This window comes from Clostridium aciditolerans (assembly GCF_016316925.1).
Taxonomy (GTDB): Bacteria; Bacillota; Clostridia; order Clostridiales; family Clostridiaceae; genus Clostridium_AM; species Clostridium_AM aciditolerans.
Map to the genome: position 1 here is coordinate 1 of NZ_JAEEGB010000005.1, position 57,671 is coordinate 57,671.

Below are 57,671 nucleotides of genomic sequence, written 5' to 3' on the forward strand. Positions count from 1 at the left end.
CTAAATTAGAAGAGCCTTTTATTTTACTATTGTGGCTTACATTATAGAAGAATTATATCACACCCCAATGTTATATTAAAACATTTATGTTAAATAGAGTAATTCATAATATCATATTATTCAATTATATAGAACATTATTCATATCTTATTTCTATACAGTTACATCACACTATCACGGAAGGAGAGAGTCAACACTTTTTTGCATTATATTTCTTCAAATTTTATATAAGAAAAAGCCAAAACGCATAAGTCTACGTCCAGGCTTTCAGAAAATTTAACTAGATTATATACTTTTTTCAATTTTTATCTTTATACATAGCAAGAATGTTATATTATAATTGTAAAGACTATATAAGTTAATATATTTGAATAGACAATAAATCCTCACTTTTGTCATTTATATATTTGTAAGAATCGTAAACTCCTTGATTATAAAACTCTGGTGCTAATTCTTCAATAATAAAGTTTAGCATCAAATTTGAGGCCAAATCACCTATTTCTTCTTCTCTTTCATTTATAAAATAATTCTTTATTGCAGAAACCATTTCTTCCTTTTTCTCTTTAGTTAACTTAATTTTACTTTTATTCATTATACCGTACCTCCATCTAAAATTATTCTTCTTCATGTTAAGCTACAATAAATTACAAGTATGAACAAAATATTCTAAAATAATTATACCATATATTTGAAAATAATATTTCTACTTTTTTATCATTGCTTCTTAGATTAATTGATTTATATTAAATCTTAATAAAAAATTATATTACTTCATTTCCATATCAGTATACACCATTCTTTATACCATCTATGACTTTATTGAATTTTGTTTCATTTAAAATCTCGTGAGTAATAAATTTACCCTTATAGAATACACTGTAAATACTAAAAGCTGATGGCAGATCATTCACCTGTTCCTTATTATCAATCTTAATAATCTCTAATGATATGCCTTCTCTACTTGCCAATTCTCTTAACACTGTATTGGTATAGTATTCGGTAAAAGGACAACAGTTTGAATAATATACTGTTAAGCCATTTTTATTGCTGCAGACATTTTCTTTAGCAGATTGATTAAAGGTAGGGCTTATGGCATTAGGATTATTTTTATAAACTAGCAACTCAAAGTATGGAGGAGCTGTATCGCAAACTTCAAAGCCTTGCCTTATGAAGAACTTTTTATCTGAAATATATGATTTCTTTTTATTACTTGTAAGAACTACAATTCCATCCTTATCTATAGAGTCTTTCATGCAGTTCTCTAAAAGCCTTTTCCCATATCCCTTTCCTGCATATTGCCCTGCAACCCAAAAACAATTTATTACCATGTAGTTTGGTGCAGTAATCGGTAGCCAAGCTATATCAGATGGACAGTATTCAATAAAGACTTTATGTTTAACATTAAATTTCTTGAATACATACCCCTTTGAAACTTGTTGTTTTAGCCATTCCTTTTTCTTCAGGTATCCTTCAGTACATTTTTTATCTGATATAGCACAGCAAATGTGTTCAGCATCAATATTTTCTTTATTTAAAGTTATAATTTCTCCTGAGTCATTCATGTTGGTAACTCCTTTCATTAGTTATATCTATAATAATACCACTATGAATGTGACAACAATATGTCATATTACATTATCTTTTTGGCTTACCCATTATAAAAATTATAAGATAAAAATAAAAGAGCATTTCTGCTCTTGATATTAAATATAATATTTGAAGTAAGACATAAAAATACCGTAAAATTCAATTGCTTGCCTACCATTTATCATCTAATATTTGTTTTCTTTTTACTTTATATTCTTCCTCACTTATAATTCCATCCTCCTTAAGTGCTTTAAGCTTTCTCAGCTTTTCGTCAAAACTTTTCTCTTCTCCCTGATAAGAATCAGTTACTTCAACATTAGCTTGATACTGCGAAATCTCTTTTTTACTAAAAATATCATAGAGATGAGAACATATGGTCACAATACCTATAAGCACAAATATCAATCCAAGGAAAACACCCTCGCCACGTGTAATACTTGTTACACCCAAAATTGCAAGCATTATTCCAATTATTATATCACCAATTGATTTTAACTTTATTCTATCCCTTTCAAACATAACACTTTCCCCTTAATCAATTCTTGCTTTTAAAAAACTGATATAATCCTAGATACTTCATTTTTACCATATAATAAAGATAACTCTAGCGAACTTATATAATAAAAGTCACTATTTTAACTTTACTAATAATAATTATATCATAGCTGGCATGATAAAAGGGGATTAATTTCCCAATAAATGTGAAACTATTCACTTTGGGGCGTCCTATTATTCAATTGTTGAAAATATTTAAAAACTTTTTATTTCTTTCCAATCATCTTCAATATTCTCGGCCATTCTTTTTACTAATTTATAGACCATCTCTTTCTCTTCTTCACTAAAATCACTAAAGCAGCTTTCAATGTTCTTGTTTTCTACTTCTACAAGCATTGGATATACATTTAAAGCTTTCTGCCTAGGATGAAGTCTCCACATTCTCTTATCTTCTTCGTCTCTTACTTTATCTATATAGCCCGCCTCAATTAGCTTTTGTACAGCCTTAGTAGTAGTGGTTTTATCAACTTTTAAAATATTTGATAAATCTATATGATTAATTCCTGGATTTTCACATATTCTAGTTACAAAAATCATTTGTCCTTTTTGCAGTTTTACTTCTTTAAGCTTTATATCATTTATTGATTGCACACATCTAGCAAGGGCTCCTATTTCTCTTAAAATATAACTATTTAGTTTCAAATGTACTTTACCTCCTTGAAAACTAATTGAATTTTCAACTTTACTCATTATATACTAGTTTTGTTGAAGGTTCAACTTTATATTGTCTGTTAATAATATATATGTTAATATCAATACATTAAAAATACTAAAGATGATTGAAAGAGGTTTTTATATGTTGAAGGAATTTAAAGAATTTGCTATAAAGGGCAATGTACTAGATTTAGCTATTGGTGTTGTTATAGGTGGTGCTTTTGGAAAAATAGTTACTTCTTTGGTTAATGATATTATTATGCCCCTTGTAGGTGCTTTAACCGGTGGGGTTAATTTTACATATTTAAAATTTACAATTAAAGAAGCTCACGGCAGCGTACCGGCAGTTACCCTTAATTACGGAAATTTTATTCAAAACACTATTGATTTCTTAATTATTGCCTTTTCTATTTTCTTATTTGTAAAATTAATAAATAAACTTAAAAGAGAAAAGAAAGAGGAAGTTGTTAAAGAAGAGGCTCCAAAACCATCACCAGAAGTTTTATTACTTGAAGAAATTAGAGATTTGTTAAAAAAATAAAGACTGCATCCAAATATTAAATATGGTTATATCATATTTTCGTTGAAAATTAAACTTTTTATTTTGGAATTTTAATAAATTAAAAGGTGTACCTATACATTTCAGTATAAGTACACCTTTTAATTTATAGATTTTCAATGTAACGCCCCATAGTCTTCAAATATTATTACATAACTTGTTCGGCTAAAGTTTCTTTATTGTCTGATTGATACTTTCTTCCTAACCCAACAAATATCCATAGAAGTCCAATGAATGTCATGGCTAAAAGATAGTAGCTATTAGAAAAAATATCAAAACCACTTATTTTTACGTTAGTAAATTTATATTGTTGATTTAATCCTTGAGCCATAGTCATAGCACTCATCACAAAAACACTACTAAACGGTATAACTACACTCAAATTATGCATCATTCCCACTAAGAAATAGGATCTTCTGGAAGGATGTAAGTTGGCCCTATGTCCTAAGTTATTGATAAAAGAACTGATTAATAAAATAGCAGGTAATGGTATGCTAGACAACAAAATGTTCGATACTATACAACTAACTCCAATAACCAATTCTGCCCCTATAGGACTTTGTACAAATTTAAACTTTGTTATCCAATTACTAACTTTCTGAATTCCCTCTCCTCTGACCATAATTTGAATCATGCTAAATAACATCATCATGCCGATAACCACATCTACCATGCTATATACACCTTCAAATAAAATTCCACTGATATTTCCTTTTTGAACATTAACAATACCAGTTAGTCCAAACAATCCGCTTGCATATCCAATCACAAGGCCTGATAAAATTCCAAGTGTTATTCCTTTAAGTAAATTTTTTGTCTTGACACATACTAACAACAAAATTCCTAATGGAATTAACATCAATAATCCCTTTGGATTAGATAGTTTCCCAATTGAAATATTACTTTGTACTGCTTCTGCACCATTAGTCTTCATATAAAATAAGATTGCTGCAATTAAGCCTGCAAATACGACGTATTTTATCCTATCTGCTAAAACAGTAATAGGATCCGCTGGAATTCCCGTAACGCTATTTGTTTGCATACTTGCTGCCGTTGCAGTTATTTGGGAGCTAGGTGATATATTATCGCCTAAAAAAATTCCACTGATAATAGCTCCCAATAGAACAGCTGGGTTTGCACCTAAAATAATTCCTGGAGGATAAAGAATAGGTACAATAGCATAAATTGCCGTAATTGGTGTTCCACACCCCATAGAAATGACCATGGAAGCTAGAAATATAAATAAAACAACTGTACCACCGCTCAAATTTAAAGTCTGACTAACCCACACAAATCCTTGCCCTATCTGCCCATAAGATAGTAGTTTTGTAAAACAGCCCATAAATACAAAAGTAAATAGCAATTTAGCATTTCCCGGTTGCATAATTCCAGAGATAATTACTTCCCAGTATTTTTCTTTGTCTTTTGCAAATAAAAATCCTACAAGAATACCAGCCGAACCACCTACTATAACAGATTTCATTGATAGAAAATCATAATTAAAAGCTAAAAACATAGCTATCCCTATATAAATCACAGTAGGTAAAAAAGAGATTTTTTCTCCGCCAAAAAACTCAAGTTTACTCTTATCTGAATAATTCATTTTACTCCTCCTTCGCACTTTGATATTAATGCCTTTATTCTTAATCCATTTAGCTATTTTACTTGGATTTGTCCATCTTCAATAAGCTCATTCGCAATCCATCTTGCAACTTTTCCAGTGATTGTTATACAGTGTTGCCTTCTTCCTTCACTTTGAAAATTATCTCCAGTCCATTCCTTTGTGATTACTCTACAGCATGTTGATTTGTATTCATTTTTAATATAGTCATGAAGTTTTTTAGCTTTTTCAAACATTTTTTCATTCATAGCTTCACCTTTAACTCTACCATATACCATACCAAGAGCCATTTGCCCACCTGAAACTGCACCACATAAACAACCGGCTTTACCCATACCTATAGGAAATCCACTTGCTAATTTAACGACATTGCTATCGAATGGTTGGCCTAATAAATCGTTAATCGTTTGTACCACCGATTCACTGCAGAAAAATGTACCACTTCTAAAAAGTTCTTCTGCATTATCTTGAACTTTATCTAAAAGTTCTTCTTTTGTAATTTCTTTAATACTAACTTCCCTATTCATTTGTTTTACCTCCAGCTCCTAATTAATCTAAAAATATTCCTATTTTCCCGGTGTTAACACAGTCCTATTATAGATATCAAACTATACATTAAACAGTGCCAGATTTGTTAACAGTGATGAGGCCAACTCTTTAGAAAAGGATGTTTTGACAATACAACTATTTCTTTAAACCTTCCATATCCCCTGATAAATCTTAGCTCTAAGTTTATACTATCGAGTACAGGTTTTTAGATTTTATAAGGATTATTGTAGCTCTATAATATTTTGTAATATAATCCGCTGCATCTATAATTATTTTCTATATGCAAACAGGCTTCTAAGCTTCAGTTGTCATCTGAAGCTTAGAAGCCTTTATTCATGGAGGGTAGACATCGGATAAATATTCCTTTTGCCATTAATATAATTCCAATAATGACTTAGTGCATCACTTATTAATGCTTTTTAAATACCAGTTAACATTAATCACTAACAAACAATTTTTCTAGGTTATTCCACAATTCATCGTTGCTATTTCTTTCTGTTTCCTGAGGATACTTAAAAACATATGTGTTGGTATCACAAATTTTAGAGTAAACTTGAGGTCTTCTTAAACTTATATAAGGCCTTTGCTCTCTGTATTTCTGTACCATAGTTATGTCAATTTCAGCATAGAGTATTTGCTCCTTGTCATCAGCTTTTACAACTACATCGCCGTTTGGATCAACAACTATTGACTCCCCTGCAAAATCCATTTCTCCTTCTTTTCCAACTCTATTACACATTGCTATAAAAATGTTGTTTTGCATAGCAGGAATCCTGAGCTCCCACTCAAACTTTTCTAATGGTTCATCTTTAACATTTGCAGTAGGAATTATTATTAAATCAGCTCCTTGCAAAGCACATAGCCTGAAACTTTCCGCTATATGTCTATCGAAGCATACTATTATACCTATTCTTCCAAGGGGAGTATCATATACTCTAAATCCAGTATCAGATGGGGAGTAATAATCTTGCTCATAAAATTGATGACATCTCATAATATGAACCATTTTTGACCCTCCCATTATCTTACCATCTGCATTAATAAGTAATGAGGTATCATAATATTTGTTATTTTCTTTTAAGTATATATTTGGAACTGCTATTATATTGAATTCTTTGCACTTTTCTTGAATTTTTTTTACTTTTTCATCATCAATTGAAAGTACATAATTTGATACATCTACTCCCTCATACTGTGGGAAAAATGGACTTAATTGTAGTTCTGGAAAGCAAATCAACTGCGCTCCATTTTTTGCAGCAGCTTCAATTAGCTGTAAGGTCTTTTCAAAGTTTTCATTTACATTTTCACCTATTTTCATTTGTGCTAAAGCAATCTTCACAATTATCATCTCCATTTCAAAAATATAGTAGATTGGTATATAATAATCTTTTCATTATTTATCTTTTTTGCTCTTAATAAGCATATCATCAGCCTTCAATTCTTCCTGACACTGAATCGTAAAAATCATTTGTGCAGAAGGTGCACTATCTATAGCTTGGCCATTTTCTTTTTTCATATCTTGAAGCCTTATAATCTTGTTCTCTCCCTTTGGAACTAAAACTTCAACGGTATCTCCATTGTAAACTTTATTTCTTTGTTCTATAGTTGCAATGTGAGATTCCTTATCATAGCTCTTTATAATTCCTACAATATCATAGTCCCGAATATATGCTGAGCTTTCATAATGCTGCCTGATCTCTTCATCAAAATAAAAACCTGTAGTATAATGTCTGTGACTAGGCTTTAGAAGATAGTCCATCCATTTAGACTCAAAGCTATAACTCTCTGGATCTTCTATGTATTTATCAATAGCTTCTCTATAGGCTTTTACTACCGACGCAACATAGAATGTACTTTTCATTCTTCCTTCAATTTTAAGAGAATTGATTCCTGCATTTATAAGCTCAGGAATATGTTCTATCATACACAAATCCTTTGAATTCAGTATATAAGCTCCATTAATATCTTCAGTAATTTCATGATATTCTCCTGGCCTCTTTTCTTCCACTAGATGACATTTATATCTACATGGCTGTGCACAAACCCCTCTATTTGAATCTCTACCTGTTAGATAATTTGAAAGCATACATCTGCCTGAGTATGCCATACACATTGAGCCGTGAACAAAAGCTTCTATTTCACAGCTTTCAGGAAGTTTTTCTCTGAGCTTCTTAAAATCTTCCATGCTCATTTCTCTTGCCATAACCACTCTTTTAACGCCAATATTGTGCCAAAATAAAGCGGATTTATAATTTACAGTATTGGCTTGGGTGCTTAAATGCAGTTCAAGATTAGGCACTATTTCTTTTGCGGTCATAATAATTCCTGGGTCAGCAACTAGTATGGCATCAGCTCCAATATCATATAACTCCCTAAGATAGTCTTCTAATCCTACTAAATCCTCATTATGAGGAAATATGTTTACTGTTACGTAAACTTTTTTACCTCTAGAATGTGCAAATTCAATTCCCTCTTTTAATTCTTCAGCAGTAAAATTATCTGCAAAGGCTCTTAGATTTAATTTGCTGCCCCCAAGGTAAACAGCATCAGCACCAAAATTTATAGCTGTCTTAAGCTTCTCTAAATTCCCTGCTGGAGCTAAAAGTTCTGGTTTATTCATAACTTACTCTCTCCTCTTCTTTAAATAAAACAATAGTCAATATTACAATCATCACTTCGACTTGTCCTACTTCATGCTTAAATTATACCTTATATGATGTTATTATTTTCAATTCTTCATAGAAAAAGTTTAATTACATATTCATAATATTATAGTATAATTTATATGCCAAGAAATAAAATCATATTCTGTGCTAGTACAAAAGCAAAGGAGTCGCTTAAATTGTTAAAATATGAGGAGATTATAGACTATGTTAAAAATGAAGCTTTAACAGGAAATTTTAAATATCAAAAAAGATTACCTTCTGTAAGATCACTATCTCAACAATTTAATTGCAGTGTTGGTACAGTTTTAAAAGCTTACGATAAACTTGAAAAAGATCATATTATTTATTCATCACCAAAGAGTGGATACTATCTATTGGAAGATTTTAATAATAATAATTCCTTTGAAAATGCAATCATTGACTTTTCATCAGGAGTTCCAGACGTTGAAACTTTTCCTTATAAAGATTTTCAGCATTGTCTGAATAAATCAATAGAATTATATAAAGAAACTCTCTTTACTTATTCAGATCCTCGAGGGTTAAACTCATTAACAAAAGCATTAGCAAGGCATTTGCAGCAATATCAAATATTCACAAGACCAGATAACATTGTTATAACTTCCAGTTCTCAACAAGCATTAAACATATTATCAATTATGCCCTTTCCAAATGGTAAGTCTAACATTCTTGTTGAGCAACCTACTTATTATGGAATGATAAAATCCCTAGAATTAAATAATGTTTCTGCATTAGGAATTGAAAGAGGACTTAATGGTATAAATCTAGAGGAACTAGAGCATATGTTTAGGTATGGAAATATTAAGTTTTTTTATACTATTCCTAGGTTTCATAATCCCACTGGGAACTCCTATAATAGACAAGAGAAAGAGTCAATTGTCAAAATGGCTGAAAAATATGATGTATATATTGTAGAGGATGATATTGTCGCAGATTTAGAAACAGATAAAAAAAATGATCCTATTTTTGCTTATGATACTTCCGGAAAGGTTATTTACTTAAAAAGTTATTCAAAAATTCTTATGCCTGGTTTAAGAGTTGCAACTCTTATATTACCTAAGCTGCTGATGGATACTTTTCTAGGTTATAAAAAATGGACAGATATGAATAGTCCAATTTTATCTCAAGGTGCTCTTGAGATCTATTTAAAAAGCGGCATGTTTGATATTCATAGAAAAAAGATGAGTAAATTATATTGTGATAGATTGACTTATTTAAAAAACATTGTGTCATCCCTTCAGTATCCTAAGATAAAATGGAATATTCCTAATTCTGGATACTTCTCTTGTATATATGTAGATAGTCCTATACAATATGATAAAATAATTAGTTCCTTACAAAATAAAAATATAGAATTATTAAATACAAATATGTGTTTCTTGAATGACTATAAAAGTGATAATTATTTTAGAATAAGTATTAGTAAAGTGAATGAAGATAAAATAAAAAAAGGTATTCCCGTAGTCCTTAATACTATGCAAGAATATCTAGTCTGATTTTTATCCGATCACTACCATTGCTAACACCCCCATCTTCTATCAAAGCGGGGGATAAGCACTGCTACGTGCCTGGATAAGTTCTTCTAAGTTTCAGATGGAGAAAGTCATCCTTATAAGCAAACTCCATCTGAACCTAAGAATCACTTGATAAAGGGGTAAACTATACCCCTTTTTTATATTCATCATTAATAGCCTTTTCAAATATTTCTTTGCTATTAAAACCCTGTAGTCGTTTGTCACCTATTATAAAGGTTGGAACAGAGGTAATCTCTGCCTCGTTGTATGCATGATGAAGAGCTTTTTGCTGAACTTCTTTGTACTTTCTTGTTGCTAGAGATTCTTTAAATTCACCTTCATCTAATCCAATCTCTGCAGCAATTTTAGTTAATACATCAATATTTCCAATATCCTGTTCTTCTTGAAAGAATGCTTTAAACACTCTATCATTGTATTCTTTTTCCTTACCTTGTCCCTTAGCAAAATGAAATCCTTCAAAAGCTAAATCTGTATATGGATGTGGTGAAACATTAGGCAACTTCATATTAACTCCTAAGCTTTTGCTAGTTGGATTTATAAATCTATCCCATGACTGTAGCTTAGAAGGATCGTTCATTGGGTCTATCTTAGGTGCAGGACTTGGGCGTAATTCAAAAGGCATCCATTCCACTTCAACATCCTTTCCCTTTATTGCTTCTTCAAAAGGAACTTTAGCTAAAAAACAAAATGGGCAAACATAATCTGAATATACTTTAATTTTTTAATGACATTACAAATTCATCTCCTTATTATATCTAGTAATAATCCTTGCGCATATATATTATCTGCATTTGTTCAAGTACTATCCTTTTTCATAATCGTAACCATTTAAGTTACAACAGTGGTAAAAAAAATTGAATATATTAAGATTCAATTTTTTTATTTGTATCATTTCTTTGTAACCATTATAGTTACAATTATATTAATTGTCAACTGTGTGAACAACATTCTATTCATCGAATAAACTCCATAATCCTCTTATAAGCGTTTTGAGCATCTTCATATCCATTTTGGAATAGTTCTTGAAGCTTTACTGGATCTTTTTCCAATCTATCAACCTTTAATTCTTTAGAAGCTCTTATAACTATTGCCTTACCTTCTTCTTCCAATCTTTCTATGTAATCCAAGGTATCATTATATTTCTTATGCCTATTCATCATTGTTTCTATTAATAGAGGATATTTTTTATATTTCATTTTTATTAAGTTTGCAAATTTTAACGGACTTTTTCTATAGTCTTTATTCCTAGTTAAAATAATGATATTTTTATCGTTACCATCCTTAATTGATTTTGTAATTGGAATAGAATCTGATATCCCACCATCCAAAAGCTCATATCCCTTCAAATTAACGATTGGTGACATAAGTGGCAGTGAACATGAAGCTCTTAAAACATCAAATCCTTCACTCCTAATATCCTTCTTATTGAAATATAACGGTTTTCCGGTTTTACAATCAGTTACACCCACTAGAAATTCACATGGTGCATTATGAAAGGTTTCATAATCAAATTCAACATACTTATCAGGAATATCTTTAAAAATAAAGTCCATGCCAAAAAATGATTTCTTTAATACAAGACTTCTAAAACTCATATATCTCCAGTCCTTCAGGAACCCTGTGTTTACTTTTATATTTCTTCCTTTTTGTTTTGATATATACGAAGCTGCATTACTGGCTCCAGCTGAAACCCCTATAATATAATTAAAATATAGATCTTTCTCCATAAAATATTCTAAAACACCACAAGTATATAATCCTCTCATCCCTCCCCCTTCAAGTACTAATCCTATATTATTCATGATTCTTACACTCCCTTCTAGCATTTTCCACTACGTTCTACAATAGCACTAGTATGAGAAGAAAATCAACTTTTATTATATCTAAATATTTTAAAGTTTAATGATTTAGAATATAATTTGTAAATATTTTAACTAAATTGGACATAAATCTATCCTTTTTAGTTATTAAACAGATTTCCCACACAAAAGAAGGATCTTTGAAAGGAATTGAATAGACATTTGGATAACTAATATCATTGGTAATAAAGTCCACACTAACCCCCGTACCTTTATTAAGATGGCTTAGTTTGTGTACTGTGATAACTTCTGAAGTAGTAAAAACTATGTTTGGTTCAAAACCTGACTCTTTACATTTGTTAATGAAGTTATGATAAAAATGAAATTTTTCATTAAGAATAATTAACTTTTCATCTTTTAAATCACTAAAGTCAACTGCCGTCTTTTCTGATAATGGATTTTCTTCATTTACTAGAATACAAGGATACTGTGTTTTAATAATAGTAGAATGAAAATTTTTTTTGTTAATAGGACCAATTGAAAGTGCTAAATCTACATTTTCATTCATGACAACTTCTTCACAAATTGAATCTGGATAAGTTTTTACAACTAATTCAATGTTGGGATAAGCTTCGCAAAAGCCTGGAATAATATCCGGTGACAGCGCATTGAGAACCCCAAAGGAAAAACACACCCTTAAAGTTCCCTCATTGATATTAGCCATTTTATTGAGCCCTTCTAAAATTAAATCAAACTCCTGCACAATATGCTCTGATTGTTCTCGTAAATATTCTCCGTATTTTGTTATTCTAATCCCCTTAGTTGTATTATAAAATAAAGGATACTGAATCTCTTCTTCCAAATTGCTAATTGCCTTACTTAACCCCTGCTGGGTAATATAAATTTCTTTAGCGGCCTTTGAAAAACTTTTATGTTTGCAAACCTGTAAAAAATACTTTAATTGTTTGATGTCCAATTATTACACCACCTTTTTATATACCTTTTACAATCGCTTGTAGAATTCTTAATTAAAAATTTAACATAATTTTATTGTAAAATACTCCTCTTATATATAAAAGTGCCAGATTTTACAAAAACAACAGGGCCAACTATCCATAAATTTAAATATTTATTTGACATAATCCAAAATAGTACGTTAAATTATTAATATAGAGTTACTTGGTCAAAAATTGATGACAGTTTAAGGTTAAAAGGATGTGAGTCTATGTTTGTTTTAAAGGATAAAATTGACGTTCCACTATATATTCAGTTATATCAACAGTTTAGAGAGAAAATTTTAAGTGGCGACTTAAAGTCCGGCAGCAAACTTCCATCAAGTCGAAAACTATGCACCGATTTACGTGTAAGTAGAAACACTGTAGATATGGCTTACAATCAGCTATACTCAGAAGGATATATAATTAGTAAACCCCGCAATGGGTATTATGTTGAAAACTTAGATTTTTCATCTGTTCATATTACAAGAGAAACTTTTTATGAGAAGCCTGCAGTAACTGATAATCAGAATACATTAACTCAATATGATTTTAGATATGGAAAACTAAATCAATTTGAGCTGCCTATAGATCAATGGAAAAAACTCACAAATAAGTGTTTGAGAGATTTTGCCGATGAAATGACAATCTATGGTCCAACTTTTGGGGAGCTTTCTCTTAGAGAAGAAATATTGAAATATCTTCAGTATTATCGAGGTGTAAAATGCACAGCAGATCAAATTTTTATTGGATCTGGCGTACATTATTGTTTAAGTATGCTCTGTCAGCTTATCAGAGGTACTACTACCACAGTTGCAGTTGAAGAGCCAGGACATCACATAACCCGTCTTACACTAGAAAACCATGGGTTTGATGTTAAGCCTATTTCCTTAGATTCCTCTGGTCTAAATGTGAAGGAATTAAGCTTTACAAATGCTAAAGCTGTTTACGTTACTCCATCACATCAGTACCCTTTAGGAATTATAATGCCTATTTCTAGAAGGCTTGAGCTCATAGAATGGGCACATAAAAATAATTCAATAATTATTGAGGATGATTATAGCTGCCATCTCAGGTATAACACAAAACCAGTGCAATCTCTTCAATCTCTTTGCAGTGATAAAGTTGTATATATAGGAAGCTTTTCAAAATTTTTATTTCCTACACTTCGTTTGTCATACATGATTCTTCCTGAAGGTATGGTAGACAAGTTTACTAGGATGTTTGATGGCTACCCATCTTCTGTTCCCTTTGTTATTCAAAAAACTCTAGAGCTTTTTATGAAAGAGGGACACTGGGAAAGTTATCTTAGAAAAACCAATAGAATGCAAAAGAAAAAACATGATGCATTAGTTGAAAATCTAAAAAAAGAGTTTGGAGATAGAATTACTATTTATGGTATGAATGCTGGTCTTCACCTTTTAGTGCAAGTAAAAGGAACTATGTCGGAAGAGGAACTAATTGAGAGAGCCTATATGTCAGGTGTAAAAGTATATCCCACATCAAAGTATTGGAAATGCCCTGAGAATAGTTTAGACAGCACTGTTGTCTTAGGATTTGGAGGAATAACATTAGATGAAATTGAACCAGCTGTTAAACTTTTGAATAAGGCTTGGTTTGAGTGTAATAGATAAGCACTTATACAAGAAGGACCGCATTTTGTAATGCAGTCCCTTGTTTTTTAATACCACTTCTAACAATATTGCATTGGAAGGAGTTCCTTCGTCATATTTAAAAGAGTTTGTAAAGCAGGCGACATCCACTTGTCCTCATGGTAGATTACTTGAGTCAAAAATTCAAAAGAAGGACCACGCCAATTCAATTCAACAAGCTGACCTTTTGATAGTTCCTCTTCAACTGCAACTTTAGGCAGAAATATGATTCCTAAACCGTTGATTGCAAGCTGTTTCATGGCTTGGATACTTTCGATTTCCATAATTGAATCGGGAGCCAAACCACAATCGCTAAATATAGTCATAATTTCTCTCCGATAGCTGCAGCCTTCCTCCGCTAAAATAAGAAGATAGTTAACGATGTTTTCAGGATATACATCAGGGAGCTTTGCAAGAGGATGGTTTGGTTCTACTAGTAACGCTAAAGGCTCAGGTATAGCCAGTTCAACGATGAAATCGGAAGCTGTTATCATACGATCCAAGCAAAATGCTACATCAATCTGATTATCCAGTAAAAGTTCTTCATACTCCGTAGATTTGACAGTTTTTAATATAATTTCAATGCCAGGCAACTTATAATAGAACTCCTTAAGAAGACTATGTATTCGTGTTGTGCATAAAGATTCCCATGCTCCTATAGTCACAACTCCCTTTGGAACTGGATGATCTTTCACTGTATTTTTTGCCTCTTCACACAGATTAACGATCTGTCTTGCATATACAAGAAGTTTTTCACCCTCGTGAGTAAGGGAAATATTCTTCCTAATTCGCTCAAATAAACGAACTCCTAGTTCACTCTCTAACAACTGTATCTGAGATGTGACAGTTGGTTGAGTGTATCCAAGTATATCTGCCGCTCGAGTAAAACTATTTAAATCCGCTACAGTAACGAATGTGTTAAGTTGGCGAAATTCCATATTGTTATCCCTTCTTCATCCATAGATTTTTCATATGATTATGATTTATTATATCAATTTTTCTTTTCCAGTGCCATGAGTTACTATTTAATTAAACACATAGCATATTATAAATATAGGAGGAATTAATTATGATGTTAAATGGAGTAATAAAATGGCTTGGAGAAGGAGTGGCATTTGAAGGTACAACTCCAGAGGGAGCAAAATTTGTGTTGTCTGGTCCTGCAGAAATGAATAATGGAAAGGTTCTAGGACCAAAGCCAATTGAAATACTTCTTCATGCGGTTGCAGCATGTACAAGCGTAGACACAGTTGCAATGCTTCAGGCTAGAGGTGCTCAAATTTCAGAATACGAAGTTACTGTTAGTGGAGAAAGAGGCGCAGTGGCTCCAAAACCTATAGAAAAAATTAACCTTTTATATAACATAAAAGGAAAGGGCATGACATCTGAAATGATAGAAGATGTACTTAAAATTGCTTTTGAAGTTGAAAGTGGTGTTGCAAATACTTATAAATCTAATATCACTTGGGATTTTAATCTCATTGAAGAATAAATTTTACATACCATCTTGAGGTTATCTTATATCTACCTTGAACTAAAAAAATAGGTGTGTTTCAAAACTAGGAACTTAGCTTTGAAACACACCTTTTTTTATCTAATCTTCCATATCCTTAATTATCATCTTTACAATTCGTATATTCTTGCCTTTTATATAAAGATACATAAAAAAACATGAAAAGCTTCCGCCTACAGTTCCACAAATAATGTCCCACATAGTATCATGAAGACTATTATTTTGTGCTGTAAATCCAAAAATCTGATCTGTTGTAAACTCCCATATTTCCCATGCTCCTGCACATGCAATGGCAAATAGCAACGGAAATACAACCATAGCTATAGGTCTCATTGTCAGATTCTCTTTATTACCACATAAAAAAATATATATAATCAATCCTAAAAATGCTAATAACACTCCAGATACCAAATGCAGTAATTTATCATAATTTGGTATGCTATAAAAATCCATTACATTTGCTAAATACATGGAAAAAAATATAAAAATCAGTGCTAATACATAACCTGCTTTAGACTTTTTTAAAAATGTTTTATTAAATAACAATCTTGCTATAAATATAGTTATATAAATTAGTCCAATTCTAAAGACTTTTCCACTACCTCTAGCGAATATATCCCATACTAATGTAGTGGCTAACAATATATAAAATATATAGGTAATTATTGTGTCATATTTCATGTGCTTCTTCATTATATATCTCCTAACTAACAGACTTTTGTAATTATTATATCATAAAAAAAATATTTTAATTAAATAGTAAACAGACCTCTATGCCTTAGAAACATAGAGATCTGTACTTTAGTTAGCTTTCCATCTTTAGAAACACCCCTATTTTTGTTATATTAAACTTAATAATAACAAATAACTGGAGTCCCATCTTCAATATTATTAAATATCCCTTTTGCTAAATAGTATGGTGAGTTTATACACCCATGGGATCCACCTGTTCTGTAAATATTACCTCCGAATTCACCTCTCCAGCTTGCATCATGAATTCCGATTCCTCCATTAAAGGGCATCCAAAAATCAACGGGAGAATTGTAACCGGGGCCTCTTAATACCGTATTCCTTTGTTTATATTTTAAACTATAAATACCCTGAGGTGTTGAATGATTACTGCTTACATTACCTGTAACAACATCTCCTTGTACTACTAGTGAACCATTTTTATAAAACCATAAATGTTGATTTGTTATATCTATTTCTACATAGGTGTTCCCAATATCATTATTGCCACGAGATAAGGCCTTTTTGGCGTATGTCGGTTCTTTTGTTATTGTTTCTCCTTTCTTAATAACTTCACCTAAATCTTGAATTTCTTTATCAGCATTGATTAACCACCCATAATCACCACCGCCAATACTTATTGTCTTTCCTGAAGATGTAACAAAATTTCTTCTTTTACCAACAGTATTATAGGTATTGAAAAATGCATTCATATAATTTTTCATTTCTTTATCATCGAAGGTGATTTCAAGATCTTCATTAACTTTAAGCCATTTATTTATTACAGAATTATCTATAGTTTCTTTGCGATCTCCAAAGGCATAGGTAATCTTTGAAGATATATATTTGTTAAGAATGTTTTTAGTCTCGGTAACTTTTGGGGATTCTGAAGTATATTTTGGCTTGGCATAACAATTAATTGCTTCCAGGTCTACTGTAGTTTCTCCTTTAAGTACTGCCTTTGACACATGATCATATAAAATATCTTTATTAACCTTGTTTCCACTTACTTCATTTATAATTATATAGCCTTTATCCGTATATTTAAAACTAGGATTTTTAGGTTCTACTATATTATTAGTCTGAAAACAAGAAAGTTTATCCACTCTTTCTTTTAATAGTTTTGTATCATATGAAAGTTCATCTGTCATCTTAGAATCTTCTGAGTTAAAAGCTGCTAACACCCAATTAAAAGGGTTCTGCTTATCTTTAAAACTCTTATACTCTCCTCCCGAATTATACTTTATCCCAATATCGCTGCCTCTAATTTGTTCGCTTTTGCCATCTCGCTCTTTTAGATTCAAAGTATAGTTCTGCAGCTCCTCTGCCATTTGTGCTTTTACTTCCTCTACAGTTTTACCCGAAACGTTAATGCAGTTAATTTCAGAACCAAAATAAAAGTGATTCATGAAATACGTTGCCATACTAAAATACAGAATAAGTACAGCACAAATAGAAATTATAATTCCTATTATAATTTTACTGCGTTTATTTTCTTCTTTTTCCGTCATACCCATCCCCTTCATATATCACTGTAAATAAATCATACATTTCATTCTATGTAGTAATGTTGATATCTAAGACAATTATTTTAAAATTTTTTGTAATTAAAACATATATAGTAGCTCGATTCTCATAATAACTTTTAGTTGTATGAGCCTAAATTTAAGTTGTTTATCAAATTTAAATATCTATCGTATAATCTAATTGTAAACGTATTAGGGGGAACTTCAGCATTTTTATAATCATAGGTAAAATAAAATTGAATTTTGATATGACCTTCTTACCACAGTATCAAAAGAAGATAAGTGAATTTTGAAAAAAGTTCATTATTTAACCCTAAAATCCTAAAACCCTAATTTATAATCTATTTTACCTTGGTTAAACAGATGTTAGCTTCACCCCTACTATATTAATTTTTTAACTTTAGTAGGCAAGCAATTTTAAGCTAAGGTTAAATCTATCATAAATAGAAAAATTATAGTCAATGTTGTAAACCATTGCAGATTATAAAACAAGGAGGGTGTTTTATTAATGGAAGACAGAGGATTATTAATACAAGCAGCTGAGGATCAACTTCTTGAAAAAGCAAAGAGAGATGGTGTGGAAACTGCCTGGGATAGAAAAGATGCTATGAAGACACCATGCGGTTTTGGTTCAGCAGGCGTATGCTGTAGAAACTGTGCTATGGGGCCTTGTAGAGTAAGTCCAGTTCCTGGAAAAGGAGTAGAAAGAGGTATTTGCGGAGCTACAGCAGATATTATAGTTGCAAGAAACTTCGCAAGAATGTGTGCAGCTGGTTCAGCCTCTCACTCAGATCACGGTAGATCACTATGTCTTTATCTAGAGAATGCATCAAGAGATGGACAAATAAATATAAGAGATGAGAAGAAACTTGCATCTGTTGCTAAAAAATATAGTATTGAAACTGAAGGAAGAGATATTTATGATGTGGCACATGATGTAGCTGCAGCTACATTGAATGAGTTTGGTAAACCTCATGGAAACTTAATCTTCTCCTCAGCTCTACCTAAAAAGAGAAGAGAAGTTTGGGACAAACTTGGTGTAACTCCAAGAGCAATTGATAAAGATATAGTTAGCATAATGCACTCAACTCACATTGGATGTTCAGGAGATGCTAAAAATCTTATCAACATGTCAATGAGAGCATCTCTTGGAGATGGATGGGGTGGTTCTTATATAGCAACTGAAATCAGTGATATTTTATTCAAAACTCCATCACCAGTAGAAACTCAAGCTAACTTAGGTGTATTAGAAACTAATTCAGTTAATATTATATTACATGGTCACGAACCATCACTTTCCGAATCAATTGTAGCAGCAGCAGAAGACCCTGAACTTATTGCTCTTGCAAAAGCTCAAGGAGCAGATGGAATAAATGTTTGCGGTATGTGTTGTACTGGAAACGAAATAACAATGAGACATGGTATTAAGATGGCAGGAAACTTCCTTCAACAGGAGCTTGCAGTAGTAACCGGTGCAGTTGAAGCGGTAATAGTTGATGTTCAATGCATAATGCCATCCCTTGCAAAGCTTTCAAAATCTTATCATACTAAATTCATAACAACCTCACCAAAAGCTGAAATAACAGATTCAACATATATTGAGTTTGAAGAACACAGACCATATGACTCTGCAAAAGAAATAATAAAAGAAGCTGTTTTAAATTACAAAAATAGAAATAGAGATAATGTTTTAATTCCTGATGAAAAATGTGAAGCTTTAGTTGGATTTAGTACAGAAGCTATAGTAGATGGTCTTGACAAAGTTGTTAATTCAAACATAGACCCTCTGCAAACAGTTAAACCTCTTGCAGATGTTATTTTATCTGGTACCCTCAGAGGTGCAGCTGCCTTTGTTGGCTGTAATAATCCAAAGGTTCCACATGATGAACCTACAGTAAAAATGATGAAGTATCTAATTGCTCATGATGTAATAATAATTGTTACTGGTTGTGCAGCTCATGCAGCAGCTAAAGCTGGTTTATTATTACCAGAAGCAAAAGAACTAGCTGGTCCTGGACTCAAGACTGTATGTAGTTTGTTAGGTATTCCACCAATTCTTCATCAAGGTTCTTGTGTTGATATCAGCCGTAACTTACAACTTGCTGGAGAGCTGGCAAATCATTTAGGCGTAGATATCAGTGACCTGCCAGTAGTTGGTGCTGCTCCAGAGTGGATGTCAGAAAAAGCTGTAGCTATAGGAACTTACGTAGTAGGAAGCGGTATAGATGCTTGGCTCGGAGTTGTTCCTCCTGTAACTGGTTCCCCATTTGTTACAGATTACCTATTAAATAAGATGGAAGAAGACTACGGTGCTAAATTCTATGTAGAAACTGATCCACAAAAAGCAGCTGAACAAATGTTTGAAAGAATAGAAGCAAAACGTAAAAAAATAAATATTTAAGATTTTAAAGCAGGCACCTCTCAAGTGCCTGCTTTCTATTAGCCATGAGAGAAGGTTTCAAGATATTTATATGTTCCATAGAGCTTATTTGAAAGATCTTCCCTGCCAGGTATTCCACATGCATCTGCACGGCAGTGTTTGCAATGTCTAAATATCTCAATATGCTTTTCAGCTATTTCTCTTGCTTTATTCAATTGTTCGCAGGTAGGAGCATGAATATGACTTAATTCATGTTGAGGTATCAGTGGTATGATGTTATATAAAGTTGCTCCATGTGCTTTAATGGTTTTAGCTATTTCTTCTATATGCTCATCATTGATACCTGGAATTAATACGGAATTTACCTTTACCATAACTCCAAGTCTGTTCATTTCATCTATACCCTTCAGCTGATTAGCTATAAGAATTATGGCTGCTTCTTCGCCATAGTATTTCTTCCCCTCATATATTACATGGGATATAATTTTACTTTGAATGCATGGATCAACGGCATTTATAGTTACAGTCACAGTTCTTACTCCTGCATCATAAATTTCCTTAGCATATCTATAAAGCAAAAGTCCATTGGTGCTAAGGCATTTTATAAGTTCAGGATAGGCCTCATCAATAAGTCTAAATGTCTTAATAGCTTCAGTGGTCGCTAGTGTATCGCCGGGGCCAGCTATGCCTACTACAGTTATTTGAGGGCAAAGCTCTAAAGCTCTTTTAACTATTCCCACAGCATCCTTTGGAGCTAATATTCCCTTTGAAACGCCAGGCCTCTCCTCATTATTGTTACATTCCCTTTTACAGAACCTGCATTGAATATTGCAGCTAGAACTTACAGGAAGATGAATTCTCCCAAAATTTAAATGAGCTTCCCCTCCTAAACAGGGATGAAGCTTAGAAATATGATTTATCATACTATTTTCTCCTTGTCCTACTATCTCTCTTGTTTAGGCATCTGAAAGAAAATAAATATACTAACATACTGACTAGCTATTTTTTGAAGATTCCTTAAGCAGAGAATCAGCCCACTGCTTACCCCAGGATCTTAGCTCTTGAATATCAAGAGGAAAAGGCACTTTTGACTCAGTATGTCTAGCTATTTTCTCTGCTAATGCAGTATAAATTTTAGCCTGCTCTGAATCCGGTGCAACTTCAATAGTAGTCTTACCTTGAAGCTCACTATGTGTAACGGTAACTGACCTTGGCACATACTCCATTATCTGAGTATTTGTTTTATTAGCAAAGTCATCAAGTATATCTCTGTCATAAGGTTTATTAATAGAATTTGCTATAATGCCGCCAAGTAATGCTCCACCGGAATTAGAGTATTTTTTAATGCCTTTAAATAAATTGTTTGATGCATATATAGACATAAAATCCGAAGATGATACTGTAAATACATGCTCCGCTATTCCCTCTCTTATTGGAACTGCAAAGCCGCCGCATACAACATCTCCTAAAACATCGTATATAACATAATCTAAATCCAGTTCTTCAAATACCCTTTGTTGTTTGAAAAGCTGCACCGCTGTAATAATCCCTCTGCCTGCACAGCCAACTCCAGGTGCTGGTCCACCTGACTCCACGCAGTAGACTCCATTAAAGCCTTGAAAAATTACATCAAGTGCATTCACTTTATTTTTTTCACGCAAAGTATCTAAAACTGTAGGGATATACGTACCTTCTCTCAGTGTATTGGTTGAATCACTTTTAGGATCACAACCAAACTGCATAACCTTATACCCCATTTTACTTAATGCTGCACTTATGTTAGAAGTTGTTGTAGATTTGCCTATACCACCCTTGCCATATATTGCGATTCCTTTAACTTTTCCTGCCACTTTATTCCCCCCTGTTACTAATCTGCTATTTATCCGATGGGATTAAAACTCCACCTGATGTCAAGAACTCTATTTATATGCTGCCAAAATATTGTCATATATATCTTCTGCCAGCCTAAGACCTCCACTGTATCCAACATAGCTTCTATCTAAAACCAGTCTGTGCATAACTGGCAAAGATATATTCAGCCAAAATCCCTTTAGCTGATTTGCTATATCTATATCCCAGGAGCTTCCCAAAAATAAGGGTTTATGTCCATCATAATGGTATTCCCTCAGCATATGAGCTATCTTTCCTCCATCAATTTCGAATATAACCTTAGCTGAGATGCTTTTAGATAAATGCTTAAATTCCTTTATTATAATTTCTCTATATTCTTCTGGTATATCCTCTGTGATATATTGATCTCCTGGCAAAATACCAAGCTCCTTTAATAGAAACTTACTAACCCCAAGTGCATAGAAAGAATCATTTATATTAAAAAATCTATCTGCTATGTCAAAGCGAAATTCAGTGAAGAAATCCACTGCTCTTTCAATGTAATAGTAAAATTTCCTTTCTTCTTTTTGAACAAAGCTTTCAACCTTCTCCTTGTCTAGCTTTGCAAATTCTCCAACGGACCTTAGAAATTTACTTGTTTCATTTCCCCCTATAGGCAAAACTGGATAATGTAAATATGGCGTCCCATATTTGCTTTCAAGTAACTGAGCAGTTTTTAATCCTACCCAAGGGGACAAAACTAAATTAAATTCTGCATTAGGAATTCTTTTCCACTCTTTAACTCCTTCAGATTCCGGTCCAAAGAATGTATTTACCTCTAATCCTATACCCTCTAACAACTGTTTTATTTCTTTCAAGTTTCCACTCCAAAAACTATCTTGGTATGGAATCACAGACCAAAGGTTTACTAACCCCTTTTCCTTTTCACCTTCAACATCACCGATAAATTGATCTATAATAGCTTCAATTACTAACTCATGACCTTTATAATTGGTTCCTTTAAATCCGCCAGTTTCTGCAAAAACTATTGGTATCCCTTTATTTTGATATTCTTTTACTACCTGTCCTACATCATCACCAACTATATCAGCGGTACATCCCGTTAAAACAACAAATAAGTCCCCTTTTAAGACTTTTAACGTTCCATCTATTACTTCTCTTAATCGATCTTCTCCACCAAATACCACTTCCCTTTCCGATGAGTTAGTACAAGGAATAGCGCTTCCCCCAGTACAGCCTCCTCCCTGGTATCCTGACGTAATACTTAATCCACGAAAGAGTTTATATCCACAGCCTGGACCTGAATGCAGTATTGGAATAGCTTTATTAATTGCTACTACTGTTTGTTGGGCTCCTAGGGCACAATAATGTCTCGGTTGTTCAACAACATTACTTATTTTATTTCTCCACCATATTAAAGTAGAATTCCATTTCTCTATGCGCTGTAAATCCTTATTATTCATGTTGTTCCCTCCCTAAAGACCTATACGGATCCTGCCTTAGCCACCAGTTAGTGTATGGAAGTTCTGAATGGGCTGCAATGTTCTCTACAAAGTCCTTAGTTGAAAGAACATCTAAAATCTTCTTGCCATAGTTAATAATTCCTTGATATCCTATACCAAATTGTTCATCTCCTACTAATAAAGTTGGTACTCCAAGCTTAACTCCCCAAACTGCTAAACCTCCATGCCTTACGACTAATAGGTCTGGTTTTAACTTATTTAGTACATTCACCAATTCGAAGACTTGCTTATTGCAGACACTGAAATTTTTAATGTCTCCATAAGTTTCAACTACATGTTTCAAGGCGTCACTTCTCTCATCTCCATTGTCATAATGAGGATCATGATGAAATATTCCTGCTCCAACAACCTCCATTTCCAGATCACTAAGCAGTGCTAATAAACTATGCCCATGAGCTGCACCAGCGGATACATAAACTCTTTTCCCTTTTAATTTATCTTTTATATCTTCAAGCTCCTCTGAAATTCTTTCTCTTTCTTTTTCTATAAGTATTTCAACTTCTTTCTTTTTGCCAGTTGACCTACCAAGCTCTCTAAAAAATTCATCTGTACCTTTAAGACCATAAGGTGGCGGTGATTTGACCTCTGGAACTCCATATTCTTGTTCCAGGGCTGCGGCTAGATAGGTTCCTAAGGTAGAACAAACTTGAACTGTAGCAGCTGCTTCAGATATTCTCTTTAGCTGATCGACGGTGGTGAAGGGTACAATATAATTCGGTCTAAGCCCTATTCTTGCAAATAAATCAGTAAATACATCGCTGCCCCAAAAATTTATAATATTAATTAAGTCTTTTTTCTTTTTAATAGGTGGTTTAACTATTTTTCTAACAATAGCATGAAAAGCAGAGTCAAAACCTGTTGCCCATATTTGCGATTTAAAACCTTCACAAGAAACATACACTACTGGAATGCCTAGTTCTTTTTCCAGTTCATCCGTTATACCTGACACATCATCTCCAATAATACCGGATGCACAGGAAGCTGTTACAAATATAGCCTTTGGTCTAAATCTTACATAAGCATCTCTTATAGCTTCTTTTAACTTAACTTCACCTCCATAAACCATGTCTTTCTCTTGGAGGTTTGTACTTAGTAACTTAACATTTTTTAAAGGTAAATTTCTTCTTATTTGCTCCGCTCTATTAGTGAAGTTAAATTCAGCAAAATCCGCACTGCATCCTATTGGTCCATGATTTATTACTGCAACATCCCGTATCATTACAAGCATGGACAATGCCCTACTGGAGCTGCATTCGAGACATTGGCTAAAGGAACGATTCCTATGACAACATTTGTTCCTCTTAGATTTATGACATAACTCCTTGGCAGTTCCAATGAACCCGTTGCTTGAAGCTAACCTAGCTTCCCTGATTTCAACTTCAGGTGATTTTATATTAATGGTCAATTATATCCCTCCTTTTAAGTTCTCTAATAACTATTGATAAAGTTTAAATATAAAATTAAGCTTTATTAATATGATTTAAGGCATAAAAGACCAGTAAAACTTCAATTTTATCCTATGTGTACAGATAAATTGTATAACATATATTTATCTTTGAAAAACAACTTAAATTTATTCATATACAACCAAAAGTTGGTATAATAAAAATTCTATCTTCATGATTTTAAAAAACTTTTTTTAATTCTTAATCACACTAAAATTTAGAAGTCATATACTAAAACGGAAAGAATGAAAAAAGGAGACCATATATGGCATTAATTTTATCTGCATTATTGTTTAGTTTATCATCTAACTTAGATAATGTGGTTGTAGGTATCGCTTATGGAATAAAGAAAATAAAGATAGGAATAATTTCAAATTTTATAATAGCAGCTATAACATCTACAGGAACATTTTTATCTATGTCACTTGGAATTTATATATCAAAATTCTTGCCTCATACTGTAGCAAATGCATTAGGTGCTGGAGCTATTATTGTATTGGGGGTATATTTTATAAGCCAAAGCATAATAAAACTTATAAATAATAAGAAATCAAAAGAACTTGCTTTAAAAGATATTACTGACATGATTGAATATGCTGAGAAATCAGATTTGGATAACTCTGGTGATATAAATATAAAAGAAGCTCTCATTGTAGCATTCGGATTAACCTTCAACAACTTAGGAACTGGTGTGGCAGCCAGTATAACAGGAGTTAGTATTCAATTTACAGTGGTATTCACATTTATATTAAGTATTCTTACGATTATACTTGGTGAAGCTGTAGGTAATCATGTATTGGGTAAAGTATTTGGTAAATATGCACCATTAATTTCAGGCATATTGCTAATAGTACTTGGTATAATTGAATTCCTTAATTAGCAGTTCTTATTTTTGAGTTATATTACAAATAAATATCGGTTAATAAAAATAACTCACCTAAAAGGGAGTAGTTTGATAGATATTGTCAACATATTGGTTAAAAGCCTGGCAATATCCGCAAAATGTGAAACGAGACTTTTAGCGTATTTAAAATACGCTAAAAGTCTTTTTATTTTCAAAGGAGGACAAGTATGATTACAACAATTTTAATTATGATTGCTTCAGCACTATTAATTTATTTTAGTTGCGAACTGTTTGTAAACGGAATTGAATGGGTTGGTAAAGAATTTAATATTTCTCAAAGTGCAGTAGGTTCCCTGCTTGCAGCTTTCGGTACAGCTTTACCTGAAAGCATTGTAACTTTCATAGCTGTAGTTTTTGGCATAAATGCAAGTCAAAAAGACATTGGAGTTGGTGCAGCCTTAGGAGGGCCCCTTGTATTAAGTACAATCGGATATGCTGTTATTGGTATTTGCATAATCATTTTTAGTGGTAGAAGAAAAATAGGAAGCTGTATTAATGTTAATGAAAAAAAATTAGCAAGAGATCAAATTTGGTTTATGTTGATTTTTATATTCAAGATAGGACTAGGACTTTTTGCTTTTACTATTAAGCCATGGTTAGGATTTTTATTTCTAATAGCTTATGCAATTTACTTTTATAAAGAAATGAGCGTAGATACAATAGGAGTAGCAGAAGAACTTGAGCCATTGAGATTTAGCTCTAAAAGCATAAATCCTAAAAAATCATTGATTATAATTCAAACTACCATATCATTGATTTTTATATTTATTGCTTCTCAATTATTTGTGCATAATTTAGATGCCCTAAGTATTTCCCTGGGAATGTCACCTCATTTGGTTGCTTTATTATTAAGCCCAATCGCTACGGAGCTGCCTGAGATATTAAATGTATTTATATGGGTAAAACAAGGTAAAGAAAATTTAGCAATTGCAAACATTAGCGGTGCTATGATGATTCAAGCCACAGTTCCAAGTGCATTAGGTATCATTTTCACTCCATGGATCCTTGATAAGTCACTTATGCTTTCAGCCATAGTAACCTTTGGAGCTATTACAGTTATATGGACAACTTTAAAAATAAGTTGTTTGTCAGCTAAAAAGCTATCTTTAAATGCTCTTTTATATGTTGTTTTTATTATAGGATTTTTATTAATAAAAGGTAATGCATTTTAACCTGTATGCATTACCTTCTATTAATACGTTAACTGACCGCCTAGTACCTTTATACCAGAGCAAGGATGAGTAACATTATTCCCAAATTTATCATAGTATATTTTAACTAATGTTTTTGGGGGCTGTAATGAAACAATAGGCTATGGCGAAATATAATATAGAAAGGAGAGTCTAACAATGAACAGCAATCCAGCATATTATAAAATAATTATTATACTAGGAATATTATGTTTTGCCATATTTATTAGCAGTGTGCTTTCAGTAATAGAAATAGGTATAAATATATACAAGGGAATAGCAATAGTACTCTCTTTTATATTTATTATTATATTTACAACGCTTTGGTTTAAGCATAAAAAGCAAAAGTCATAATGTTCTTAAACTCAGAAGCAACGCTATAATAATTACACTACAAATACTTCATAGATCTATAAAAACGCAACAAGAACTTTGGAAAAGCCAGAGGTAGCGGCAGAATCTGTTGTGACTGTTCCTTATTTTTACACAGTTATTTTAATTACTTCTCCAATTCGGAAATTCTACCCCATCATTTGCCTCTACAAAATCACATATAGCATTTGCAATTTTATCTATTTGGTCATAGTCTAAAATGTCTGGAGTATCTGTAGGCTTATTAGCTAATTTTTCTATATTTTCTTGCACTATAAAAATATTAGGTATGCCTTCAGCTTGAAAACTGAAATGGTCACTTCCACCTTGTACTTTGGAGTCTGCAAAGCTAATATTATTCTTTTTAAAGGTAGACTCTACAGCGTCATATAGTTTCTCGGATAATCTGCTTTCATTATGCAAAGCAAGGTTTTTACCTGCATTTTTAGCTCCTATACAATCAATATTAATGTTGTATAAGCTACTACTATATAAGTGCTTAGATTTGATGTCCTGTACAAAGGCTCGACTTCCTTCCATAAATTCTTCTTCTCCATTAAAGGCACATAGAACTATATCCATATTAAAAGGTTTATCCTTTGATTTTTCTTTTAATATATGTGCTATCTCTACCAAAGCTGATATACCAGAAGCATTATCTAATGCTCCTCTATTAATCTTTCCATTAACATATCCTAAATGGTCAAAATGAGCTGATATTATTACTGCCTTTTTACTATCCTTACCTCTTATAACTCCGACAACATTGTTGACGGTCTTAGTTTTAGCGTTATTTTCATCACCTCGATAGGTACTAGCAATCTTTTGAGAATACTTTTCATAATAGCTATTCCCAAATAGAGGATTTAGTCCTATATCTTTAAAAATTTTAGCAATATATTCTCCAGCTTTTTCGTTTCCCTTTGAACCAGTTAACCTTCCCTGAAATTCATCTGAGCATAAGGTGTTCACAATTTCTTTAGTATTTGGAATCTTTACAGGAGTTTGAACCTGTGTTGATTGGGCTACTTGTCCATCACCTTGAGTAGATTGCTTAATGATTGAAGTATAAGAACAGAACGCAAAAGTTATAGTTATAGCACAGATAGCGCCTAATTTTAATATATTTTTAATAGTAATCCCCCCAATAATTTTATATCTACAATTCTTTATATTCTTATTCAAATTCTTCGATTATTATTCTATAAGGAGTTTCACTCTTACAACACAGTTTTAAAATATAACGTACTATCTCATCTTCAATGCTTTGTTGATAGTTTCTTGAATAATAGGGCTACAACATTTACCTAAAGGATTATTAATTTCACACTTTCCATTCTTCATTGCTCCTGTAAGTCTAACAATGTCCTTAATATCTTTTGCTCCCTCATTAAGGACTGCATTAATAATTTGTTCTTCCGTTACTTGGTTGCAGTAACATATATATTTAGGATTAGCGTCTTTTTTATACCAAATAGGAATTTTCATATCTTGTTTTTTAAATATTACATTCCCATCTAAATCATAATAAACAACATCACAATCTTCATTTAAGCAAATACGATAATTAGTCTCACATACTTTGTTTACAAGGCTATCAAGTATAAAATGCTTAACAGTTATTCCTTTTACTTCTTTAGTATCGACCTTACATACAGGACATACAGAAAGTTCTTCTGCTGAACCAACAGAATTTTCTTTACTTGCTCAACAAGGCATCTTTATATCTTTGTTTTTCATCTTTTACACCTCCAAAGTTAATCTATTAGGACATACTATTCTTAAAGTATGTCCCACTTTTTAACCTGACCAACTTGCCGTAAGTCTCCCACGCACTCTGTGAAAGCGAATATCACAAAATCATAGATTTTGGATACCTGCTTTTCTTCAAGTGGGAGTTCAACGCCAAGTAAGTCATACATTCGCATCTCTAAAATTCAGATGGGGTAAAAGAATCCCCATCTGAATTAAGATCTTGCTTCAATTAAAAATTAATTGATATAACATTTGAATTCTATAAGGCTCGCTATATATATAATATAATATTGACGCCATTACTATAAAACAAAAGCTACTGATATATATAATGTTATTTCTACGATTATTAGAAATACTTTTAGGATTAACAGAAAGTGAAAATATAAAATATCCTAAGATTCCTGTTGAAATCAGTAGTATACACCATTTAGTGTTTAGATATCCATATCCATGAACATTTATTATTGACCATATTATCCATAGTACCCAGCATACCGCAAAAACTAAAGCTGCCAACCCCCTATACATACTACTACTATCTAAGTTAGCAGAAGTCTTAACTCCTGTTTCTAAAAAGTATTTAATATTATTTGATACTATTTCTTGTCCAAAACTATTACTATAATATTCATTTTTTATTTTTTCAGGATAACTATACCTTATCTCTCCAGGGAATAACTCATTACTTTTACTAATATCGAAGTCTTTTGGTAATTCTTTTATGGCAACATAAGTAAGTTTATTATTTTTTTCATCTTTAAAGAGTTCTTTTAAATACTTATCAACACCTGTAATTCCTTCATTAGCTAATTTATTCTCTGCTGTTTTAATTTGAGAATTCATAATATCAAGACTTTTCATAGAGGCTTTATGTACAAATAACGATGTTATAAGCAATATAGCAGATATCACTAATAAAACTAGTGATGCTATCAATGTTTTTTGAGCAAATAATTTTTGAAACTTTAGTACCTGATTTAATTCCTTTCTTATCTGAAACTCTTCTCCAAATCTTTCTATAGCAATTCTAACGCTTTCCTCTTCAACAATTCCATTTTCTTGAAGCTCCTTTACAGTTTGTATTAAATGACTTCTCATTTCTTGTTTTAAATCTTCTGCTTCTTTAGAGGAATCACTTGCACCTCTATATATAGAATCTAGGTATCTATCTATTCTATCCATTTTTTTTCTCCCCCAAAAATTTATCTATTATACTCTTAAAAAATTGCCATTCTTTTTGTGAGTTCTCTAAATATTTTTTGCCTTTATCAGTTATATGATGATATTTTCGCCTTCCCCCGCCACTTATTGAGTCGTCCCAGTATGACTCTACAAGCCCATTGTTTTCAAGTCTTTTTAATACTACATACATTGTTCCTTCCTTAATCTCAAAGGTTTCTTGACTTGTGTTTCTTATCTTTTTAGCAATATCATATCCGTATAAATCTTCATCTTCTAATAGGCTCAATATTATGCTTTCAATGTATCCTTTTATCATCTCTTTGTTTATTTCCAAATATTATCACCTCTACAAACATCATAGCACAAACTACTCTATAGTGTAAAGTAGTCTATACTATCGTGTTATCAAACAAAAATATAGAGTTAATTTAATGTGCAAATTTAGGCACATTCCCAATGCCCGCCCTGGATTCCTCCGACGCTGGTGCGGAAAATGGTGCAATACCTCTTTAGATTCCCCGGCCTCAATTTAGTACTAATAGAACAGTTCTAATCATATTTTATAAAAGAAAGGAATATGAAGGAGTGTAAAGTTATTTGTTAAAAAAAGTTAAAGTTAGTCTACGACCCATTGTTAGTAATGTAAATATGCCTACTGTTTTGAAAACAGCTATACTGCCCGGTGACTCAATGGAAAGATTATTTATTGCAACCCAGGTAGGGGAGATCTTTTACATTGGAAACGGATTTGTAAAAACTTTCTTAGATATTCGCCCGCGAGTCTTAAAACTAGGTTTTTCTGGTGGTAAATATGATGAACGTGGATTGGTAGGGCTGGCGTTTCATCCTCAATTTAATTATAACGGTCTGTTTTATCTTCATTATTCAGTAGCTGGAACACAAGGTCCAGGTGCTCTTCCTAGTTCAGAAGTTTCAAGACAAGGTCTTCCTGAATTTTTTAAACCAAACCCCTGTGACCCTAGAACCTTAAACCAAAAATGGATAAATAGAGAAGTTAAATATGATCATATTGATACAGTTGAAGAGTGGATTTTACAATCCAATGGTCAACCTCAAAAGCGGCGTACATTACTTAATTTAAGGAGACCATTTTTTAATCATAATGGTGTCAATAGCCTAAACTTTTCACCTGAAACAGGAAAGCTTGTTTTAACAACTGGAGATGGTGGATCAGGCTATGATCCATTTAATTCAGCTCAAAATGATATGGAAATCGCCGGTAAAATAATTGAAATTGATGTAGCTAAGAATACATTTATCAATAATCCACCGGTAGTCACACGCTTTAATGAACTACCTGTACCTATTCAGGAAATGCTTACGGTAATTGCCAAAGGAGTTCGTAATATACCTGGCATTTCATTTCAAAGGTTTTATAACCAGTATATCAAGTATGTAGGAATTGTAGGGCAGGATTTGGTAGAGTCAATTTTTTCATTTGTTCATTATAAACCAATACCGGTTCCTCAGCTTATTCAAGCTTCTTTAATGAAATCTGAACCTGACCAAGAAGGATTTATTAACTTTGGCTGGCGAGGGTGGGAAGGTGCTCTTCCAACTTCGATTATAAGAAGCTGCCCTGCAAATCCAACTCTGGATGAGGAAACACTTGCTTATTACAATGATACAGTAAAAACTTCAACACAGCGTATTCCGCCTCTAATCAGCTATTTTCATAAAGATCCTAGGCCGGATAAGTTTGGGGCAACTGCACTTACGGGGGTCCAGGCATATATGGGGAATGGAATTCCTGGTTTAACTGGAAGCGTTGTCTTTACTGATTTTGCCCGGGATGAAGGATCTCAACCGCCCGTTAGAGGGGTTTTAGCTTATACCAGAGCAAGAGCAGATTGTAAACTAAATGATTTTAGTGTTATTGAAACCGATTATAACTTTGGATCTCAATCAGCTTATTATGCTAGCTTGGGAACAAATATAAATCAAACCAGACTATATTTAGGGGTTTATGGCTCTATGAATGTTACTGATTTTAACCAAGGTACTGTTTTTGAAATTGTTCCATGATTCATAACTATAAAATTCTACTTAATACCAAATATAAAACAAACAAGGGAGTGTTTCAAAACTAAGTGATTAGTTGAGAAACACCCCTTTTTCTATTGATTATTGATCTGTAACGAATTGAAAGTATCTTTGATCTTAATATTGTCTTGTTAACTTTAAAATTGATACCACGACAAATAGGGCTTTCGCACTTATCTTTTTAAACATAAATTATGTAGTATTTAATCATTATTCTCTGAGTATTTCATAATTCTTTCTTTTAAAAATACGTTAAATTCATTATATTCATCCTCAGATAGATTTCTATTTAAACTCATAATCTTTAATTTATGACCTTTATACTCTTTTCTATATGGTGGATGAATATGTTCAAATTCTTGTAACTTAAATCCTAAGTTAGAATAAAAGTTTAATCTTTTAATTGATATATCATCTTTTAAGACATCTATTTGATTTTTTTATAATTCTTTGCTCAAATATAGGAAAACTTACTTTATATATATTCATTACATCATCAAAATAATTATTATCATTAGAATTTATTCTTACAAACTCCATTTATATTTCCCCAAAAATTTTATATTAATGGTCAATTCTATTTCTATTAGCAACCATAACTCCTACAAGTGGATGTAACCTATGTACTTCAACTGTAAAATCAAAATTCGAGAAACAATTCATTAACTCTTCAACACTCGATGGGAAATCTACTTCTGGTCCATATCCTACTACGGAAAATTCTTGTCTATAATCGTTAGGATTTTGAAAAAACATTAAATCACCAATAACGATACTTTGTAAGCTTTCTCCACCTACATTAATCATTTTTTCTATTGCTTTTTGTTTATATATTGTAGTTAGATGATGTAAAGCATAATTCGAAATAATTTTTGTAATACATTTTTTCTGTAAATCTACATTCAAGTTAGGTTCTTCGAATGTTCCTATATAAAGTTCAATATTATGTATTCTTTCATTTTCAATATTCTCTTTAGCTTGTCTAATCATTCCATCACTAATATCTACCCCAATTGCTAATTTTACTTTTCGAGATAGCTCAATAATTTGTTTTCCAGTGCCACACCCTAAGTCGAGTACAACATCGTTAATATTAGGTTTAATCAATTCATTTATTAGCTCTGCTGTTTTAGACCTCCAGTAATAGCTATCAGTGAGATACTGGTTACTTGCTTGATTAAATCGCTGCTTTGCTCTTGTTTCCATATTTGTTATCTTGATAATATCTATAAGTTGCTGAATTTCCAAAAAACTATTATTTTGTATTTGTTTTTCGGCTTTATTTAAGGCAGTAATAACCGTCTCAATATGCTTCTTCTTTTCCTCTAATGCTTTTGCTTGAATGCTAATTATACTTTCTATATTTTGACCTTTTTCATTTATAAGTTGTCTTATTTCTTCAAGTGATAATCCAATAAATTTTAGTGTAGTAATCTGCTGTAACTTGATAAAATCTTCATCACAATAAAGTCTATAACCTGCTTCCGTTTTTGAAGATGGTTGTAATAACCCAATCTTATCATAATGAAGCAATGTTTTTACAGTTATCCCCGATTTTCTAGCAAACTCTCCAATTTTCAAGACTTCGCCTCCTCTTAAAGTTATTCTAAATCCTAACCTTAGGTTAGAGTCAATACTGATTTGTTAGCATTTATTAGATACTTCGCATAATAAGAATATTACAAACTTAATATCTTTTTAATTTTCTCTCTTACTTCTATTGGTAAATTACCCTTTAATGCTCTTTCTAGTAGAAGGGGCTTCTTAATTCCATTCAATAGTAGGTAACTTTCTATTATCTTTACTTTTGCTTCTCTATTAGGGATTAATTGATAAATTACATACCAATCCTCCAATGATGTGAAAGGGATATTTACTCCGTTAATCCTTTTAAATTCTGAAATTGAGTTGTGGTCAAAAGTGTATTCAAATACTCCACTAATATGATTAACTGCAAATCCTGCCATTACATCAACATCAAACCCATCTATTATATACTCATAGAAGTATTTTGTTGAATAGGTAGCAGTCTTCTCCCATTTTTTCTTCTCGCCGATACTTTTAAGAACTTCATCTGCTTTTTCAATATCTTTAATATCTATAAAAATATCTATATCATTTGGTTTTTTTATAAGTCCAAATTGATTTAATAATATAGAAGCACCGACTCCCCATACTATATTTGAACTATTAAGTTTTTCACCGATATAACTTAAAGTATTGAACATTTCTTTTTCTGTTCGCATTCTAACCTCCCCCAAATATAAATGTTTTTTAATTCGCAATAAATTACCATTGAAACCTTATCTAAATAGAAAAATCCATACTGATATTGATACAAGTATTGTTGCTATACATATGATGCTTCAATCTACTGAACTTGGATTTAATTAATAAAACCAGTGCTATTCAAACACTGGTTTATTTCAAGCTCCTTTAACTTAGTATCAAAACTAAATGTATGTTGGATACGAAAATTATAAATTGATATTATTATAAATTAGTCTTTAAATAACTCTTCTACAGCTACAGTAAATTCCGTGAAAATTTTAGAATCTATAGTGCCGCTATTTTTAACAACGTCAATTTGGTCATATAATCCTTCATCATTAAGACTATATGTTTGGACTGTATTAAGCATTGGGTTTACAATCCAATATTCCTTGACACCATATTTCATGTATAAGTTTAGTTTTACAACAAGGTCATTTGATTGATTAGAAGGTGATAATATCTCAATTATTAAAGTAGGAACACCAACATATTTACTATCTTCCATTCCACTCTTATCACAAATAACCGAAATGTCCGGTATTACCACTCTATCTTCTTCAATATCCTCTCTATGTAGTTGTACATCATAAGGTGCTGAAAATGCTTCACACTCTTTTCCCTCTAAGGAATTAAATAACTTTGCATATAGTCTACCAGATATTCTTTGATGCTTTGTAGATGGTGATGGAGATATATATACAACTCCGTCAATATATTCTAAAATACTGTCTGTATTCTCCTTCATTTTATAAAATTCATCTATAGTAATTAATTTCTCTTGTGGTAAACTCATAAAACCTCAACCCCTTTGTAAACACTTTTAACTTTACTTATCATTAATTATAACCTATTTACAAAAAAGTAAGAATGCTTTATTATAATTTTTTAGCTTAAGTCCTTACTTGTACAATTTTTGATATATAGTAATCTATGTTTTTTACTAATACTTTTTCTTTACAATGTTTTGATAATTTGGAGGTAATTCATAGCTTTTTATATGCTCAAACTTCTCAACTTTTACATCACCAGAGCCACCTAATCTAATAGTAATACGGTCAACTCCAACGCTGTTATGTGCTCCAAAATAAGGATATACTTCAAGTTCAATCATAAAAACAAAAGTTCTATATCCGTTAGGCCTTTCAGCCTTCAATATAGTAAGATCATACGGTGCTACCATTGGTGTATCAGTAAAAAATTCCTTATAATAATTATCCACTGATTTTTGAATTTCTGGCATAAGTAATGAAACAAATATATCTTGATATAATTCTTCTCTTGATTGTTCTGGTGGTTTATATGTTTTATTAATAGATGGAAGTTTTTCAGTAAATTCATAAGCATAACAAGGATATGGTGTACATATTAATCCAACTAGGAGAAATAATGTAAATACGACTTTTTTCAATAGTATCACCTCCATAAAAGTCTTCTTAGTAGTATTCAACTAATAAAAATACTGTATACTGGAAGATTAATGTGCTACTGCCAACATGCATGTTACTTCTTTTGTCTTATAAAAATATTTCATCAGTTAGATTTTTCGCTTTATAATTGCTTCTTTTATTTCATACATACACCATATAACAAAATAAGCTGGCAAACATAGTAAAAATACTGTAAAAATAAATTGAGCTATGCTCATTGTCCACAATATAATCACTTCCCTTATATTAATTTACTATATAGTATCATATATTTAATGATATCTTAAATATAAATCCAACATTAAAGCATAAATAACTTACAACAATTATTGAAATAGCTATTCCAATAATACTCGTATATTTGCCAAATTCATTACTATTTGTTTTCTCTGGATTTATATTCTCTTTATATAAAAAAAATAATATTAATAAAGTAAAACTTACAATCCACCCCGATATACTTTTTCTTGCAAATGAAAACATAGTCCCCCAATATGCCCAAGTTATCACTCCGAAGAAAATATACTTTCCTATAAAATATAATTTATTAATATCTTGGTTTTTCTTTTTGAGCAATATAGAAATTATCAATACCTATTTTTTTCATGGTATCATTATTTTCTTTCCATTTTTGGATGAGAGACTCATTATATGTTGTAGGATTACAAGGGTATTTAGAGCATTCAAAGCAAAAGTTCACCTTTTCTTTTTTATGACACTCATTTATACTACATTGACAGGTAGGCTTATCGCTAAGACGACACCCTGGGCAACTGCCCTTTGAAAGCTGCATTAAAATATCTAAAAATTGTTCGTAATGGTTAAACATAGGCATAAAATCTTTTATTTTTTCAGCCATATTTTCAAAGTTAACTAAATTCTCATTAAGTTCTCTGCTTAATAGTACTATTTTACTATTTTCATAATATGCACACCTTGAGCAGTCAATCCCGCAAGGGGCTAAGTCCTTTACAGCTTGTTCATAGTTATTCATAACAATTCCTCCTCGTAATATAGAAATATTTCTATTCACTTATATAGATGCAATAAAAAGAGGAAAGTCACGTTATTATAAACAGAATTCTTAGCTTCAGGTGGAGTTTTGACTCCATCTGAAGCTTAGAAGTCGTTATCCAGGGACATAGCCGCTCTTTACTCCCACTTGAAGAAGATGGGAGTATTAGAGCGGATAAGTCATCGGATAAAAAATTTTATTATATAGATATCTAACTTTAATACTTGGCTTAATTAAGGTACACCTAGAATACCGTTAATAAGTCAAGTATCCAAGTTGGATATCTAAACATACATTTCATTTATTGTATTAATAACTTCTTCATACCATTCTTTAGAAGGTTTTCTATAAGGCATGTTTTTATATAAGAAATTTATTTTACCCCGTACCTCATTGTTAAAAGTATAATTTGATTCTTTGTAATCAAGCTTTGCAATAAATTTATGTTTATTAGAGTTCTTTTGTAAATTATCTCTGCTTTTAGAGAACTCAATCCAAGCTTTGCAGCTGCAAGGATTATCTACATCTAAAAGATTACAATGTTTATCAAAGAATGAGTCTAAATTCATATGAGCACGATAAAGAAGTCCTTTTGTTGCACTTTTTGAAATACCAATTATTTTTGAAACTTCCTCTAAAGATAATCCAAACATATCGATTAGTGAGAAGGCTATTCTCTGATGTAGTGTGAGCCGTCTCACCATAGCAAGAAAACAACCATTTTGTAGTTCACGAATAGCCTCTTCCACAATTACCTCATCTTCAGGTTTTGGAGGGTTGTCCGCAAATAAATGTCCCTCTTTTTCAAGAAGATTAATATCATCATAAAGTAATTCACTATAATCTTTATTTTTTCTTTCTTTCATTAGAAAATTATTAAAGCATATTTTTCGGAGCCAAGCTTTAATTGCATTTGGATTCTCCAAGGTCTCAATTTTTTGCCATACACTAATAAATGTTTCTTGTGCTAAATCTTCTGCAGCAGATGGATGACAAGATAACTTTAAAGCATAGTTGAAAACATAAGTCCCATATGTATTTATAAGCATTTCAATATCCATTAATTCACTTCATTTCTATAATTTTTATCAATTATATCATAAAAATTTATTATTATCTTAATTTTTGTAGTTATTTATGGTACTATTCACTGTAATTGGTATAGAACTGGTTCCTTACCAAATTAGTAACTTGCTAAATTAATTTGAAACTTTTTGTGTTTCTTAAATATCTAATCTATGTAAGAACAATATTGCTGCAGCATTGAAAGAAGGTAGAAAATGTATAACATACAAGAACTTGTTCAGAAAAGTAGAGATGGAGACATTTCTTCATTTATGTCACTTTTAAAAGAAAAGGAAGCGCTAATTTATAATATTTCCTTTTCTTATACAAAGAATTCATATGATGCTGAAGATTGCATATCGGAAGCTTCTATAAAAGCTTTTGACAAATTAAAGCAATTAAGAAATGAAGAAAAATTTTACTGCTGGTTTATTTCTATACTTATAAATGTATGTAGAAAGAACATAAAAAATAAGATAACTGCCTCCTCTGATGAGAAACTAATTCAAGTTAGAGATGAATTTTCCTACCAATCTATTGATGACAGACTTATGGTAGAAGAATTGCTTTCTAAACTTAGAAAAGATGAAAGAGACATACTTGCACTTAGATATCTTAAGGATTATTCAATAAAAGAAATTGCAAGTATAATGGACATGCCATTAAGCACAGTAAAAACAAAGATATATAGAAGTTTAAACTTTCTAAGAACTAGAAATGGAGGTGTAAAAAATGAATTATAATATTCCTGATAATTTAATGGATAATGTTGAAAAAAATCTTAGAAAACACGTTGAAAATAGAAAAAGAAAAAAATATATTCATATAGCAGCAGCTGCTATAGTCTCACTATTAATAATACTTCCAATATCTACATTGGCATTGGCTCACTATAATAACAGCATTCTATATAAGCAAGAGATAGATTTAGCACGTGAAAACAAAAATATTACAGAAGTAAATAAAGTATTTAAATATAGAGATGTTCAATTTACAATTAAAGAAATTCTAGCAGATGATATGGGAATAGAAGTTATATACGATGTCTCTGATCCCAGATATTCTATAAATAAAGTTACGTTTTGTGACAAAGATAATAAAGAATTCGAAGCTTGGGGGCAAAGTTTTCCAGTTCCAGATCCAGATGCAAATTCAGATAATAAAGAAAAATCCTTGTCTATTACTATAAACAATAGTATTGCAGATTACATGCACAATAATCCAATAACTCTAAAAGTAGATAATCTTTTATTTATTGATAATAAAAAATCTAATAATTTTTTTGATAAATTGAATTCTTTAATTCACAATAATAATAATTATAATAACATTAAGGTTGACTGGACTTTAAAAATGCAGGTACCAATGCAGCCGATTAAAGTTATACCTGTAAATAAGGAGTATCCACTTGATATAGGTACATTGAAAATCAATTCATTTAAAGTAGGTGTTTTAAAAAGTATTATGGACTACAGTTTTATGCCAAAAGATAAAAACATAGAATTTATACATCCTTTATTCTCTGTAAGATTAGATAAAGAATATTTAATTGACGAATGGGGGGACGACTCTAGTACAGATGCAGGCTTAGTTGACACTGGTAGTAAAGACAAGCTTAACTCAGGAGAAAGAACAGGTTCTCATGGAACACAAAAATTTAAATCAGTATACTATAAAAACCCAAATGAAATAGGAATAAAACTAATTGGTATACAAGCAAACTATGTTTTCAGTAATCAAAAAATATATAACATAGATAAAAATAAACTTCCGATGGAATTTGATTGTGATGGAGAAAAGTTTAAAGTTACTTCTGTGGAAGAGAAGAATGATTCTACTGAATGGACTATAGAATACTGCAAGACCAATAGGATATTCAAAGAATTTAACTTTATTTTTTCAGGATCAGATAGCACTATCAGTAATAGTGAAAATATACAATTTACGGATCAATCTTCAAGAGATAAAATTTATGATTCATTGGTAAAAAAAGTTCCTAATTTAAAAGCCATCGAATATCAATTGGGAAATTTACAAAATGGAACTATAATTACAAAGGTTACTACAAATTCTAAATCAACAAAATTAATAATAAATAATGCTGTTAAAAATCTCATTTATGATGAAGAAGAAGTAATAATACACAAATAGAAATCTATAAAAAATATGATATAATTTATTAAATTAATTTTGGAAATGGTGATAGTAGAATGAAGAATAAATATTTAATTGGCGAAGTTTCTAATTTTTTTAACATAAGTAAAGATGCTTTAAGATATTATGATAAATTTGGATTAATAACACCAAAAAAAGACGAGCTTAATGGCTATAGATATTATACTGAAGAGGATATAGTTAAGTTACCATACTTAATTTCACTAAAAGAATTAGATATGCCTTTAGAAGAAATAAAACTCATGCTATATCATAAATCTTTAAGGGAAATGACTAGTATTTTTAAAAATCAAGAAAATGTAATAGATAATAAAATAAAAAAACTAGAAAAAATTAAAAATACTATTATTGAATATGAAGAAGACTTTAATAAGGCTATAAATTATATAAACAAATTCGAAATTGTAGAAAATCCTTTATTTATATACAAAGTTCAAAACTATGAACTAGATGAAAATATGATTAATATCTTAAAGGAATTTAATCCTTATGCTAATATGCTGTCAATCAAATACTCCGTTATTTTAAATACCAATTGTTTTGATGAACTAAAGCTAGGTGAAAATATGAACTATGCCATTAGTGGAATAAGCACTAATGATACTGAAGATATAGTTCTAGAGAATAATTGCAAAAGATTTAAAAAAAGAAAATGCATATATACAGTTATTAAAGCCGAAAATGACATTAAAGCTGATGATCTGACTGCACTACAAGACTACCTAAGTGCTAATAATATCCAAGTAACTGATAATATTTTAGCTAGAGCACTAGCTTTTGAATCTGTTCAAAATACTTCTATAGATTATTATGAACTGTGGGTCCCTATAGATGGTAATAAAAAAATTCCATAAAGTAAACAAAAAACTATTGACCTTGGAGTTACTCCAAGGTTTATTATTTTTTTAAGGATTCAAATATAGATATTAATTGAAAGTAATTGGAGGTTTTAAAATGAGTAGCTTAGTTTACAGAAAAATTAGAAAAAGTGATTATAGTAGAGTGAAAGAACTTATTATCGAGGCATTTAAATTTAAACAATATACTTCAAATTCAAAAGTTTTAGATATTTTTTCAGAAACTTATTTAAGAAGGTGTCTCCTTGCGCAAAACTATTCACAAGTGGTAGAAGAAAATGGAGAAGTTATCGGCTTATTATTAGGGAAAATAAACAAGAAAAATAAATTTTTAAAAAATGCGCCTAACCTCTTGTCTCTATTTATATGTTGGGTACGAGCTTTATTAACTGATAAAAAAAATAAAGCCTTCTTTTTAGAATATAAAAAAGTTTCTGATGCCTATGCTAATTTAATTAAAGAGTGTAATGACAATTTCGACGGTGAGGTAGTGCTTTTTATAGTTGGCGAAAAGTGCCGTGGTAAAGGTATTGGTAGAAGACTTGTTAATAATTATTTATACTTTTGTAAAAGTAACAACGTTAGAAGTTTGTATCTATTTACAGACTCAAAATGTAATTATGGATTTTATGATAATAATGGCTTTGAAAGAATGGGTCAAAAACAAATTAACGTTAACACTGTAAATGGACCATCAGATTTAGGAATATATTTATATTCTTATAAAGTTGGCGAATATTTGATCAATAAACAACTGCCAAACACCCGCAGTAATTTTGTCAATCAATAGTTACATCTTCCGCTATTCATATTATAGATTAAAGTTAGTAATTCTTTTTGTAACTATATTTTTACTGTTTGTAAGCATTTTGTAACCCATCTATATAATTTGTGAAGTATAGTATAAGCATAGAAACAAATAGCAAATACCACAAATTAAGGAGCAAATATAGATGAAAAAAATATTTTATTTAGGGTTAATTGGAATGCTAAGTTTGGGGGTTACCTCTTTTGTAAAGGCAGCGCCAATATCTCAGCCTGTCTCAACTCTCTATGTACAAGGTGGACAAATTACCGTTCATCCTGAAGTGAAAGTTTCAACAAAAGAAGTAAAAGACAGTCAAGAAGCTTATAAAATTAATTTACAAATTCCAGTATTGGAAGGAGTTCAAGATAAAGAAATTCAAACTGCTATTAATACTTTTATGGAAAAAGATGCACTTGCCTTTGCAGAGGATATAAAAAATCAAGGACTTGAATTTACAGCAGATTCGAAAAAACAAGGCTGGAAAGTAAGACCTTATACAGCTTCTACTAGCTACAAAGTTACCTACAAGCAAAACAATATAGTAAGTATAGCCTGCACTTACTATAATTACACCCTTGGTGCACATGAAAACTATGAAATAAAAACTTTTAATTTTAATTTAACCACTGGAAAACAACTTGCTTTAAAAGATCTATTTAACAAAAACGAAAACTATATCTCTGTTATGAATGAAGAGATTCAAAAACAAATAAAATTAAATCCAAGCAAATATTTTAGTGGAAAAGATCAAGGTTTCGTTAGCATTAAACTAGATCAACCTTTCGGAATCGAAGATGGCAATGTGATTCTTTATTTTAATCCTTATGAAATTGCACCATATTCAACAGGTGCTCCACAGTTTAAGCTTCCCTTCTCACTATTTAAAGGAGGCGTAAAAGCAGGATACAAACTCAAGGCAGATTCCGTAAAGGTTGTGCCAGAATCAATTTCAGAAAAAAATGAAGCCTTAACTTCTAATATAAAAATTCCAGTATTAAAAGGTTTGAAAGATGAAAAAATGCAGTCTGAAATAAATAAAGCTTTTCAAAAAAGAGCATTAGAGCTTAAAGAACAAATGACAATCGAAGGAAAAAAATCTTTAGAAGATGCTAAGAACTATGGCTATGAAGCTAAACCTTACAGCCTTCTCGTAGATTACGATATTTCTTACAATGAAAAGAATGTTATAAGTATTACCAGCACTTATCATCAATATACTGGCGGTGCACATGGAAATATCCTTACTGAAACCTCCAATATAAATCTAAAAACTGGAGATAAAATATTACTCAAAGATTTCTTTAAGGAAGGAGTAAACTATAAAAAAATAATTACAGAAGAAATAAAGAAACAAATGGCAGCGGATAATAAATTTTATCCAGGCGCAGCTGCGGCATTAGATTCAATTTCAGACGATCAACCCTTTTACATTGCAGATGATGGCATCGTAATCTATTACCAGCCATATGAAATTGCTCCTTATGCTGTTGGTACTCCTGAATTTAAAATTCCATTTTCTATGTTAAAAGATAGTTTAAAAGTTGATGTAACTCACTAATTCTAATTTAAAAATAAATAACAAAGTGCGCTATTAGCTAGAAGCTTAATGGCGCATTTTTAATTCAGAAAAATGTTATAGGTTGATGAGGTGATAAAAGCGATGATATCATTTTAATAGTATATTTCTATAGTAAGTTTATTAGAGATTTATCCTAATATCTAGATAAGCAATTTGTGAGAGGAGTTAAAACAATGAAAAAATTAATTATTATAAATGGAACTATGGGTGTTGGTAAAACTGCAACGAGCAAAGCCTTATATAAGAAACTAGAAAATTCAGTATGGCTTGATGGAGATTGGTGCTGGATGATGAATCCGTTTATTGTGAACGATGAAAATAAAGAAATGGTTCTAGATAATATTACCCATCTTTTAAGAAATTTTTTAATGAATTCTTCCCTTGAATATGTAATATTTAACTGGGTAATACATTGGGAAGAAATATTTGATATGGTTTTAAGTAGACTTGACGGTTTAGAATTTGAAGTAATTAAAATAACCCTTATATGCAATGAAGATAGCTTTAGAAAAAGAGTATCAGCGGATATAGCAAATAATTTAAGAGAGAAAGAAGCTTTAGATATGGGATTAGAACGCATTCCACTATACAAAAATATGAATACTATAAAAATTGATACAAGTGATATTTCTGTTTTAGAAACAGCTAATAAAATTATTGAAATTATTAAAAAATAGCCAGTAATACCTATAAAACGAAATAAAAACCAAAAGACTGCAGCAAGTTTATTCTCTAAACTCTTACTACAGTCTTTTTATATTAAACTAAAAAATATTTAATTTTAAATGTAAAACATACTAATCCTCACTTAATTATATTGCTAGAGTTTTCATATGGATAAATGGAAAAGCATAGGAAAAGATATAATAAATGAACCTTTTAAATTATGTTAAAAAGAACTAAATGCCATGATTGAATTAATAAAAATGAAATGTTAGGTGAGAGAGAAATGTTTTTAAAAGTAGAAAATTTAAAGAAAAGCTATAAGACCGGTGAGATAATTACAACAGTTCTAAAAGGTGTAGAAATGGATTTAGACAAGGGCGAAATTGGAGTTATACTTGGCCCTTCTGGTTCCGGGAAGTCAACCCTTCTTAACATTATAGGTGGAATTGACAGGTGCGACTCCGGCATCGTTTCAGTAGATAATATTGAAATTACTAAATTAAATGATACCAAGCTCACAGATTATAGAAGAGAAAATTTAGGTTTTATATTTCAGTTTTACAACTTAATACCTAATCTTACTGTAGGAGAAAATATAGAGGTTGTTTCAAACATAAGCATATCCCCTCTTAATCCTGATGAAGTTTTAGAAGCGGTAGGTATGATTGATAAAAAGCATAGATTTCCCAGGGAATTAAGTGGTGGTGAACAGCAGAGAGTTTCCATTGCAAGAGCAATAGTTAAAAATCCAAAGCTTTTATTATGTGATGAGCCAACCGGTGCACTTGATTTTTCAACCTCCAGAGAGATATTGAAGCTTCTTCAAAAAATCAACAAGGATTTTGGCTCAACAATACTTATGATAACACATAACACTGCAATCAGTGCTATGGCCAATAAAGTTTATAAAGTAAGAAGTGGCGAAATCCTAGAGAGCTTAGTCAATAAGACAACTACGCCTGCGGAAAGGATTGAGTGGTAATGATCATAAATAAAAAAATTAAGAGAACCATGCTGGAAAGCAAATCTCAATACCTTGGTTCCTTATTGCTTATTATTTTTAGCTGCCTTCTTTTTACAATGTTTAATTTAGTTTCAGTCAACTTAACAGGGCTATTATCTTCTTTTGAAAGAGACTATAAGCAGGAAGATGCAAACTTTATGGCGGACAAAAAATTAAATAATATTGAAGCTTTAGAATCAAAGTTCAATATGAGCATAGAGGAATCAAAGTCAATTGATTATTCCATATCAAAGAATAAAACACTGAGAATATTCCGAGAAAATACTAAGGTTGATATACCTGCAATAATTGAAGGTAAAGCTCTAAGTGGCGGCCATATTCTTATTGATCCCTCCTATGCAAAAGCTAATAAATTAAAGATTGGTGACAGCATAAAAATATATAATAAGAATTTCACTATTTCTGGCTTTATGTCTCTGCCGAATTATATATATCCATTAAAATCTGAATCAGATATACTGAATGATCCAATCAGTTTTGGTATAGCAGTAATAGGAAAAGATGATTTTAATATTCTAAATAGAGGCAATAGTTTTTATGCTATAAGATTTAATGGTGATAGGAGCAATTTAGATAATAGAATATCTCAATTTAAAGATTACTTAAGAACTGAAAATATTTTTATCCTTAGCTGGATGAACGTAACGGATAACCCAAGAGTAACCTATATGACTGCAAAGCTTGCCGGGATTGATGAGATGAGTTCATCTATGCCTGTAAGTATACTACTTCTTACCTGCATATTAACAGGTATAGTAATGTGGAGAATGCTAAAGAGAGAAGCTCCTATTATAGGTACTCTTTATGCACTAGGCTATAAAAAGAGAGAGATTATGAAACATTACCTTTTGTATCCTTTAGTCATCTCATTATTAGGCGGTGTAATTGGAACTATACTCGGAACCATAACCTTAAGACCTATGATTTCCTATTATGTGTCATACTTTAATATACCTGTAGGTTCTTTAAGCTTTAATGTAAATTATCTTATAATAAGTGTTCTGCTTCCGGTAATTTTTCTAATTATCTGCAGCTATTTTGTTGTAAATAAATCACTTAAAGATTCACCTGTTGAACTTATGAGAGGCGGAAAGAAAAAAAATAAGGTTGGCTTCATAGAAAGAAGGATAAAGCTTGATAAGCTAAGTTTCAATACTAAGTTTAGAATAAGAGAACTGCTTAGAAGCATACCAAGAAGTGCATTTCTTCTACTTGGCGTTATTATGGCAACTATGCTGCTTTTAATGGGCTTTGCGGCAAAGAGTTCTATGGACTACTTAATCAAAGATTCTTTTAGTGAAGCATTTAAATATAATTATCAATATGTATTCAACTCCGTTCAAAATGGTAAACCGGAAAAAGGTGAAGCTTTCTCTGAAATACCCTTTGCATTAAAATCAGATAACAAGCTAACTTTTACGGTGTATGGTGTAAGTTCCAATTCTCAGTATATTTCTTTTAAAGATAAAGCAGGCAATGTATTGAAATCTGATAGAGTTATTATAACAAGACCTCTAGCTGATAAGCTTAATATAAGACCAAAGGATACTGTTAAAGTTGTTAACAGACTGGACTCAAAAGAGTACAGCATAACAGTTGATAGTATCGCAGAAACTTACGTAGGTGAATATATTTATATACCTCTTGATAAACTTAATGATATGCTGGGATTCCCCTCAGGCAGCTATACAGGGCTATGGAGTTCAGAAAGAATAGATATTCCGGAAAACAAATTATTAGCTGCTGTAACAGTTGATGATATGAGAAATGCCTTTAATACAATGACAAAACCCCTTCAGGCTGTTATAGGAGGTATAGCCTTCATCTCCTTTATAATTGGACTTATAGTAATATATGTTGTTACTTCCCTTACCATAGAGGAAAATAAGGAAAATATATCTCTTATGAAGGTATTAGGTTACAGAAAGAAGGAGATTTATTCTCTGATTTTAAACAGTTCCTCTTTTATAGTAGTAATCGGCTATATTCTTGGAGTACCACTGCTTCTCGCATCCTTAAGTGCTATGTTTAAATCGATAACTAAAAACATGAGTGTCTCCTTCCCCGTAACTATAAATTACATTTATGTTTTAGTGGGTTTTGTTATAATATATTTAACCTATGAACTATCAAAGTTATTAAGCAGAAGAAAGATAACTAGAATTTCCATGGCTGAAGCTTTAAAATCTCGAATGGAATAAAATATTAAGGCCAATCTCCTTTAAAACTAGAGATTGGCTTGAACTATATATCATCTGAAGATTCTCTTTCTTGATGATAAAATGGCTTATACTATAGCTTCTAAAATTTCTATACTCTCTACTACCTTTAAAACATGTATCTCCATTCCATCTCTTACTTTTATATTTAATAAATTTTTATTATCTTTAATGAAGATTACTCCTTTTTTATGCATATTTTTTATTTTACTTCTTGAAAGTCCAAGTTTATCACTTAAAAGCTTATCTACTCTCAGTTCTATAGGATACTTACAAGCAATTTCAATAGCAAGTTCATTTTCATTTATATAATATGCTTCTAATTTCTTTTGGATTAATTTATAATTTACATGTTCTAAAATAACTTCAGCTTTATTTTTATTATATATACTTAAATTAAAAGCATATTCTCTAGCTAGTTCTTTATCATTAGAAAGAAATCTTTCATACTCATATTTATTAATCTCATAAGGCTTTATTCTTTCATATATTGTCATATTCCAAGTTGATTTACATTTTTCACATTGATAAATTAGCCAAATGTCAATGTTATTTTTATTTGCATTTACCCTAAATTTTTCACTACTTATATAATGTGTTTTTTCATTACATTTAGGACAATTTCTTTTTACTATTGGTAAATTTTCAGGGACTAGTTCCCACTGATATTTTTTTAAATAGCTCATTTTGCTCCTCCTAGTCATTCAACTTTTAGGACTTGCAAAGGCTATTTCATCATATTTTTATAATAATGCAATAGCCTCTGCTATGCATTAAAAATATCTCTTGTCATAAATAGTTCCTCCAATCTTTTTTCTATATATATTTTATCAACTCTACATGCTATGTAAAACCTCATTCTTATTTCATAAATATAAATGAGCCAATATGATAAAAATCATATTGACTCAATACTTTTATAGAAAAGATTGAAACTTATCAGCTTTATCCTTCTCAGCATATCTATAAACACGACAATCGTGATCTCCCAGATATAACAAAGGATCAACTTTTGAGATTTGTAATCCGATTCATATCCACAAACATCAATCTCTTTCATTAAATTTCTATAAAGAATTTTAATTATAGTGAAATTCAAATAAATATTACTTGTTATATTTTTATACTATAGCAAACAATTGCATCTATACTTTTTAATAGGCTTTCTATTGGTAATAATAAAGCCATATACAATATATAGCGATAATATAAGATTTTTGCACAATATATTGTAGTTATAACCATAAATCCTAATTTTATGGAATTGATTTCTAACCTAGTATCTAATATAATTAATTAGCAATTATTATTTTATAATAAGCATTCTTAATATTATAAAGAAGGCAGGATTAAGTTATGAATATAAAAATTAAAAAGAGAAACGGAAACTTCGAAACTCTTAAAGTAGAAAAAACAAAAAAAATGATTATGCTGGCTTGTGAGGGACTTGATGGCTGTGACCCTCTCGAACTTGAATTAGATTCAAAAATACAATTTAGAGATGGTATGACAACAAAGGAAATCCAAAAAACTCTTATTCAAACAGCTATTGAAAAAGTTATTCAAACAAGTAAAAATTCTAGTGGAATAAGCATTAAGAAAACTAATGTCAATTGGCAATATGTTGCTGCTAGGCTCTTATGCTTTGATTTATATAAAGAAGCTAAAATTAACAGAGGCTATAGTCATTTTGGTTATGGTGATTATTATAAACTAGTAAAAAACATGGTAACAAACAATCTATATGGCAGTTACATAACAGAAAATTATACACAGGATGAAATAAAAGAATTAGGAAATTACATAGTTCCAGAAAGAGACGATCTTTTCAATTACGAGGGTTTAAAATTATTGAACGATAGATATTTAGTTAAAGGGAAAAATGGAGAAATATTAGAACTTCCTCAAGAGCGTTTTATGACTATAGCTATGCATTTAGCTATACCTGAAGGTAATAAAAAAGTTTTTTATGCTAAAAAGTTTTACGATATTTTAAGTGAACTAAAAGTTACCGTTGCAACTCCTACTTTAGGTAATGCAGGAACACCTTTTTATCAGCTAAGCAGTTGTTTTATATCAGTTATAGGTGACAATTTATGGTCAATTTATGATGTAAATCAGAAATTTGCACAGGTTTCAAAGCATGGTGGAGCCTTAGGTATTTATGTAGGAAAAATAAGAGCTTTAAATAGTGAAATAAGAGGTCATAAAAACGCTTCCGGCGGTGTAATACCTTGGATAAGATTATATAATGATACAGCAGTAGCTGTTGATCAGCTTGGAAAAAGAAAAGGCGGTGCAGCTGTAACTTTAGATATATGGCATAAAGATATTTTTGATTTTCTTGATCTTAAAACTAATAATGGAGATGATAGAAGAAAAGCTCATGACATCTTTCCTGCCGTAAGCATTCCAGATTTGTTTATGGAAAGATTAGAAAAAAGAGAAAACTGGTCCCTATTTGATCCATATATGGTGGAAAAATTAATGGGCTATAAAATAGAAGATTATTTCGATGATGAAGATAATAAAGAATTTACAAAGAGATATTTGGAATGCGAAAGCAATCCATTAATCCCCAGAGATACTGTTCCAGCTCTTGATATTATGAAAAAAGTAATGAAAAGTGCAGTGGAGACAGGAACGCCTTTTATTTTCTTTAGGGATACCGTAAATAAAGCAAACCCAAATAAGCATGCTGGTATGATATATTCATCAAATTTATGCCATGAAATAGCTCAGAATATGAGTGAGAGTGAATTGATCCAAGAAGAAGTAATTCATGAAAATGGATATCCAGAAGTTGTTCAGAGAATTAAGGCTGGAGATATGGTAACCTGTAATCTCAATTCAATAAATTTAAGCAAAGTTAAAAAAGAGGAGTTTAAAGACTGCATTCCTCTTCAAATAAGAATGCTGGATAATGTTATATCCCTTAATAAGCTTCCGGTAAAAGAATCTAGAGTTACTAGTGACAAATATAGAGCTATTGGACTCGGAGCAAGCGGCTATCATCATCTTCTTGCCAATAGTCAAATAAGATGGGAAAGTGAAGAACATTTAAAAGCGGCAGATGAAATCTTTGAAGAATTATCCTATATTGCGATAAAAGCTTCTATGGAATTGGCAAAAGAAAAAGGTTCCTACCCTGCCTTTGAAGGCTCAGAATGGCAAACAGGAAAATACTTTGAAAGGAGAGGCTATAATTCCGATAGATGGAAGGATTTGAAGAAGGATATCCAAACTTATGGTATACGAAATGGCTATATTACTGCTATTGCTCCTACAGGCAGCACTTCCAATATAGCCAATACAACGGCAGGTATCGACCCTGTATTTAAAAAGTTTTTTATTGAAGAAAAGAAAGGAAGCTTTACACCAAAAACTGCCCCAGATTTGAATGATGATAATTTTTGGTTCTATAAAGAAGCTCATACTATTGATCAACTATGGAGCATTAAAGCCTGTGCCATTAGACAAAAACATATAGATCAAGCTCAAGCCTTTAATTTATATATAACTCCGGATATAAAAGCGAAAGAAATACTAAATATGTATGTAGAAGCTTGGATGCAAGGCCTTAAGACTATCTATTATGTAAGAAATAAATCTTTGGAAATGGATGAATGCACAAGCTGCTCAAGTTAATATAACAGAGTTAAATAAATCAAAAGATTTCGAAATACCTTTTAATAATAAAATAATATCTCTCAAAGGGGAGGATTAATCACATGATTAAAAAAATGATATTTAATGAGAACGGTCAACGTGGAACAGAATCTATGATAAACGGAAACACTACAAATTTAAGAGAATGGAATAGAATAAAATACAGCTGGGCCAAGGATTTTTATAGAACAATGCTTAACAACTTCTGGATACCAGAAGAAATATCCCTTAATGAAGATGTAAAGCAGTTTTCTTACTTAACAGATGGAGAAAGAAATGCCTTTGATAAGATTATTTCTTTCTTAAACTTTCTTGATTCAATACAAAGTGAGAATTTACCAAATATATCTAGATATATAACCGCTGCTGAAGTTTCTTCTCTATTAAATATTCAAACTTTTCAAGAAGAAATACATGCGCAAAGTTACTCCTATATTCTTGATACTGTTACTAATCCAATTACTAGAGATAAAATATATGATGAGTGGAGGAAAGATGAAAATCTTCTTAAAAGGAATAAATTTATAGCAGGAATATATGAAAAGTTTAATAAGGAACCAGAAACTGATAATTTCTTACGAGTTTTAATGGCAAACTATATACTGGAAGGAATATACTTTTACTCAGGCTTTAGCTTTTTCTACACCTTAGCAAGGCAAGGAAAAATGACAGCTACTAGCACAATTTTTAAGTATATAAATCGGGATGAAATTACTCATCTTGTACTTTTTCAGAATATTATTAAAGAACTTAAAAAAGAAAACCCTCATCTCTTTACAAACAAATTAGATGTAGAGTTCCGAAATATGATGCAGACAGCAGTAGAGCATGAAATACACTGGGGACAATATGTTACTAATAACCAAATTTTAGGACTTAATAATGAATTAATAGATAGATATATTAAATATATTTCAAATCTTAGACTTACAGCAATAGGCCTAGAACCTCTATATCCTGAAGTTTCTGAACACCCCATGGAATGGATTGATAGTTTCTCTAGGCTAAACAACACTAAGACCGACTTTTTTGAAGCGAAGGTCACTAGTTACACCAAATCCGCGGCCTTTGATTTTGATGATCTTGATTAATTCAAGGAGAGTCTTCATAAATTGGAGACTCTCCTTCTTTTATAAAAATAAAAGCCCCGTCCAGTATAGAACTGGAGAAGGCTCTAATCAGGCACTGCTTTTTGCAGTGCCGTTATTTCTTTATCTTTCAATTATATGAATATATAAAAACATTATGCAGTTTTACCCTGCTGATTTTCTTGTTTTTTTCTCTCTACTAATCTTCCCATATAGAAAGCTAGAACACCTACTCCAATACCTGTCTGTACACAGAAGAGTAGACTCTCAATTTCTCCTGGTAATTCTCCACCAATCCAAGTTTCCATAACAGGTGTAAACCAAGGCTTATACTCGGTACCTGTAATCTGGGAAACAACTTGGCTTCCTGCATCATCAGAGCCACCGAATTCAGCACCCTTTAATGTAAATAATGGTATAATAGCAATCAATGCAGCAATTACTAATAAGATTATGACTTTCTTTTTTGTCTTTGCCATTAGTTTTCACCTCTCTTTAAAAATCCAAGACCTGTCAATTCAGATTTTGCATATGTTTCAAGACCTATAATAATGACAACAGTCAAAATACCTTCTATAATTGCTAGTGGAAGCTGTGTCGGTGCAAATACTGCAAGGAACTTGACTGCAGATGCTGCGATACCACCGTTCTGAGATGGATATGCAAGTGCAAGCTGGATACTAGTTACACAATAGGTAAATAAATCACCAATTGCTGCTGCTAGAAAAACTCCTACATGTTTATTTACTTTCAACTTTCCACATAATTTATAAATTCCATAAGAAACTAATGGACCTGCAATAGCCATAGAAAATGTATTAGCACCAAGAGATGTTAAGCCGCCATGAGCAAGCAGGATTGCTTGGAAAATAAGTACAATGATACCTAGTATGCTGACTGCAGTTGGTCCAAATAAAATTGCACCAAGCCCAGTACCAGTCATATGTGAACAACTTCCTGTTACTGATGGAATCTTTAAAGATGAAATTACGAAAATAAATGCACCTGCCATAGCAAGAATAGTAATGGATTTACGGTTTTCAGACAATGTTTTCTTAATTGATAAGTAACCTGTTACTAAAAATGGAACGCAGATAGCACCCCATATAATACAGAATTTTGGTGGAAGATATCCTTCCATAATGTGCATTGCGTTTGCTACGGTCTCTACTCCGAAAGTTAACGCAAAAACTGTCATAATAGCGACAATTCTCTTTTCTTTTTGATTCATTTTATTTCTCCCCTTTATGTTGTTTTGATTTATATTAATCTAAGCTAAAGCACCTAGAAAAGATACCTGTTCTCCAAGCATTTTCTTAAATTCTTGTGTACTTTTCGGATAGACTTTTGTATCCTCCAGCAGATGTTTCTCTACAAGCAATTCATAAACCTCCAGCATGGTTGGCTGTTTTAGATTCGCCTGTTTTAAAATTGTCCTGTTTTGGAAAATTTCTAGCGGTGTTCCATCTGCGATAATTTTTCCATGGCAGAATACAAGGACTCTTTCAGCCCATCTGTATGCGAAATCTACATCATGAGTGGAAATCAGCATTGTTTTACCCTCGGCGCCAAGCTTGTCCAAAACTTCTTCTAATATTAATGCATTTAAAGGATCCAGTGCTGCTGTTGGTTCATCAAAAATGATAATTTCCGGCTTCATTGCAATGATATCCGCAATGGTAACACGCTTTTTTTCACCGCCACTCAAATAATGTGGTGGACGATCCTTGAAGTCCGAAATATTCATATATGCCAGTGCTTCCTCAACACGTTCCTGTACTTCCTCTTTTGGAAGCTTTAAATTCATTGGCCCAAATCCAACTTCTGCCCTAACTGTGGATGCGATAATTTGATTATCTGCATCCTGAAATACGATTCCGATATTTTTTCGAAGCTCTTTTAAATTCTTTTTATTAGCAACTGTATCTCGGTAAGTGATTTTTCCCTGTTCTGGTGTAAATACACCGTTAATATTCAAGAAAAATGTAGACTTTCCAGATCCATTGGAACCGATGACAGCGATTTTCTCACCTTCATAGATATCCACGCTTACACCGTCCAGTGCAGTCTCTCCATTTCCGTAAACATAGTATAGATCTTCAACCTTTAATATTGGTTTTTCCATAATTGCTCCTTTCTATCTTGTAAAGCCCCAGAGCAGAATCAAAAAAATTATGAATGCTACTGCTGTGACAATCTGTATTGCCTCTACCTTTTTATCTTCTTCCAAAAATATAAGATCTCCATCATAGCATCTGGCCTCCATAGCATCATAATGAGAGCTTGCCTTTTTCAATGAAACAACCAGCATATTGCTTGCAATGCTTCCAAATGTATAGCAGGAAGTTTTAAAATTACAGTATCCATGACGGGATTCTGCGGAGTTTTTCATTTTAGTATAAACATCCATTAAAATAAAAATGTAACGGTAAATGATATTCATCAGTTCTACAATAAGCTTTGGCACATGTGCTTTTCGAAGCACATATATAATCTCGGAGGATGGGGTTGACAGTATCATCATCTGTAGGGCACTGATAGCTGCAAAAACCTTCAGAATCAAGAAGGTCACTTCCTTAAGTTTTTCCAGAGAAGTAAATACATAGCAGAAACCAAGATATAAGTTATACTGCCCCATCGGCTGCTTTGAGAAATCAATAGCAATGGTAAATGTGCCAAGGAGGATAAACCCGATTTGAACTGCCAATATTGGCAAGTATTCACGTATTGGAAGCTCTCCTTTTACAATGGTTAGATAAGCCATCGCAATAATAACCATGGTAGATACATAAGGGTTATCCAATACAATACAAAGAATCAATGTCACAACAGAAAGAGATACTTTAAAAGTAGGATTCCAATGTCTGATTTTAGAAGTATAAGCATAAAAATCAATTGAAAACCCTTCACCGTGTCTATGTCCGATTCTATGGTGGTGATGATGTGTTTCCCTATGGGTGTGACCATCCCGATGTTCCCATTTAAAGAAAAAGACAGCCATCAAAAACATGACACATAAAATAATAATTTTTTCCATGTCACACCTCATTTAAACTTTTTATTGTTGCATAGAGCTTCTTTAAAATTAAAAAAATCCTTTTAACTCAAGTGTTAAAAGGATTTCAAAGATAAAATGCTCATTCATAAAATAATACTGAATACATTTTCATTTTAACGCCCCCCCTATCACTCGTAGAGTTTACAGTGCACAATATAGGCAGGTCTTCTGACTTAAGAATCATTATTTAAATACGCCTTCCCAGTTCCCCAGTGGCTTAATGTATTTAAACTCCTCTATTACAGCTACGGGATAGTTCAGGACTTTCACCTGATTCCCTATTAATTAATCCAAATTGATTAAACCTATATTTTACTATTAAGTTTACTTTTAGTTTATATCTATTAGTAAGTAATGTCAACCGATGTTTTACATATTGTACTAAAATCATGTGTTTTTAGTATAATATAAGAAAAGCATATTTGGTCTCTTATTTTTTTTCATATGCCTAAATACTTTACATAAAAACTCCATTTTGAGTTTTTATATATTCTTCGAGTTGTTCAAGAGAACTTGTTATAAATTCATATACAAAATATTCTGGCTTAATATATTCAATAAGATCTTTTACACATTCATCAGTAAAAGGTTCATGCCTGTCTATATTTGATACATGGCTGAATACCTTTTCAAGCATTTCATTAAAACTCGTATCTTTACACATATCTATTTTATTATTCATTTGTTCTATAACATATTTTCCAGATAAAGAACAATTAAGGTGAAGACCCTTTATGAAAGGTTTCAATTCACCTAGATTATTAATGGTGTTTAATAAATATGTAACAGCTTGCCTTTCATCTTTAAGCTGTAAATTTGTATTCATTAAATGTGCTGTATCAAGCATAAATCCTTTATTTGAATATTGAACCTTATCTAATAATCTTGCTGCCATATTTTTATCAAGCATAGTAAGACCAGGCCACCATAAGTTTTCAAATAACAATTTCACATTAGTATTTAAGTCCTTAAAAACTTCATTTATTAGTTCAGCCGCAGCATCTATAACTTCACAGTCGGAGTATGTAAAGTTATAGTTAAATACATGTTCTAACTGCACATGGGATACATGAAAGACTACATATTCAGCCCCCATCTTATTAGCAACATCTATTTCCTTTTTATAATGTTCTATTATAGTTTCTTTATTGATTCCCCCATAAATCTCTTCTATAGTATCTTTATTTTTAAACTGCCTTAGCAGTTCACTTCTATTATCCTTCCAAAAATCAAGCCATACTGGATAGTACCTTAAATGTATTCCTTTAACCACTTTTTTAGGCAGAAAATTTTCATTCCAGTTTATAGGGTTTAAAAGTTCAACACCATCTATATCATACTTCTCTAAAAAACTTGTTAGTTGATTAATGTCATAATTGAACCTTGCAATATCATATTCATACGTAGATAAATTTATAAGCTTTAACAACGCACTCTACATCCTTTTCTCTATTTTTTATCTCTATTATTTTTTATTATTCTACCAATAATATGATCATATCCCTTCTCAGAATGTGGTATCATACACTTGCTACAATCTTTAATGCCATTTGTATATGTATAATTACCTTGACAATCTTCAAGAAAATAAAGTGCACAATAGCAAAATAGACAATTAAATCTCTCCTTATTCTCTACATTGTGACAGGGAAAAAATTCACATTCCTTGTGTTGAAAAAATTTATAATTTTCACTCATACTTTCATCTCCTTACTTATTTACATTATATCGCTTTTTTACAAAGATAATTAAAATTTAAATTTTGAATTTTTATGTATACAAAAACCCATACAATTTCTAATAGAAAAATATATGGGTTTTTATATACCTTAAATTCTATTTATTTGAATCAAGGGGGATATCTACAACATTTGAAATAGGGTTCATATTTTCTAAACTATCACATACAAAGGCTTTCATTTTGTATGTTCCTTCTTTTGGCAGTTTCATCATACTAGTTAAAACAGCTGAGTCTCCTTTTTTAATATTGTTCTTTCCACATGCATAACCTGCAAATTTATTATTTTCATCATACAATGCTACCACTAATAAACCATCTTGATCTTTATCAGAATTGTTTACAGCTTTTACAGATACTTTGACATCATTACCTAACTTAA

At 31.4% G+C, this 57,671-nt stretch carries 57 protein-coding genes and 1 riboswitch (1 of these 58 running past the window's edge); of the genes, 19 read left to right on the forward strand and 38 right to left on the reverse strand.

Translation table 11 applies throughout. The features are described from left to right. Nucleotides 1-358: 358 nt before the first annotated feature. From I6U51_RS03755 to I6U51_RS03770, 4 genes are all read right to left on the reverse strand, one after another. Nucleotides 359-592 (reverse strand): DUF2164 domain-containing protein, encoded by a 234-nt coding sequence (locus I6U51_RS03755; RefSeq protein ID WP_211141265.1) that lies wholly within the window; start codon nucleotides 590-592, stop codon nucleotides 359-361. Between the two features lie 190 nt (nucleotides 593-782). Further along, complete coding sequence (locus I6U51_RS03760) at nucleotides 783-1,562, reverse strand: GNAT family N-acetyltransferase (RefSeq protein ID WP_211141266.1); 780 nt, start codon at nucleotides 1,560-1,562, stop codon at nucleotides 783-785. Nucleotides 1,563-1,758: 196 nt separating this feature from the next. Then, nucleotides 1,759-2,106 (reverse strand): SHOCT domain-containing protein, encoded by a 348-nt coding sequence (locus I6U51_RS03765; RefSeq protein ID WP_211141267.1) that lies wholly within the window; start codon nucleotides 2,104-2,106, stop codon nucleotides 1,759-1,761. A gap of 231 nt (nucleotides 2,107-2,337) precedes the next feature. After that, on the reverse strand, nucleotides 2,338-2,784 hold the full coding sequence (locus I6U51_RS03770; RefSeq protein ID WP_343069486.1) for a MarR family winged helix-turn-helix transcriptional regulator: 447 nt from the start codon (nucleotides 2,782-2,784) through the stop codon (nucleotides 2,338-2,340). A 154-nt stretch (nucleotides 2,785-2,938) separates the two neighbouring features. On the opposite strand from I6U51_RS03770, the gene mscL reads away from it, so the two are divergent. Next, the gene (mscL, locus tag I6U51_RS03775) at nucleotides 2,939-3,337 is read left to right on the forward strand and encodes a large-conductance mechanosensitive channel protein MscL (RefSeq protein WP_211141269.1); all 399 of its coding nucleotides are present in this window, start codon (nucleotides 2,939-2,941) and stop codon (nucleotides 3,335-3,337) included. 166 nt (nucleotides 3,338-3,503) lie between these two features. Here the strand turns inward: mscL and I6U51_RS03780 are convergent, their stop codons facing one another. The 4 genes from I6U51_RS03780 to I6U51_RS03795 form a co-directional block, all read right to left on the reverse strand. After that, nucleotides 3,504-4,958 carry a Na+/H+ antiporter NhaC family protein gene (locus I6U51_RS03780; protein WP_211141270.1) on the reverse strand — a complete coding sequence of 485 codons (1,455 nt, stop codon included), beginning with the start codon at nucleotides 4,956-4,958 and terminating at the stop codon, nucleotides 3,504-3,506. A gap of 53 nt (nucleotides 4,959-5,011) precedes the next feature. Continuing rightward, nucleotides 5,012-5,503: a C-GCAxxG-C-C family protein gene (locus tag I6U51_RS03785; RefSeq protein WP_211141271.1), complete on the reverse strand. Its 492-nt coding sequence runs from the start codon at nucleotides 5,501-5,503 to the stop codon at nucleotides 5,012-5,014. 458 nt (nucleotides 5,504-5,961) lie between these two features. Beyond that, a complete protein-coding gene (locus tag I6U51_RS03790) occupies nucleotides 5,962-6,864 on the reverse strand; it encodes a nitrilase-related carbon-nitrogen hydrolase (RefSeq protein ID WP_211141272.1) in 903 nt (300 codons plus the stop codon). A 54-nt stretch (nucleotides 6,865-6,918) separates the two neighbouring features. After that, entirely contained in the window at nucleotides 6,919-8,145 is a 1,227-nt protein-coding gene (locus I6U51_RS03795; RefSeq protein ID WP_211141273.1) for a peptidase U32 family protein, read from the reverse strand. Nucleotides 8,146-8,367: 222 nt separating this feature from the next. Here I6U51_RS03795 and I6U51_RS03800 point away from each other — a divergent pair, with 222 nt between their 5' ends. After that, the gene (locus I6U51_RS03800; protein WP_211141274.1) at nucleotides 8,368-9,705 is read left to right on the forward strand and encodes an aminotransferase-like domain-containing protein; all 1,338 of its coding nucleotides are present in this window, start codon (nucleotides 8,368-8,370) and stop codon (nucleotides 9,703-9,705) included. A gap of 163 nt (nucleotides 9,706-9,868) precedes the next feature. On the opposite strand, the gene I6U51_RS03805 is transcribed toward I6U51_RS03800, so the two are convergent. The 3 genes from I6U51_RS03805 to I6U51_RS03815 form a co-directional block, all read right to left on the reverse strand. Then, nucleotides 9,869-10,462, reverse strand: coding sequence for a DsbA family oxidoreductase (locus tag I6U51_RS03805; protein ID WP_343069531.1), 594 nt, complete (start codon nucleotides 10,460-10,462; stop codon nucleotides 9,869-9,871). A 235-nt stretch (nucleotides 10,463-10,697) separates the two neighbouring features. After that, entirely contained in the window at nucleotides 10,698-11,546 is an 849-nt protein-coding gene (locus I6U51_RS03810; protein ID WP_211141275.1) for a patatin-like phospholipase family protein, read from the reverse strand. Nucleotides 11,547-11,643: 97 nt separating this feature from the next. Continuing rightward, complete coding sequence (locus I6U51_RS03815; protein ID WP_211141276.1) at nucleotides 11,644-12,519, reverse strand: LysR family transcriptional regulator; 876 nt, start codon at nucleotides 12,517-12,519, stop codon at nucleotides 11,644-11,646. 249 nt (nucleotides 12,520-12,768) lie between these two features. On the opposite strand from I6U51_RS03815, the gene pdxR reads away from it, so the two are divergent. Next, entirely contained in the window at nucleotides 12,769-14,172 is a 1,404-nt protein-coding gene (gene pdxR / locus I6U51_RS03820; RefSeq protein ID WP_211141277.1) for a MocR-like pyridoxine biosynthesis transcription factor PdxR, read from the forward strand. A gap of 59 nt (nucleotides 14,173-14,231) precedes the next feature. Here pdxR and I6U51_RS03825 read toward each other — a convergent pair whose 3' ends face one another. Continuing rightward, nucleotides 14,232-15,128, reverse strand: a complete 897-nt coding sequence (locus tag I6U51_RS03825; protein ID WP_211141278.1) for a LysR family transcriptional regulator — start codon at nucleotides 15,126-15,128, stop codon at nucleotides 14,232-14,234. A gap of 131 nt (nucleotides 15,129-15,259) precedes the next feature. Between I6U51_RS03825 and I6U51_RS03830 the strand changes: the two genes are divergently transcribed. Then, nucleotides 15,260-15,682 (forward strand): OsmC family protein, encoded by a 423-nt coding sequence (locus I6U51_RS03830; protein ID WP_211141279.1) that lies wholly within the window; start codon nucleotides 15,260-15,262, stop codon nucleotides 15,680-15,682. Nucleotides 15,683-15,784: 102 nt separating this feature from the next. Here the strand turns inward: I6U51_RS03830 and I6U51_RS03835 are convergent, their stop codons facing one another. After that, the gene (locus I6U51_RS03835; RefSeq protein WP_211141280.1) at nucleotides 15,785-16,396 is read right to left on the reverse strand and encodes a DUF2238 domain-containing protein; all 612 of its coding nucleotides are present in this window, start codon (nucleotides 16,394-16,396) and stop codon (nucleotides 15,785-15,787) included. Nucleotides 16,397-16,554: 158 nt separating this feature from the next. Then, nucleotides 16,555-17,949 carry a L,D-transpeptidase family protein gene (locus I6U51_RS03840; protein ID WP_211141281.1) on the reverse strand — a complete coding sequence of 465 codons (1,395 nt, stop codon included), beginning with the start codon at nucleotides 17,947-17,949 and terminating at the stop codon, nucleotides 16,555-16,557. A 517-nt stretch (nucleotides 17,950-18,466) separates the two neighbouring features. On the opposite strand from I6U51_RS03840, the gene cooS reads away from it, so the two are divergent. Further along, the gene (cooS, locus tag I6U51_RS03845; protein WP_211141282.1) at nucleotides 18,467-20,359 is read left to right on the forward strand and encodes an anaerobic carbon-monoxide dehydrogenase catalytic subunit; all 1,893 of its coding nucleotides are present in this window, start codon (nucleotides 18,467-18,469) and stop codon (nucleotides 20,357-20,359) included. Between the two features lie 38 nt (nucleotides 20,360-20,397). Here the strand turns inward: cooS and I6U51_RS03850 are convergent, their stop codons facing one another. The 4 genes from I6U51_RS03850 to I6U51_RS03865 all read right to left on the reverse strand — a co-directional run bounded on the left by I6U51_RS03850 (nucleotide 20,398) and on the right by I6U51_RS03865 (nucleotide 25,117). Next, nucleotides 20,398-21,261, reverse strand: a complete 864-nt coding sequence (locus I6U51_RS03850; protein ID WP_211141283.1) for a radical SAM protein — start codon at nucleotides 21,259-21,261, stop codon at nucleotides 20,398-20,400. Nucleotides 21,262-21,333: 72 nt separating this feature from the next. Further along, nucleotides 21,334-22,188 carry a nitrogenase iron protein gene (gene nifH / locus I6U51_RS03855; RefSeq protein ID WP_211141284.1) on the reverse strand — a complete coding sequence of 285 codons (855 nt, stop codon included), beginning with the start codon at nucleotides 22,186-22,188 and terminating at the stop codon, nucleotides 21,334-21,336. 69 nt (nucleotides 22,189-22,257) lie between these two features. Further along, nucleotides 22,258-23,586 carry a nitrogenase component 1 gene (locus tag I6U51_RS03860; RefSeq protein ID WP_211141707.1) on the reverse strand — a complete coding sequence of 443 codons (1,329 nt, stop codon included), beginning with the start codon at nucleotides 23,584-23,586 and terminating at the stop codon, nucleotides 22,258-22,260. A gap of 58 nt (nucleotides 23,587-23,644) precedes the next feature. Next, nucleotides 23,645-25,117: a nitrogenase component 1 gene (locus tag I6U51_RS03865; protein WP_211141285.1), complete on the reverse strand. Its 1,473-nt coding sequence runs from the start codon at nucleotides 25,115-25,117 to the stop codon at nucleotides 23,645-23,647. A gap of 305 nt (nucleotides 25,118-25,422) precedes the next feature. On the opposite strand from I6U51_RS03865, the gene I6U51_RS03870 reads away from it, so the two are divergent. From I6U51_RS03870 to I6U51_RS03880, 3 genes are all read left to right on the forward strand, one after another. Beyond that, entirely contained in the window at nucleotides 25,423-26,037 is a 615-nt protein-coding gene (locus tag I6U51_RS03870; protein ID WP_211141286.1) for a manganese efflux pump, read from the forward strand. A 191-nt stretch (nucleotides 26,038-26,228) separates the two neighbouring features. Further along, the gene (locus tag I6U51_RS03875) at nucleotides 26,229-27,233 is read left to right on the forward strand and encodes a sodium:calcium antiporter (protein ID WP_211141287.1); all 1,005 of its coding nucleotides are present in this window, start codon (nucleotides 26,229-26,231) and stop codon (nucleotides 27,231-27,233) included. Nucleotides 27,234-27,410: 177 nt separating this feature from the next. Then, nucleotides 27,411-27,605 (forward strand): hypothetical protein, encoded by a 195-nt coding sequence (locus I6U51_RS03880; protein WP_211141288.1) that lies wholly within the window; start codon nucleotides 27,411-27,413, stop codon nucleotides 27,603-27,605. A gap of 141 nt (nucleotides 27,606-27,746) precedes the next feature. Here I6U51_RS03880 and I6U51_RS03885 read toward each other — a convergent pair whose 3' ends face one another. From I6U51_RS03885 to I6U51_RS03900, 4 genes are all read right to left on the reverse strand, one after another. Continuing rightward, nucleotides 27,747-28,808, reverse strand: coding sequence for a M28 family metallopeptidase (locus tag I6U51_RS03885; protein WP_246517066.1), 1,062 nt, complete (start codon nucleotides 28,806-28,808; stop codon nucleotides 27,747-27,749). 63 nt (nucleotides 28,809-28,871) lie between these two features. Beyond that, complete coding sequence (locus tag I6U51_RS25295; protein WP_341255973.1) at nucleotides 28,872-29,363, reverse strand: Csac_0668 family 2Fe-2S cluster-binding (seleno)protein; 492 nt, start codon at nucleotides 29,361-29,363, stop codon at nucleotides 28,872-28,874. A gap of 240 nt (nucleotides 29,364-29,603) precedes the next feature. Further along, on the reverse strand, nucleotides 29,604-30,563 hold the full coding sequence (locus tag I6U51_RS03895) for a permease prefix domain 1-containing protein (RefSeq protein WP_211141289.1): 960 nt from the start codon (nucleotides 30,561-30,563) through the stop codon (nucleotides 29,604-29,606). Further along, nucleotides 30,556-30,897 carry a PadR family transcriptional regulator gene (locus I6U51_RS03900; protein WP_211141290.1) on the reverse strand — a complete coding sequence of 114 codons (342 nt, stop codon included), beginning with the start codon at nucleotides 30,895-30,897 and terminating at the stop codon, nucleotides 30,556-30,558. The genes I6U51_RS03895 and I6U51_RS03900 overlap by 8 nt, the downstream gene beginning before the upstream one ends. A 314-nt stretch (nucleotides 30,898-31,211) precedes the next feature. Between I6U51_RS03900 and I6U51_RS03905 the strand changes: the two genes are divergently transcribed. Then, nucleotides 31,212-32,609: a PQQ-dependent sugar dehydrogenase gene (locus I6U51_RS03905; RefSeq protein WP_211141710.1), complete on the forward strand. Its 1,398-nt coding sequence runs from the start codon at nucleotides 31,212-31,214 to the stop codon at nucleotides 32,607-32,609. A gap of 429 nt (nucleotides 32,610-33,038) precedes the next feature. Here the strand turns inward: I6U51_RS03905 and I6U51_RS25020 are convergent, their stop codons facing one another. The 8 genes from I6U51_RS25020 to I6U51_RS03945 form a co-directional block, all read right to left on the reverse strand. Then, the gene (locus tag I6U51_RS25020) at nucleotides 33,039-33,167 is read right to left on the reverse strand and encodes a hypothetical protein (RefSeq protein ID WP_281395925.1); all 129 of its coding nucleotides are present in this window, start codon (nucleotides 33,165-33,167) and stop codon (nucleotides 33,039-33,041) included. 24 nt (nucleotides 33,168-33,191) lie between these two features. Then, complete coding sequence (locus I6U51_RS03915; protein ID WP_246517068.1) at nucleotides 33,192-34,208, reverse strand: MerR family transcriptional regulator; 1,017 nt, start codon at nucleotides 34,206-34,208, stop codon at nucleotides 33,192-33,194. A 98-nt stretch (nucleotides 34,209-34,306) separates the two neighbouring features. Then, the gene (locus tag I6U51_RS03920) at nucleotides 34,307-34,873 is read right to left on the reverse strand and encodes a nucleotidyltransferase (protein ID WP_343069491.1); all 567 of its coding nucleotides are present in this window, start codon (nucleotides 34,871-34,873) and stop codon (nucleotides 34,307-34,309) included. 254 nt (nucleotides 34,874-35,127) lie between these two features. Then, a complete protein-coding gene (locus tag I6U51_RS03925) occupies nucleotides 35,128-35,694 on the reverse strand; it encodes a Uma2 family endonuclease (protein WP_211141291.1) in 567 nt (188 codons plus the stop codon). A gap of 147 nt (nucleotides 35,695-35,841) precedes the next feature. Beyond that, nucleotides 35,842-36,309, reverse strand: a complete 468-nt coding sequence (locus I6U51_RS03930) for a DUF3888 domain-containing protein (protein WP_211141292.1) — start codon at nucleotides 36,307-36,309, stop codon at nucleotides 35,842-35,844. Between the two features lie 283 nt (nucleotides 36,310-36,592). Next, nucleotides 36,593-36,811, reverse strand: coding sequence for a hypothetical protein (locus I6U51_RS03935; protein WP_211141293.1), 219 nt, complete (start codon nucleotides 36,809-36,811; stop codon nucleotides 36,593-36,595). Nucleotides 36,812-36,875: 64 nt separating this feature from the next. After that, entirely contained in the window at nucleotides 36,876-37,322 is a 447-nt protein-coding gene (locus tag I6U51_RS03940) for a DUF3795 domain-containing protein (protein ID WP_211141294.1), read from the reverse strand. A 305-nt stretch (nucleotides 37,323-37,627) separates the two neighbouring features. After that, entirely contained in the window at nucleotides 37,628-38,404 is a 777-nt protein-coding gene (locus tag I6U51_RS03945; RefSeq protein ID WP_211141295.1) for an RNA polymerase sigma factor, read from the reverse strand. A gap of 219 nt (nucleotides 38,405-38,623) precedes the next feature. Here I6U51_RS03945 and I6U51_RS03950 point away from each other — a divergent pair, with 219 nt between their 5' ends. The 8 genes from I6U51_RS03950 (at nucleotide 38,624) to I6U51_RS03985 (ending at nucleotide 47,718) form a co-directional block, all read left to right on the forward strand. Continuing rightward, complete coding sequence (locus tag I6U51_RS03950) at nucleotides 38,624-39,151, forward strand: RNA polymerase sigma factor (protein WP_211141296.1); 528 nt, start codon at nucleotides 38,624-38,626, stop codon at nucleotides 39,149-39,151. Then, nucleotides 39,141-40,559 carry a DUF4179 domain-containing protein gene (locus I6U51_RS03955; protein WP_211141297.1) on the forward strand — a complete coding sequence of 473 codons (1,419 nt, stop codon included), beginning with the start codon at nucleotides 39,141-39,143 and terminating at the stop codon, nucleotides 40,557-40,559. The genes I6U51_RS03950 and I6U51_RS03955 overlap by 11 nt, the downstream gene beginning before the upstream one ends. Nucleotides 40,560-40,618: 59 nt before the next feature. Beyond that, complete coding sequence (locus I6U51_RS03960; RefSeq protein ID WP_211141298.1) at nucleotides 40,619-41,437, forward strand: MerR family transcriptional regulator; 819 nt, start codon at nucleotides 40,619-40,621, stop codon at nucleotides 41,435-41,437. Between the two features lie 100 nt (nucleotides 41,438-41,537). Then, nucleotides 41,538-42,230 (forward strand): GNAT family N-acetyltransferase, encoded by a 693-nt coding sequence (locus I6U51_RS03965; RefSeq protein ID WP_211141299.1) that lies wholly within the window; start codon nucleotides 41,538-41,540, stop codon nucleotides 42,228-42,230. A gap of 163 nt (nucleotides 42,231-42,393) precedes the next feature. Next, complete coding sequence (locus I6U51_RS03970) at nucleotides 42,394-43,806, forward strand: PdaC/SigV domain-containing protein (RefSeq protein ID WP_211141300.1); 1,413 nt, start codon at nucleotides 42,394-42,396, stop codon at nucleotides 43,804-43,806. A gap of 194 nt (nucleotides 43,807-44,000) precedes the next feature. Further along, entirely contained in the window at nucleotides 44,001-44,504 is a 504-nt protein-coding gene (locus I6U51_RS03975; RefSeq protein WP_211141301.1) for an AAA family ATPase, read from the forward strand. A gap of 272 nt (nucleotides 44,505-44,776) precedes the next feature. Beyond that, the gene (locus I6U51_RS03980; protein WP_211141713.1) at nucleotides 44,777-45,475 is read left to right on the forward strand and encodes an ABC transporter ATP-binding protein; all 699 of its coding nucleotides are present in this window, start codon (nucleotides 44,777-44,779) and stop codon (nucleotides 45,473-45,475) included. Further along, nucleotides 45,475-47,718 carry an ABC transporter permease gene (locus tag I6U51_RS03985; RefSeq protein WP_211141302.1) on the forward strand — a complete coding sequence of 748 codons (2,244 nt, stop codon included), beginning with the start codon at nucleotides 45,475-45,477 and terminating at the stop codon, nucleotides 47,716-47,718. The genes I6U51_RS03980 and I6U51_RS03985 overlap by 1 nt, the downstream gene beginning before the upstream one ends. A gap of 86 nt (nucleotides 47,719-47,804) precedes the next feature. On the opposite strand, the gene I6U51_RS03990 is transcribed toward I6U51_RS03985, so the two are convergent. Continuing rightward, nucleotides 47,805-48,422: a DUF1062 domain-containing protein gene (locus I6U51_RS03990; RefSeq protein ID WP_211141303.1), complete on the reverse strand. Its 618-nt coding sequence runs from the start codon at nucleotides 48,420-48,422 to the stop codon at nucleotides 47,805-47,807. Between the two features lie 670 nt (nucleotides 48,423-49,092). Here I6U51_RS03990 and I6U51_RS03995 point away from each other — a divergent pair. Both I6U51_RS03995 and I6U51_RS04000 read left to right on the forward strand, forming a co-directional pair. Continuing rightward, entirely contained in the window at nucleotides 49,093-51,384 is a 2,292-nt protein-coding gene (locus tag I6U51_RS03995; protein WP_211141304.1) for a ribonucleoside-diphosphate reductase subunit alpha, read from the forward strand. Between the two features lie 83 nt (nucleotides 51,385-51,467). Next, on the forward strand, nucleotides 51,468-52,496 hold the full coding sequence (locus I6U51_RS04000) for a ribonucleotide-diphosphate reductase subunit beta (protein WP_211141305.1): 1,029 nt from the start codon (nucleotides 51,468-51,470) through the stop codon (nucleotides 52,494-52,496). Between the two features lie 152 nt (nucleotides 52,497-52,648). Here the strand turns inward: I6U51_RS04000 and I6U51_RS04005 are convergent, their stop codons facing one another. The 7 genes from I6U51_RS04005 to I6U51_RS04035 all read right to left on the reverse strand — a co-directional run. Continuing rightward, nucleotides 52,649-52,972 carry an energy-coupling factor ABC transporter substrate-binding protein gene (locus I6U51_RS04005; RefSeq protein WP_211141306.1) on the reverse strand — a complete coding sequence of 108 codons (324 nt, stop codon included), beginning with the start codon at nucleotides 52,970-52,972 and terminating at the stop codon, nucleotides 52,649-52,651. Continuing rightward, nucleotides 52,972-53,724 carry an energy-coupling factor ABC transporter permease gene (locus tag I6U51_RS04010; RefSeq protein WP_211141307.1) on the reverse strand — a complete coding sequence of 251 codons (753 nt, stop codon included), beginning with the start codon at nucleotides 53,722-53,724 and terminating at the stop codon, nucleotides 52,972-52,974. Before I6U51_RS04010 ends, I6U51_RS04005 begins: the two co-directional genes overlap by 1 nt. 39 nt (nucleotides 53,725-53,763) lie before the next feature. Beyond that, on the reverse strand, nucleotides 53,764-54,618 hold the full coding sequence (locus I6U51_RS04015; protein ID WP_211141308.1) for an energy-coupling factor ABC transporter ATP-binding protein: 855 nt from the start codon (nucleotides 54,616-54,618) through the stop codon (nucleotides 53,764-53,766). A 12-nt stretch (nucleotides 54,619-54,630) separates the two neighbouring features. Further along, the gene (gene cbiQ / locus I6U51_RS04020) at nucleotides 54,631-55,530 is read right to left on the reverse strand and encodes a cobalt ECF transporter T component CbiQ (RefSeq protein WP_211141309.1); all 900 of its coding nucleotides are present in this window, start codon (nucleotides 55,528-55,530) and stop codon (nucleotides 54,631-54,633) included. A 162-nt stretch (nucleotides 55,531-55,692) separates the two neighbouring features. Next, nucleotides 55,693-55,875, reverse strand: a riboswitch (cobalamin riboswitch). Nucleotides 55,876-56,008: 133 nt separating this feature from the next. Further along, nucleotides 56,009-56,980 carry a TIM barrel protein gene (locus I6U51_RS04025; RefSeq protein ID WP_211141310.1) on the reverse strand — a complete coding sequence of 324 codons (972 nt, stop codon included), beginning with the start codon at nucleotides 56,978-56,980 and terminating at the stop codon, nucleotides 56,009-56,011. A gap of 20 nt (nucleotides 56,981-57,000) precedes the next feature. After that, entirely contained in the window at nucleotides 57,001-57,249 is a 249-nt protein-coding gene (locus I6U51_RS04030; protein ID WP_211141311.1) for a cysteine-rich small domain-containing protein, read from the reverse strand. Between the two features lie 138 nt (nucleotides 57,250-57,387). Then, on the reverse strand, nucleotides 57,388-57,671 hold the final stretch of the coding sequence (locus I6U51_RS04035) for a cell surface protein (RefSeq protein ID WP_211141312.1). It continues 2,560 nt past the right edge of the window; only the last 284 of its 2,844 coding nucleotides appear in the window; its start codon lies off the right edge, out of view; the stop codon is at nucleotides 57,388-57,390.

Coding starts and splice junctions, on each gene's coding strand:
- I6U51_RS03875 (WP_211141287.1), top strand. CDS start 26,229: ATGATTACAACAATTTTAATTATGATTGCTTCAGCACTATTAATTTAT.
- I6U51_RS03925 (WP_211141291.1), bottom strand. CDS start 35,694: ATGAGTTTACCACAAGAGAAATTAATTACTATAGATGAATTTTATAAA.
- I6U51_RS03990 (WP_211141303.1), bottom strand. CDS start 48,422: ATGAGCTATTTAAAAAAATATCAGTGGGAACTAGTCCCTGAAAATTTA.
- I6U51_RS03835 (WP_211141280.1), bottom strand. CDS start 16,396: ATGAAGAAGCACATGAAATATGACACAATAATTACCTATATATTTTAT.
- pdxR (WP_211141277.1), top strand. CDS start 12,769: ATGTTTGTTTTAAAGGATAAAATTGACGTTCCACTATATATTCAGTTA.
- I6U51_RS03850 (WP_211141283.1), bottom strand. CDS start 21,261: ATGATAAATCATATTTCTAAGCTTCATCCCTGTTTAGGAGGGGAAGCT.
- I6U51_RS03965 (WP_211141299.1), top strand. CDS start 41,538: ATGAGTAGCTTAGTTTACAGAAAAATTAGAAAAAGTGATTATAGTAGA.
- I6U51_RS03920 (WP_343069491.1), bottom strand. CDS start 34,873: ATGCGAACAGAAAAAGAAATGTTCAATACTTTAAGTTATATCGGTGAA.
- I6U51_RS03960 (WP_211141298.1), top strand. CDS start 40,619: ATGAAGAATAAATATTTAATTGGCGAAGTTTCTAATTTTTTTAACATA.
- I6U51_RS03895 (WP_211141289.1), bottom strand. CDS start 30,563: ATGGATAGAATAGATAGATACCTAGATTCTATATATAGAGGTGCAAGT.
- I6U51_RS03780 (WP_211141270.1), bottom strand. CDS start 4,958: ATGAATTATTCAGATAAGAGTAAACTTGAGTTTTTTGGCGGAGAAAAA.
- I6U51_RS03880 (WP_211141288.1), top strand. CDS start 27,411: ATGAACAGCAATCCAGCATATTATAAAATAATTATTATACTAGGAATA.
- I6U51_RS03945 (WP_211141295.1), bottom strand. CDS start 38,404: ATGGATATTGAAATGCTTATAAATACATATGGGACTTATGTTTTCAAC.
- I6U51_RS03995 (WP_211141304.1), top strand. CDS start 49,093: ATGAATATAAAAATTAAAAAGAGAAACGGAAACTTCGAAACTCTTAAA.
- I6U51_RS03940 (WP_211141294.1), bottom strand. CDS start 37,322: ATGAATAACTATGAACAAGCTGTAAAGGACTTAGCCCCTTGCGGGATT.
- I6U51_RS03785 (WP_211141271.1), bottom strand. CDS start 5,503: ATGAATAGGGAAGTTAGTATTAAAGAAATTACAAAAGAAGAACTTTTA.
- I6U51_RS03810 (WP_211141275.1), bottom strand. CDS start 11,546: ATGAATAATATAGGATTAGTACTTGAAGGGGGAGGGATGAGAGGATTA.
- mscL (WP_211141269.1), top strand. CDS start 2,939: ATGTTGAAGGAATTTAAAGAATTTGCTATAAAGGGCAATGTACTAGAT.
- I6U51_RS03955 (WP_211141297.1), top strand. CDS start 39,141: ATGAATTATAATATTCCTGATAATTTAATGGATAATGTTGAAAAAAAT.
- I6U51_RS03905 (WP_211141710.1), top strand. CDS start 31,212: ATGCCTACTGTTTTGAAAACAGCTATACTGCCCGGTGACTCAATGGAA.
- I6U51_RS03825 (WP_211141278.1), bottom strand. CDS start 15,128: ATGGAATTTCGCCAACTTAACACATTCGTTACTGTAGCGGATTTAAAT.
- cooS (WP_211141282.1), top strand. CDS start 18,467: ATGGAAGACAGAGGATTATTAATACAAGCAGCTGAGGATCAACTTCTT.
- I6U51_RS04015 (WP_211141308.1), bottom strand. CDS start 54,618: ATGGAAAAACCAATATTAAAGGTTGAAGATCTATACTATGTTTACGGA.
- I6U51_RS03935 (WP_211141293.1), bottom strand. CDS start 36,811: ATGTTTTCATTTGCAAGAAAAAGTATATCGGGGTGGATTGTAAGTTTT.
- I6U51_RS03795 (WP_211141273.1), bottom strand. CDS start 8,145: ATGAATAAACCAGAACTTTTAGCTCCAGCAGGGAATTTAGAGAAGCTT.
- I6U51_RS25020 (WP_281395925.1), bottom strand. CDS start 33,167: ATGGAGTTTGTAAGAATAAATTCTAATGATAATAATTATTTTGATGAT.
- I6U51_RS04005 (WP_211141306.1), bottom strand. CDS start 52,972: ATGGCAAAGACAAAAAAGAAAGTCATAATCTTATTAGTAATTGCTGCA.
- I6U51_RS03765 (WP_211141267.1), bottom strand. CDS start 2,106: ATGTTTGAAAGGGATAGAATAAAGTTAAAATCAATTGGTGATATAATA.
- I6U51_RS03840 (WP_211141281.1), bottom strand. CDS start 17,949: ATGGGTATGACGGAAAAAGAAGAAAATAAACGCAGTAAAATTATAATA.
- I6U51_RS03985 (WP_211141302.1), top strand. CDS start 45,475: ATGATCATAAATAAAAAAATTAAGAGAACCATGCTGGAAAGCAAATCT.
- I6U51_RS03755 (WP_211141265.1), bottom strand. CDS start 592: ATGAATAAAAGTAAAATTAAGTTAACTAAAGAGAAAAAGGAAGAAATG.
- I6U51_RS04000 (WP_211141305.1), top strand. CDS start 51,468: ATGATTAAAAAAATGATATTTAATGAGAACGGTCAACGTGGAACAGAA.
- cbiQ (WP_211141309.1), bottom strand. CDS start 55,530: ATGGAAAAAATTATTATTTTATGTGTCATGTTTTTGATGGCTGTCTTT.
- I6U51_RS03970 (WP_211141300.1), top strand. CDS start 42,394: ATGAAAAAAATATTTTATTTAGGGTTAATTGGAATGCTAAGTTTGGGG.
- I6U51_RS03950 (WP_211141296.1), top strand. CDS start 38,624: ATGTATAACATACAAGAACTTGTTCAGAAAAGTAGAGATGGAGACATT.
- I6U51_RS03760 (WP_211141266.1), bottom strand. CDS start 1,562: ATGAATGACTCAGGAGAAATTATAACTTTAAATAAAGAAAATATTGAT.
- I6U51_RS03830 (WP_211141279.1), top strand. CDS start 15,260: ATGATGTTAAATGGAGTAATAAAATGGCTTGGAGAAGGAGTGGCATTT.
- I6U51_RS04030 (WP_211141311.1), bottom strand. CDS start 57,249: ATGAGTGAAAATTATAAATTTTTTCAACACAAGGAATGTGAATTTTTT.
- I6U51_RS03980 (WP_211141713.1), top strand. CDS start 44,777: ATGTTTTTAAAAGTAGAAAATTTAAAGAAAAGCTATAAGACCGGTGAG.
- I6U51_RS03870 (WP_211141286.1), top strand. CDS start 25,423: ATGGCATTAATTTTATCTGCATTATTGTTTAGTTTATCATCTAACTTA.
- I6U51_RS04010 (WP_211141307.1), bottom strand. CDS start 53,724: ATGAATCAAAAAGAAAAGAGAATTGTCGCTATTATGACAGTTTTTGCG.
- I6U51_RS03975 (WP_211141301.1), top strand. CDS start 44,001: ATGAAAAAATTAATTATTATAAATGGAACTATGGGTGTTGGTAAAACT.